Consider the following 57,671-nt stretch of genomic DNA (forward strand, 5'->3'; position numbering starts at 1 on the left):
GGAACAGGCAGGTTCGACCGTAGGGGCAGGTTCCAAACCTGCCCGTTGTGACAATGATTATATCCTGTTGATATTGGGCGGGTTTGGAACCCGCCCCTACGAGGTCGGTTATTTGGGTTCAATATTTTCTAACCTCACGCCACCTCCCTCTGTACCCAATCATACATATCTCTTAAGGAGGCTACCTTTTGGGTAATAGCCACCAGGTTACGGCGATACTGTTCACGGTTATCACCGTTCTGTTCGGAAATATAAGGGCTGTAAGCGATCTCTTTGGCATAAGCTTCAGGGCGCTGGCTGAAACTCCAGGCACGCGGATAGCCGGTAAAGATCAAGCGGGCAAAATCGAGGAAGGAAAGCTCCGGAGAAGCATAATGCCGGAAACGGAGTGTTCCGTGCGGGCCTTTTACATCCGTCACGGCTCCATACCAATAGTCATTTGCAACGCCGTAGCCCATGATCCCGAAATAGTTATGATGTTCCGTTGCCAGGGAGGAAGTACCCCACCCGCTTTCGAGTGCGCCCTGCGCCAGAATGACCTGCGGGTTCATGTGAAACACTTGGCCAGCCTTTTCGGCAGCCGGCAGACAACTCTGTAAATAATGTATCTGCTTATCCATAATTGATCGCTTTTTAGTTGTATATCAATATAATAATTCGTATATTTATTCTGCTCAAACCTTCAAATACAAACCGTATGGAAAATTCATTCAATCAGAACAGAGTATGGGGCTGGGGCGAGCTTGCCCTCCAATATTTTCCCAACATATCACAGAAAAGTGCAACAATGCAACTACTGAAATGGGTACGCGTAAGCGACAAGCTCGTCAGCCAGTTAGAATCGTCAGGATGGCATCCCCGTAAGAAATACCTTACGCCCAGGCAAAAAGACTATATCGTAGAACACCTGGGCGAACCCTAAGACCAGGGAGGAAAAATAACTATTCGATTACCGGACGGTCGTCTTCACCATCGCCTCCTCCGTCCTCTTCCTTCTTCTCAGACGGGTCGGGGATACGTTCGAATGCATAGTTATTCATCGCCTCCCTCAGCACCTTGCCGGGACGAAACACGATCCGCTTACTTTTGATCAGCGCCTGGTTGAACTCCTTTTTCGTCTGCGTTCCTGTGCTACCGAACTGCAACTGGAAACTGCCCAGTTCGCCCACCTGTACGATCTCCCCTTTCCCCAGGCTACGCTTCATCACATTGACCAGTTCGTCCAGAATCAACTTCACATCCCCTGAAGAGGCCGTCGAAGTCATCGAAATCAGGTCACACAGTTCATACACGTCGCATACACCCGCCGCCTTCGCATTGGCATAATACAACTGACTTCCTTCCACAGCATCCTTGCGCAAATCTTTACGCAACACCAATTTGTACTTTGCTGGCATAATCATTCAAATTTAAAGTTAAACATCCTGTTTATTAATCACATAACAAAGATACGACCGCCCCTTCCCGCCCGGCGGAAAGGGGCGGAAAGACAGCGAAGAAGTGGAAAGACAAGGAGAGATAAGGAATAAACGTATATAGGAAAGTGATCGGGAAAACACTCCCGGAATATAAAAATACCCTATAGGGTAACCCAAGCTACCCTATAAGGTATCAGACTTTTCCCTATACCCTGTTGCAAGCCTCCCTATATGGTAAAATACTGGACATCAGGAGATATGAAAAGTTTAGGACAGAAAAGGACAAAAAGGACACCGGCACAGTTTTCAAACAGACACCCGTTTTCAGGTGGCTCCGCAGCCGCCGTTCAGGCAGCGGGCGGAGTGTTCTTTCGGTAAACGCCGGGAGAGAGACGGGTGATATACTGCGGTTCGAGGCGGGAAAGATGGCGACGTACGGTACGGTCGTTTATCCGGGCGGCCTGGCTCAGGGTATAAAGTTCCGAGAGGGTGAACCGCTCGGGCAATTGTTCGAATATCTGCCGGAAATAATCGGGACAGGTAAGTTCGGGGATCTGAGAGGCTTCTTCCAACTGTGTCATCAACAGGCGGCTGTGTTCGAGGCAGACATCCACGATCGACAGGGCGGCATGGAAATGGGCGGCACTGCAATACCGCTCGTCTACCCCATAATCGAGCGAAGCCGCCTCGAGCGCCGTAAAGAGCATGCAGAGACGGTAGGCTATCAGTCCGTGACGTTTCACCACACTCAGGAAATGGTCGCTACCGAAAAGATCGGTTTCACGCAACAGGCGACTGAAATGTATATTCAGTTCCTGCCATTGCTGCGGGGTGAGCCGCACCTGCAGACGGCGTTTGCGCAACAACAAGGCCACATCCAGTACCCGTTCGGAAAGCGTACCCAGATAGAGCTCGAACTCCCGCGCATCGCCGGCCGACGAAACATCCTGCCACACAGCCTCGCTGCGGCAGGTGTACAATAACAAACGGCTCACCAGGCCATTTTCGACATCCGGCACCAGGCGGGAGAATTGCCCCGGCGTACCGGCCAGCAAGATAGCCAGGCGCGGATGTTCGATACGGATCATTTCGTTGTCGGTCTTACGCGAAGAGGCCACAGGTTCGTGATGAAAGGCCTTCCGCAACAGATCGTCGAACAGGCCGTAATCCTGCTTACCGGCGCTTATCAGGGTGTCGATCTCGCTGTCGGCCATCAGTCCACCCAGGTCGCCGTTTTCGGCCAAGTGAACCAACAGCTTCGCCTTGGTGATCTGGGTAGGTATAAAGAAATAGCAGGTAGATGCTTTCTGCGGGGCATCGGCCACCCGGACCGCCTTTTTCGTGCGGCGCGATTCTGCTTTCTTCAACTCCCACTCTTCGAGGGCCTGCAGGTAGTCTTGCTCCTTGCGCCCGGTTTCCGTCTCGATCAGTGAAGCATAACGGTCGGCCAGGCGGCGCATGTCGTTGATACACCCTTTGCCGTTGGCAGCAGGGGCAATCTCGACGGTATAGAGATGGGGATAGACGCGCTTACGGTTGTATACGCCCCACACGCCGGGCAGGCAGGCACTGAGCACGGTGCAGGCCGCCAACAGGGCCATGTCGCGCTCGCGAGGATCGGTGTAGAAACGGAGGGCGTCGCCCAACAGCGGGGGAAGCTGCGAGGTGATATTTTCAGGGAGAAAAGGGGTACGGCAGCGAAGCTCCTCACCTGAAATTGTGCCGGTGTCCTTTTTGTCCTTTTCTGTCCTAAACCCGGCAGGAGCCGCCGAGTGTTCGGGTTTATTTCCCTCATACGCAGAGGATAACGCACTTTTTATTTCTTCCTCCGAAAAGTCGGAGGCTTGCAACAGGGGGATGCAAAAAGCAGCCGTTTCATCCAGCGGGAAGCCCTTCCGGTTGGCTTCGCAGCCGAGGCGGTAGACCGTCTGGTTGCGGTTGCCTTCCGCCACCGGATGACGGGCCAGCCATTCCTCTACAAAGAGTTGCACAGGGGAAAGGGAGGCGACAGTGAAGACCTCCGCCTCCGGATTATACCAGGCCTCCGGATCGTCGCTCACATAGCAGCAACGGCAGATGTCTTTGCAGACACGGTCGCACGCCAGCCCCGACAGCCGTTCGTAATAGGTGGCCACAGCGGTAAAGGCATTGATATGCATTTCGCGGTCGGTATCCACCCGCACGAACACTTTCAGTCCTTCGCCACCGGGGCTGACGAACAATCCAAGTGTGTACTTCTGCGCCCGAAAGAGGGCGGCCAACCCGGAAGGGTCGGCCACATGGTCGAAGTCGAGCCCGACAATATGGGTGTAAATCTCCAACTGGTCGGCCCGATGACCGCTACGAAACACTCCCGAAGGGGTGAAACCGGGCAGCTGTCCTTTCAGCTTACGGGCTTCTTCCTTACGTCCTTCAGCCAGGGCGACACGGTAGGCGGTTATCTCATGCATCCAACGGCGGGTGCGAATCAGGATAATGATCTCTTCCAATGAACGGGATTCTGATGCAGGTAAATACAATTTGTTGTAAAAGGAAACAGCGGGTGTTGTATTCATAATAATTTGTTTTATGGCAACTAGGCCGGTTTAGTTGTCTACAAGATACCCAATTCCATACTTACCGCAAAGCATACGAAAAGACCGCTTCCGGCACTCCCCAACGCAACGTAAAGGCTGTATAACAGGCCTTGCTGCAATGGCTGTCTGCCGAAAACGGTCGATCGGTATGCGGAAAGGGGAAAATTATTTCCCGAATCTTTCGGCATCTTCCGACATATAGTAATAACGCTACACGGTAGCGGCATCGACCTTAAAGTCGAAAATAGCATACATCAGGCGATAAAGGCGGCCATCAGGGTGTGTTCCGGCACTTTCCTTCAACATCCGGTCGATGTGTTTCATTCCGAAAGCAACCTGCCGATGTCGGCCGACGGGTACGGGCTGACGGTCTTCAGGATAAATCACTGCGGCCCCGAGGCGTTCGGCCAGGAGCTTCTTATAGCTTTTCAGCTTTCGTTCGTTACTACGCGACAGCTTGCCGCCATCTTCTTTCTCATGGCGCAACCGCTCGATCTCGCCATGCAGTGCATCCAGTGAAAGGGATGCAGGGGTTTGTTCTTTTTTTTCATTTGATGTTTATTAATAATAATGTACCAATACGGCAATAGGATAGTATACCCATGGAGATAGCAACAGGTTCAGTATTCGTCAGATATGAATGTAGCGTCGTTGGTAGGGGCGGTTCGCGAACCGCCCTTACAGGTGCCGTCATAATGGAACAGGCAAGTTCGACCGTAGGGGCAGGTTCCAAACCTGCCCGTTGTGACAATGATTACATCCTGTTGATATTGGGCGGGTTTGGAACCCACCCCTACGAGGTCGGTTATTTAGGTTCACCTTTTTCTAACAACGAAACCCCGGAAGACGAATCCTCCGGGGCTTGTTTTTGTCTGTTGTAGCTCTTCACAGAGATCGAACAGAAGAACTTTATTTCATTACTTTAGTATTAATACTGACCGCTTGTTCACCCATCGCGGGCTACTTAGTTCGATATCACCACGCAGTCAATTTAAATTTATTGATTATAAATAGTTTCTATTATTTTACGATTGCCTTTACAGCTGCTTCACCTTCTACGGCAACAACTACGATACCTGCAGGAGCAGAGATTGTTGCATTGTCGGAAGAAAGAACTGTGTTGGCAACTGTCTGGCCAAGAACGTTGCTGATAGTAACTTTCTTGCCTGCTGCACCGTTGATGATAACTTTGCCGGTAGTTGTTGTTACGCTGATAGAAGATGTTGTGATATCTTCGTTAGCAACAGGATTACCTTCGTAGTTTTCTTCGATACCGAATACGTCACCATTTTCGTAACCCTTTTCTACTACAACCGTACCGTTGATCCATTTCAGGTAACCTTCGTTAGAAACCAAGCTTGGAGTTTTATCATAAGCTGCTGCGAATTCTTCAGCTGTTTCATACTGATCTTCGTCACCCAAATATCCTTTAAACTGAGTCTGAATCTTGAACGTCTTAGCTGCGCTATCTACATAACGGAAAGCAAACTTAGCTACGTTGAATTCAGGATCAGCCATATCGATCTTAACGATTTCACCACCCTGACGAGTCAGATATAATGTATCGTTTGTATGGTAACCTTCTACGAATGACAGTTTAGCACGTTTTTCGCCGGCTTCATTGTCATTTGTATACCAGTTGTTATGGATATGGTTAACACCATAAACATTAGCTGTATCGATCAGGTTCACCAGGAAGCGACCATAAACTGTATCTACCTGATTAGAAACTTCAGGTTTGTGAGACGGATTGTTACATGAATTTACATGATAACCGAATGACGGATTAACAGCCAACAGATACTGGTAAGTTGTATTCAATACGCCATCAGCATCCCAACGGTTGATGTAAGCAGTATCAGCGAAGATAGCCGGATTTACATTAAACTGGTTCACATTATCAATGTTCAGGAAGCTCAATGTATCTTTAGCAACAATAGACTTAGCATCACGTTTTTCAAACATAACCTGTGAGTTGTTTTCGTCGCGGAACAATTTGATTGTATCGCCCCATGCCTGCGCAATCTTGTGATATTCTGATGCATCAGCAGCTTCTACAACCATTACAGAGTTGTTATCAGGAGCATAAGTCTGCATACGTTCCAAAGAACCGTTTTCAGCACTGTTTGCCAAGTACGCTTTGTTTGCAGTCAAAGCATCGTCTTCAATTTCAATAAAGTTATAACCGTTCGGTTTTACTTTCAGAGCGAAACGGGCTGCTTTAGTATAATTACCAACGCTGTTATCCTTGTTATCTCCATCGCAAGCATAGAAGTCGAGATTAGCCTTATCTTCCGGATTGAATGCTACGAATTCACGGTTAGCCACTTTCTGGAATGTATACGGAAGGATATACAAAGTATCTCTCTTAATCTTCTTAGCATCGCTTTCCCAACCATTCTTGTCGGCATTCAGAGTTGCATAAGCAGTGATGATCTTAACAGTATCCACTTCTGTATACTTATTGTCGTCGTCAGCTTTCAATGCAAAATGCAATTTCCATTTGTCGGCTTCTGCTTTATCAGCTACGGCACCGATCTGGTGGCTATTAGCATGATTTTCTACAAAGTAAGCATTGTGGTTACCACCGATTGCATGATACTGGCCTAAGTGGTAGTTGTTGCTTCTCAGTGTATTTTCAGTAGACTGCATATAGCCTTGGAAGTTATCTTTCTTAGCTGACTCTGTCAGATAGATAATATCGTTAGTGCTATTGCGTTCGCTACCTTTCAGGTTTGTTTCTGATGTAGAATATAACGATCCGTTATTATCATATGCATCCGGAGTGATATATACTTCAAACTTATCGTTATCACGTACACGCAACTGAACACCTGTAATCTTAACAGAAGGATTTTCACGGTTTGTCAATGTGAATGTATTTGTATTCAGATTAGCAGCTGTTACCATCCATTGTGCTTCAGGAGCAGATTCGGCTACTGTGCTAGATGCTACGTAGTCGGCTACGGAAGTAGGATCTGTCGTATCTTCTACCCAAGCGCCATTTCCACTATTTGCGTCTTTATCCCATGCATAAGCCTTACCGTCTTTGTCGTAAGTAACAGCCAGAATACCGTTCAACTTATATGCTTCGTTCTCAGCATTTGCATTCGCTTTAGAATCTGCATAAGTGATGTTCCACAATTTACCCAGCAAATCCTTAACCGGATAGATGTTGTTTGCACCCAGTTTGATATACGGCAATTTAGATGTGTCAGTTACCGGATTAACAGAAGTCAGATAGAATTTCTTGTTTACTTCCAGAACAGAAACTGTATAGTTACCTACCATCATCTTAGTAACAATGTCAGTAGAAGGAGTGCTCAGATCATAGAAGAAACGGAAATCATTCACATAATTCCGATCTGCTGCCAGATCTTTGTTGTATTCTTTCTCTGTTACCCATTCAAATACGCCCTTAGCATTATCACCATCGATAGCAGCTTTGTTCAATACTAACATCTTAGCATCTTTACCATCTTTGAAATCTTTGTTATTCCAAAGAACATAAGTATTGCTTCCGGCAGTTGTTTCTTTCTGATACATCTTGCCGCTGAAGATATCGATATTTTCCAGCTTGTCTTTGCTGTCTTTTTCGATTTCAACAGTCATTTCGAATCCCGGGTTCAGGATAGCATTCAGAGCTGAATTAGTGAAGTAGCCTAGAGGAGCTTCATAGAAACCGATAACGGCTTTCTGAGCATCCGCTTCAGCTGTACCATCTTCTTTAATGTTTCCTGAAGGATGAGACAACGTGAAACCGTTACCTTCATACTTCACAGCAGCAGTAAACTGTGCTCTGTTGTCGATGATCCATTGAATAGCCTTACCGCCTTTCTGACGCAAACTTGTGAACTGATAATAATAAACTGCTTTATTATCATTGGTTTCACTAACTTTCCACAAATAACCTTTGTAGTCATTATTAACGGCATCGAAAGTTTCAGTTGAAACATTTCCTTCAGCATCTGTATACAGATACTCCATATCTCCGCTAGCTTGTTTTACTCCAACAATAGCATAACCGGACGGAACACTTGTCAACAATTTCTGAGAAGAAGATTTCTGAGTTCCACCATAAACAACACCTCCTGAAGTACTTATTGTACCATCAATGTCAATAGATGTTTCAGAAACATACAGATTAGCAGTTGTTGTTACAGCACCGATAGTTACAGAACCATCACTTCCAAGTGTAACAGTCGGAGCATCGTTTACAGGGGCAGTCGTATAATCAACGCCATTTACTATAGCTTTTGAAAGAGAAGCAGGAGCAGGCGTAACCTTTGCAGCGCTTAAAGCAACCGTCTTTTTAGCACGTTCTGAAGCTACAGAAATCAATTTACCATTTTCTAATTTCCAGGAAGCAGCAGCAGACTGAGCAGCATTAGGTTCACCTTCAATAGCATCTTTACCTTCTGCAATTACATAGTTACCATTCTTATCCGTTACAACAGATAGATAAGTATCACCTACTTTAAAATAGAAAGGTGCAGGAATAGTCGTTTTGCCTTCTTCGATTGCCGTTACCTTACCATCATCTTCTGTAGTTACATCTGATAAACCAGGAAGTTCTGCAGGAGCTTCAGGTTCAACAACATCGTCTTTTTCCCACTGACCGAACTGGATAGCGTTAGTTAAATCTTCAGTAGTAGCTTCAATCAATGACAGGTCTTCCCATTTAAGTTCTTTACCACCATCTTCAGCAACAACCAACTCACCACTTACCAGTTTAAAAGCAGTTGCTGTTACGCCATCACCAGACTGATCAACAGCTGTAAGAGCACTCTCACCGGCTACAACGACATAAGTTACACCGTCAACGACTGTGCTCAATGTAAACTGACCTTCTTGAGCTTCAACTGCTGTTACAGTCCAGATACTCTTAGTTGCATCTTCGATAGCAGCAGCTTCAGACTTTTCCAAAGAATAGAAAGCAGGAGCATCTTCCGTAGCATTTGTCAATTCGCCAAGCACCAACGCAACAGCAGCTTCATTTAAAGCTGTACCAATAACATAAGACTGGCCTGCCGTAGGAGTCGATCCTGCAATCACCACCTTAGCATCCAGCGTCGTCCAAGCACCGGCTGCCAAGAGGACAGCCACTAACGTAGAAAACTTTTTGTTCATAAATCTTTAATTTAATATTAATAATAGTGTTTCTAAAAAGCCTTTTAACCTTAGATCGGAAATGTCTGTTTTAGCAAATGACTAGCTAAAACGTTCCTTTTTTCTAGTCATTTTTTAGGAGACCTTTTGCTTTCGTGTGGAAAAGAGGTAATTTCATACATATTTTGCTATCCAATTGATAAGAAAGCACATATATCAGATAAAATAATTTGGAAAAGAATTGCAGATTAAAAATTATGCTATACCTTTGTTGACTAGAAAAAAGGAACGTTTTCTCTAGTCATTCCGAATAATTCGTATTTCACTCTATTACTATATATTAGATACCATTTTATCACTTTTATTCCTATATAATAATGTACGAGCGTACATCTATAACTATCTCATTATCAATAGTCGCTTTTCCGGATTTTCAAAAGTAAATGTTAAAAGAGCTAATTTAGGCTGTTTTAGGGAAGGCAAACAGGGTATTTCCACCCACAAAAAAGGGCCATCGTTTGAAACGATAGCCCTAATACATTATTAATATAGATAACGATCTTACAGATTATTGATTTCTTCTTCGGAAAGCCTGGTAGTTTCTTGTGCCTTGAAAGGCATACGCTCCAGTTTGTCCATATTCATTAAGGTTACTTCCAGTTGATCAATCAATAAGTACGCATATGTTCATGCTTCCAGCCTTCTACGACCGTATTGTCGATCTGCCCACTATCCCATAACTTATCAATCTCTTTTTCTGCTTTTTGGGTAAAATAACTCGACAACATATCTTTTATTTCATTAAGTGTATCTTCACTCTCAACATATGCCATCAAATCCAATATTTGTAGCTGTGCAGCATTAAAAACAGTTCTTTCCATAATGCCTCCTTTTATTACTTATTACAAATATAACTATTTTTCCTATGAAAATGATGCAAGAAAGGAAAATAATGGTTAGCAGGTGGAAAGCTTCGAATAACTTATTATATTTGTAGCAAAGAAAGCTTTATGTAAGATGTCAGTTGATGCAATCAAACAAGAATTATTAGCGAAGTTAAAAGAGGAACACTGTTTCTGGTCGTTCAATGATAGTTCAATCAAAGAAATCCCTGATGATATTTTGATTGAAAAAGCATTGCTACATCTTGATCTGGCAGAAATCAATATGCTATTCCAAATATTCCCATTCAAAAAAATAAAACAAGTCTGGCTTGACTTCCTTGTACCTCAAGGAAAATATCTTTATACATTAAATCGTTTTTTAGCCTGGTATTATTTCAAAAGTAAACGCCCGGATGCCTATATTAAATCTATGGCTACTCGTCATCTTAACAAAATACTACAATGAAAGGGCTAGCATTACATACAGATAAGATATTCGAATCGGTTTCCAGGCTCGAATGTATAAAAGATTATATCCTTGTTGGAGGGACAGCACTTTCTTTACAAATAGGAACCCGACTGAGTGAAGATTTAGATTTTATGAGATGGAGAACTCATAAAGCAGAAAAGATGGAAGTCGAGTGGTTTAAAATAGAAAAAGAATTAAGCAGTTTAGGCAAAATAGAAAGCAGAAATATTCTGGATATAGACCACGTAGAATTCTTAGTTTCCGGAGTCAAATTCTCTTTTTATGCTTGTGACAAACATTCACCTGTTATTAAGCCGGTTAATTACCTTAACAACCTGAAATTAGCTGATGTAAAGTCGATTGGAGCAATGAAAATGGAGGTAATGTTAAGAAGAAGTAATTTCCGCGACTATTATGATATATATTCCATTCTAAAAAGTGGAACATCTATCGATGAGCTGGTCTCATCAGCACTAAGCTATTCCGGACACAAACTAAAATCGAAAAATCTACTGGCTATGCTTACTAATGGTAGTCGTTTTACAAGAGATATCCATTTTGAACAAATGCAACCTAAATATATTATTACTCCACAAGAAATAGAAGATTACATCAAAGCGTGTCTTTTAAAAAGCTAAAATACAAGAGTAAACGACAATGATTGAAGAGCGTACCCGGGAAACAATAGATACTTATAACAAAGCGGCAGAGAAGTATCAGGACAAATTTATGGAAATGGATTTGTATGACGATACTTTTAATCGTTTTTGTAGTCTGATAGAGAAACCGGAGGCCGATATTCTGGATATTGCGACAGGCCCCGGGAATGTGGCGAAATATCTTTGTTCCAAACACCCGGATTTTAAGGTGTTGGGAATAGATCTGTCTTCCAATATGATAGAGTTGGCCCGAAAGAATGTCCCGCAGGCTGAATTTGCAGTGATGGATTGCCGGAATATCAGTACGATCGGTCAGAAGTTTGACGCTGTGATATGTGCTTTCGGCCTACCTTATTTATCAAAGGAGGAAAGCAGGAAGCTGATATCGGATGCACACCTGCTTTTGAATCCCGGAGGTGTCTTGTACATAAGTACGATGGAAGGCGATTATACCAGGTCCGGTTTTGAAACAACCAGCTTTAGCGGACAAAACAGAGTCTTTATCTATTACCATCAGGAGAAATTCCTTACCGACTGTTTACGGAATGCCGGATTTGAAATCGCAGAATTACAACGTAAGGACTATCCCGAACCGGATGGAACATTCCTTACTGACATGATCTTTATTGCAAAACTTCCGGCTACCTGTCCATCCATTCCTTAAATTCTGCGACACGCTCACGGCTGACGAGTATCTCCTCCTTTTCTATCCGGTTGCTAAGTACGACCTTTAATCGGTTAGACGAATAAGCTACAATGTCCTGGATTGCATTGAAGTTTATGATGAAATTCCGGTTAACCCGGAAAAAGAGCACAGGATCTACCAGTTGTTCGATCTTATCGAGCGAATGGTCGATAGCATACTCTTTTCCGGTATCGGTCCGGATAAAGGTGTTCCTTTCCATAATAAAAAAGCAACTGACGGATGACGTTTGTACCGACCTGTAATGCTCGCCGACTTTGATCAGAAACCGTTCCTTTCTTTGGGGTTGCAGCTGGTTTATTATAGACTCGATCCTGGAATAATTTGCCTGCAACCGGTGAAAGGTGTTGAACTTCTCCAAGGCTGCTTTCAAAGCGTCCGGGGCTATCGGTTTCAGAAGATAATCGACACTGTTTACTTTAAACGCTTTCAAAGCATATTCATCGTAAGCCGTTGTAAAGATAACCGGAATTTGTATTTTACAGGTCTCGAAGATTTCGAAACTGATACCATCCTCCAACTGTATATCCATAAAAATAAGTTCGGGTGCCGGATTATCTGCCAACCAGTTGATGGCCTGCTCGATCGACCCGAGTAGGCCGATAACCTCTATTTGCCTATCCGCTTCTTCCAGTAAACGGATCAGTTTATGGGCCGCCGGACGTTCATCTTCTATGATCAGTACTTTCATTTTATATGCCTTTGATTGGTAGTTTTACTGTAAACCGATTGTTATCAGTTTCCACTGTCATTTCTTTTCCCATGATCAACTTTACCCTTTCCTTCAGATTGGCCAATCCAGTTCCGGGAGAGCCCTTCAACGTATTCCTTTTTTGTATGTTATTGGTAATGACGATAAACGGCTCTTCTTCATTATGGATAACAATCCTTAGGGGATTCTCTTCAGAAACCGAATTATGCTTGAGGGCATTCTCGACCAATATCTGCAAAGAGATAGGGACTATACTGTACTTTTCAGTATCCCGGACATTCATTTCCAATTGAATCTTGTCCCCGTCGCGTTCCTTTTGGAGATCGAAATACCGACTGACAAATCTTATTTCGTCTTCCAGCGGAACCAGATCGGTTTCCTCATGATCCAGGATATACCTGTAGATACCGGCTAACTGCTGAATATAGCAATCCGCCTTCTTAGTATCCACATAGATAATTTCAGAGAGTGTATTCAAGCTGTTGAACAGGAAATGAGGGTTGACCTGTGTCTTAAGTGTCCGATATTTATATTTCAGGTTTTCTTCCCTCAGTTGCTGTTCACGGTCCACCGCTTGCCGCCAGATACTGTAAAAGAAGAAAGCGGAAGCCATCAAAGCGCAGACTGAGTAGTATTTGATGGTCTGTGGAAACTCCACCTCAAACAAGTTACTCATAAAGTGAGTGGTATCCAATCCCGTAATCAGATAAAACACATAGATCTGTAAACTGATAACAATAAGAGAGATCAGCAAGATGATAAGCATGAAAACAAGGAACACCGGTACAATGATCTTCTTCACTTTCCTGATGGGCATAGACAAGTAGTAACCGAAAAACCAGTTGCTGATACCCAACGAGACCCAAACCAGAATAGACATAGTAGCACAGAGGAGCACTGTCGACAGTTGGAATGGATTTCCGGCTGTCCACCATTTAAAAATCAGGGCAAACAAGACGTTAAATACCAATACCCCGATAAGTACTTTCAGTTTTTTGTTCTTTTTCATGTTCTTACAAATTTAATCCTTTTTATTCACTTTTCAACGAGTGTAAAGTAAAGGGGAAGAAGTCAGTTTATATAATTATAGTTGCAGAGTTGTAGTTTCGTGTTGCCGAACCGTTTTACCCGGTGTTTGAACCGGAAAAAGACATACCCGGTTTCGATTAAATCATTTCTTATATTCCAAAATAAATAAACGATATTCCAAATTTCATTTATGAGGGTAAAAGCCACCTTGGCTTTGTGTAATTAGTTTTAAATCTTTAACTTGCGCACACTAACAAGATTTATTAATGAGTAAAAAACGTTATGAAAAAGAATTTATCTTACTATTTACTGTTACTTTTTTGTGTCTCCGGACTGTTTGTTTCTTGTGGAGACGATGATGATGAAAAACCCACTATCGGCTATTCCGGAAAAGACATAAGCGGAGATGCCGGGATTGCCCGCGATAAAGAAACGAAGAAAGCCGTTTTGAGCGTGACTTCCGATAAGGCATGGGAATTATATGCCGGTTCTACCGCTGAAGATATCGATATGAATACTCCTTGCCTGACCGGCGATGGAAAAGGTTCGTTCGATTTGAGCGTCGATGCTGCGAAACGACAGCTTTTCTTATTCAAGAACTCGGAAGGCCAGGCTTTGTTGGCTGAAACTCTTTTGCCTGTTCATGGATATAACTTCAGAGATCTGGGTGGTATAAAAACCAGTGAAGGCAAATTTGTACGCTGGGGAAGATTGTTCCGTACCGACGAAATGAACAAACTGGATGATGCTGATCTTGCTTATCTAGGAAGTACAGGATTGAAGACCGTTGTCGACTTCCGTACTTCAACGGAAAAAGAAGGCGGACTGGGTGGTATGTTACCGGCAGCTCCTGACAAATTGCCATCTACGGTAAAAAACCCTTATAATCTAGAAATCAATGCCGGTAATATATTTTCTGATGAGATTATCGGAAGCATATCGAAAGGCCTTAGTGAGGAGGAAACTGCTCAGATCATGATAGATGGTTATATTGAAATGGTAAGTTATGATGATTATGTGGCCAAGTACAAAGAATTTTTTAAATATCTCCAGGATGCTAATTCACTACCGTTAAGTTACCATTGTTCGGCAGGTAAAGACCGTACGGGAGTGGCAACCATGCTTATTCTATCAGCTCTCGGTGTAGATAAAGAAACGATAATGAAAGATTATATGCTAAGCAAGGAATATATTAAAGGTAAGTATGATTCATATTTGAAATACTATCCTCAAATTGCCCCGTTAGTCACCGTTGACGAAAAATATCTGAATGCCGCCTACAATAAAATAGATGAAAAGTACGGTTCCATGACTAAGTTCCTTACTGAAACATTAGGTGTGGATCTCGATAAAATGAAACAGCTATACTTATATTGATCATTTATAAATACCGATTATTCCATCTGAGGTGATCGTCTCGGCACTAATACTGAACTTTCTGCAACTACCGTTATTGTAGAACCTGATACTGGCTTTACCTTCTTTATCGGGGATAACCGAAGGATTCCAGTAGAGTGTACGACGGTAATCCGGTTCCGGTGGGAGGATGGAATAATCCGGACTATAAAATTCTTTAACCTGGCTGTAACCTTCCAGCCAGGTTTTTCGTACCCCTTTACCAGCATCCGTCGGGATCTTATCTTCCGGAAATGTCTCAATGAAAACAACGCAACTGTAAAACTTGTCTACTTCCAACGGTGACATACTTGGGTCTGCATACCGGCACATAATAGAAAGATCTTCATTGATGTAAATGGATTTGATGGCTTCGAGCCGTATCAGTTTATATTTGTTGTAATCCATTTCAGTAGCCATGGTCGGTTCGTAGTTCACAACAAAAAGGGGCATTCTTCCTTTATATTGCAGGTATTCATCCTGTCGGGAGAAGGTTTTCCTGAAATTGTTATTCATGTTTATCATCAACTCATGTATATCTTTTCCGATATACTTTCCCTGATCTGTAATATCGTCCCATTCCGACTGTACATCATAATAGGCGATTGATTTGGAACGGTTGTTGAATATATCCTTTTCCCGTGATCTCTTTTTGGCGGTTACGGTCACTTCATCCAAGCGGAGGACTCTCTCTTTATTACCAGCTTTACTCAAGGAATCCTCGTAAGCTGTCAGGAAAGCATCGATATCTTCTTCCGGCTCCTGAGTGTCAGGGATTTCTTCCGAACCGGATTCTGCCGTTTGTTCTTCTTTTTTATCAGCGAGAGTTACCTGCATATCTGCATAGCGGTATCTTTTAGGTTCAGGTGTAAAAAGCCGATCCAATATGATCCGGTAGTCTTTTTTCTTTCCTTTCTCGCTTACAGACAAGATCATATTCCATTTACCGGTTATATCGGCCCGAAAAGCGAAATGTCCCAGGCTGTCCGTTACAAATACATCGAATGCACTGGTTGCTTTTTCTTCTTCTCCTCTTTTAAGCAGGAAAGAAGAAACAGTTACGTCGCGTTTAGGTATTTTCCGGACAAAGGAAACCACCTGGCCGTGCATCTCGATACCTTGCTCCGGCCTGTATTTCAAATCCAACGGTTCTACTCCGGCCATCTGTTTCCAGGAATAACGTCGCCAACCTTGCACCATCATAAGCAGGTCGAGGGATGAACGATGGATGGAATCATCCGCTTCAAAATAATAAGACGGATTGTGAACGTATCCTTTTATGTCAGACATAAGCAATAGGTCTGTCAGGATATTGCAGTCCGACTTAATTTCATTCATACCATCCCTCACCGATAAAGAAAAGGGAGATTGTACCGGGTTCTCTTCCTGATCGGTCACTGTAAACTCCATGTCGACCGGTTCATACGGATCGTATATTTCTTTTACAGTTTTTGCTTTAATTGCCAGCGGCTTTTCCTTATTATTGAATATCAGCCGGTCACAAAGTATTTCTCCATTACTGTTAAAAACTACTATTTGTGATACACCGGAAGGTAATATCGTTTTATCTACCTTGAAACGGAGCTGTTCGCTGTGAAGTACATTGGCAAGGCAATAGTTATACAGCTTGCCTCTGCAGATGATGACCATTCCTAACATATCGGCGGGTGTCTGTTCATTCTTCTGTAAAGAGATTTCGAGACTATCTGGGGAAGAAAGGTTGTCTACCTGTAAGCAAAATCCTTGAGGTAGAGATTGAGGCATATCGAATTGGTACTTTTTACCGTTGTAGTCAACTATGGCTTTTTGTTTACCCCCATGTGGAGTGTAATTAAAGAAACCTTTCCCCTCGTGTGTTACGCTAAAGCCGACGATTTCTTCTTTGTCTTCATTTATAATCTTTCCGGTTGCATCCAGTGGATTACCGAAAGCATCTGTTATTTCAAATGCGATACGGGAAGGGATGTCCTGAATCAGGTTGCCTCCCTCCGGATAGAATTTCAGGTTTACCTTTTTCCCTTTTTGGGGCTTTTCCCGCTTCTTCGGATATTTACCGTAGCCGTATTTCAGCATATCCTTTTCCTCGTAATTCCCCTCTGTTTTCGGTTTGTTAAATACCGGTAACAGCCGGGAGAAGAGAGCGTCTTCTCCGAAGTTCAACATATATTTCGTATAGGCACGGACCTCATAGAAACCGGAATAAAAAGGCAGCTGTCCCAATGTGAAGTCGCCATGACATTGTCCGTTCTCTATTTTCAGAACCCGTTTATCTATGATTTCACCACCGGGGTTTAACAACTCGACATATAAGGTCTTACTTAACTGGGTTGCCTCATGCAACTCAGAAGTAACCACATAGCATTTAAACCAAATGTTATCGCCCTGATAATAACTGGTATTATCAAAATGCAAGTAGACTTTCTCACGGGGTATATATTGCGAAAACTGATCCGTGGCACGGATATAACGGGTGAGCCTATTGATCACACTGTCTGTTTCCTGCCCTGAAACCTGAAGGCTAAACAGCAAAAGAAAAATATAACCGATAACTCTCCGGAGTGTTTTCATGCGAACTTCATATCTTTCAGACTTGTTATCACTTCAGCCTCGCTTTTTAAAAGATCGTAGTTGTTATGCCCTCCTGCATAAAGAATGCAGTTTACACCTAAAGCTTTGGCTACTTCCGCATCGTGTAATGTATCTCCGATAATCAGAGTTTTATCCGGATTCAATGCATTGTCCTCTATCAACTTCCGTCCGATCCCCACTTTCCCGGTTGCGCAGATATCACCGGAACCATATATTCCTTTGAACTTTGCAGTCAATTGAAAATGACCGAGCATTCGTAGCAAATCATCTTTCCCGGCTGCTGACAATATATATTGATTGATACTTTTAGTATTGATCGTATCCAGAATGAAGGGGACATCAGCGTGTAGCGCAATCTCTTTCTCATAGCTTTTATAGCGTTCCATATATTCAGCAGAAACATCTTCGATCAATTCTTTTTCAAAATCAATACCGATTTGAATATGAAACTGTTTGATAGGAAAGCAGAATATATCCCGATAGGTATTTAAATCCAGTCGAGGCAAATTTCTATTTAAAAGCATTTCATTGATAACCCTAAGGTTTACATCCACATCATCCAAAAGTGTCCCGTTCCAATCCCAGATCAAAGTGTCTATTCCGGATAAGTTCATCTTATAAAGTTTAAATAGTTAAATGAGTATTATACTGAACAAAAAATGGAATACACAAAAATACGAAAATTCTTAGTATAAATACGATAGAGGGCGCCCCTCTGATTGATAACTTGTCCAATATTACATGTTAAGGGAAGCGCCGTTTGACAGAATACGAATCCCGATTTGTCGACACATCCCTTCTTTTAAACTAGCTTTCATAATCTTATTACAATAAACGCCGGCCTAATTTAGAAATAATATCATTATAACCCGAACGAAGTATTCCTATATCGGAACCAATAGCTAAACAAGAATAGCCCAGTTGACGTAAATGCGGTATGTCATCTATGTTTCGAACCAGTATACCACATTGCTTATTGTATTTATGGGCCGCTTTTGCTACAATGTTTAATGCCTCCTGAAATTCATAAGTTATTCCGACAGGGCGAGAGCTTAGATCCATTTTCAGATCGGAGGGACCGACAAAGAGAACATCTACTCCATCAACAGCGGCTATTTCTTCTGCATTTTTAACACCTTCCTCATTCTCTATTTGCGCAAGAAAATAGGGAGCAGGTATTTTATGTATGTCTTCCGGAGGTTGTAAACCATAACCATATACTCTGGCAGAGCTACTATATCCACGATTCCCCAATGGAGGGTAAAGCATATCCAAAAGACATTCACGTGCTTGCTGAGCATTATTCACATGAGGAACCATAATACCTGCGGCCCCCCAGTCCAGAACACGCGCAACCAATGCACTCTTAAAGTCTCCCAGTCGTACTATACATTCTGTACTTTTATTTCCAATAACCTGCATGTTTGCCAATAAATTTGCTTCAGTCATGCAGCCATGCTCCAGATCAAATAATAACCATTGAAAAGAAAAACCCGCTATCTGCTCCGTTACAATAGGGGAACCGATGGACAACCAGGTTCCTATACTTAATTTTTGTGAGTGTCTCATTATTACAAATCGTTGATATTAATATGTCCGCTTATTCCATCACAAGCCCTTCGTATTCTATCCCTGGTGAATTCTTCCAGTGACTTGCCATCAGACTGGGAACCGATCAAGAAAAAGTTATCCTGCTTATCAAAATATCCGGCGCCTACACGAATCACTGTTTTAAAAATCATATTCCGGAGCAAATGAAGCCAGAAACGTTTCTGGTAATTTTCCGGTAACGCCTTTTGGGATTCATATCCCCGAATAGCAATTTCAATCATTTCACCAGAAAAGAAACATCCCAATAAAGATAAATCATCCATTGGATCCCCTGAAATGCAATCGTCCCAGTCTATAAATGCTCGAATCTGATTAGTTGCCCCCAGTATATTCCACAAAGCTAGATCTTTATGAACCAGACACCCCTGTTTGATGGGAATATACTCTGCACTATCTTTTACCAACTGGCCAATCCGGTCTCCTTCTTCTTTGGACAAGAATGTACTCTCTTCCAAAAACGAAAGATGTTTTTCCCAATTAAGAAAGTAGTAATTTTCATATTTTTCATGTAATCCCTCTAACTGCCCCTTTCGTCTTAATAGATCGGCATCAAAAGGCCCGAAGCCAGGAGGAATGATTTGTTGCCAACAGGCAACAGCCTGTCCAATTTTATACATAATGGAATTCACATTCAATAGCCCTTTTTTATAAAGCTCATTCAAATCAAGAGAATCCACATATTCAGTTATCTGATAAGCAAAAGGCACTTTCTCCCGGGAAGAGTCTGCCTGATATATTTTCACAGTCGGAACCCCCAAATGACTTACTCTTCTGATAATTTCAGTTTCAACCTCCATATAGTCATCTTTTTCAGGTCCGTCTTCTATACGTATAAAATATTTCACACCATTGCATATAGCAAGAAAAGTAAGATGATTACCTTGTCCTTTACCTGATATCAGTTCAAAAGATTTTCCTTTGAAGAATTGATCTAACATTATCTTCAAGTTGTCTTCGATGAGTTTTTTAGGACTTTTATTTTCAGACAGTGCATAAAAAGTATTTTCCCTGTCACATTTCCAATAATATATATTTTTACGAGTTGTCATTTTATGTAGTCTTTGTTTGCTCTTTTTTATCCTCTTTTTGTAATCTCCAATAACCGGCAATAAAACCTCCTAATAATGTTTGAACTACACTGCTAAAAACAGATGGAATAGCAACAAGTGGCTGGGCTGTAAAATTTTGCTTTGCCAAAACTGCGGCAAGACCTCCATTTTGCATACCAGTTTCAATTGACGTCGTTTTTGCTATTATTTTATCAAATCGACAAAGCCTAGTAAGTATATAGCCGGATATGAAACCGATGGCATGCAACATGGTCGTCGCCAGAAAAAGAACTCCAACATTTTTAGCTACCACATCAGCACTTTGCGCAACAATACTTCCTGCAATAAAGATGATGGCAAAAACAGAAAGGATCGGTCCTGCTGAAGATATCTTTTGTACTTTCTCTGGAAATTTATAATTGATATATACGCCCAAGACAACAGGTATTAAAACAACCTGTACTGTTGTCATAAACATTCCCCACGAATCAACAGGAATATATTTCCCAGCTAAAAGCTCGCACAATAAAGGAGTTACAACAATAGCCAATAAAGTCGAGACACTTGTCATGATAATCGATAAGGCTAGATTGGCCCTTGCCAGAAAGGCAAGCACATTGGATGCAGTACCTCCAGGACAACAACTAACCAAGATTAATCCAACAGCTAATGATGGATCCAAATGTAATAATTTAGCGATCCCCCAACCTCCCAGAGGCATGATAGTATATTGTATTATTGCTGCAAAGAGAACGATCACCGGCATTTTCAACAATTCTTTGAAATCTTTAATTTGTAATGTTATTCCCATACCCAGCATGACTGTGATCATAGCTATCACCATCCAGTTACCGGTAAACCAACTAAATAAAGGAGGATAAAGGAAGCCCGCAATGGAGCTTCCTATAATCCAGAGAGGATAGAGATTTAGAAATATATTGACACTTGTTTTCCAGCTCATAATTTCGGAATATTATTAGATCTGATATATTCTATAGTCCCCGGTCTGCTGATCAACATACGCATCCGACTTCTGGGACTTATAAATTGTCCGCTTAAAATATCCTCCTCGGTAAAACGAGTCATCAGGACTTCTCCATCCATCTCCCGATTCCTATCATAAGAGATATAAATATATCCGTCCGGAGCTTGAAATCCATCCGGGTATGATACACCGCGACGTTCATCCAGCATAAGCCCTCCAATCCATGTTTTTCCATCATCCTCTGACAAAAAGGCTTTAAGTTGAGAACGTATTTTTGTCCTCTGATTGATATCACCATGTTTGACAAGCAATAACCGACCTGATTTTAACCGGCGAATGAAATGACGTGAACTGGGATTGGGTAAATACTTTTCAGGAAATGACCAAGTATACCCTTTGTCAGTAGATACACTCTCATGGATTCCGTTTGTTGTCCGTGCCGTCATCCACCAGGAACTATCCTTCCGCTCCACAATCTGATGCTCATCAAACGTTCTAAACGGGAATTCTACTCCTCCCCGCCTTTTCCAGTTCTTTCCCTGATCTGTAGAAACAAATGCATATGCAAGACGTAGCGAATCCAGTTCATGACATGCTTCTTTGTATTTAGGATAGATCATACGGCGACTCCATAAATTAAGAGGCAGAACCCAGCTACCATCGGACATTACTGTCGGTTTATTCAATGCACACCCATGCCAGATTCGTATAGGTGTTGACCAAACAGGATCTTCACTATCCGGATTTTCACAAATTGTATACCAACAACCCGCCTTTCCATCAAAATATTCCATAGACTGATCAAAGAACAACCACAAACGTCCCAAAGGATCTGTCCACAAATTACCCACAATGGTACTTCGTCTTTCTCCTAGACTCATGTCATGCGGATCTATGACCAAGCGTGGTTTTGACCAACTTTCTCCTTCATCATCGCTTGTCGCCAGGACAAAGAATGCATCAGCATTATCACCGCCGCCCACCCAACAAGCCCATATACGCCCTTTGACTGTGCGTTCAATACCAATTGTCATTCCGTAGTCCAATTTATCATTATCGTAGTCAGGCAACGGATTTGTATTAAGCATAGGAGTATCCATACCATGGTCTATTTCATTTTTGTCTTTCTGAGCAGAAAGAACACCATGTAATAAAAACAGGCCACATACAATGAAAACTATTCTGGACATAATTCGTATCATAATAGATGTTTTTCTTTTTTATTAATAACCGGGATTTTGCTTCAACTGAGGATTCGCATCCATTTCTCTCTGCGGTATCGGGAACAATAAATGATGTTCGTCTATCGATGGGATCGTTTTTTTCATTGTTTCAATAAATTTACCTGTGCGAACCAAATCAAACCATCGATGTCCTTCAAAACATAATTCTTTATTTCTTTCTTCTTGTACAACTGTGCGGAAGCTAGCCTGATTGAAATCAGATATTTTAAGATCCTCCAGTCCAGCTCTATGTCTGACTGCATTTATTGCATCAAAGGCCTTTTGATTTCCATATGATACTTCATTCAATGATTCAGCTAATAAGAGTAATGCATCTGCATATCGAAGAATCGGGAAGTTACGTCCGCATTTATTACCAACGCAAGGATCATAATACTTAAAACAAAACGGTTTATCAAATTTAACAATCTCACCTGATGTGTAGTGAGGGTATTCTGTTTTAAGTAGCTCTAACCGTTTATCCTGTTTGTCGAAAGAATCATAGAAAGTCTGTTCCGGGGCTATTTCACCAGTACTTTGAATTGCCTGTATACCACTTGAACGTGGGGCAAAGGAGGCAGGAAGTATAGTATTATTTATCACTCCACTCAAAAACTGAGAAGAAAGAATATGTTCTTTGGAATTTTCATTTTCTTCTTTCCAAAGATCTTCAATATTCTCGAATAAATAGCCGGAATAAGGAACAGATAATGTCTCATCCAGTATATCAGCTGCCAGTTTCCATTTATCAGTTTGCTGACAGGGATATCCGGCCATTGTCACATACACTTTGGCCAACATAATTTTACCGGCAGCTCTGACTGCTCTCCCCTCCTCTTTGCTAGAATATTCTACCGGCAAATATTCTGATGCAAATTTAAGGTCTTCTACAATCGACTCATATACCTTTTCTTTGGAAGTTCGTGGAACTTGCAGATTATCTATACTCTGTGTATACCCTTCAATGAGAGGAACATCTCCAAACCATCTAACCAGATTGAAATAAAAGACTGCACGTAGAAAACGGGCTTCTGCCATTAAAGAATTTCTTTTATCTTCTGTCAAATCGGGTACATCAGGAAGTTTGGTTATTGCCATATTTGCACGGTTTATTACACGGTAACAATGCTGCCAGAAACCTTTGAAATTAGTATTGTTAGCATCATAAGTGAAGTCATCCAATGAGGTCAGAACGATATCACCCGCATATCCAACCATTCCCTGATCTGTTGGTAATTCCGTCATAGGGAATAATTTATAGAAACCATACTGGCCGGTAAATCCGCAATAAATTGCTATCACACCTGATTCCGCTTGTTTGGCATTTTGGTAAAATGCATCTGGATCAATCGTACTTCTCGGTTCTTCTTTTAAAAAGTCATTACATGAAGTGAATTGTAATATGCTGATTGCTGAACAAAGCAATATTGAAACTATTTTTTTCATAAGAATGTAGTATTAAATAATTAAAATGCTAAACTTACTCCTCCTGTCACCGTTCTTGCCTGAGGATACCAGTTTCTGTCGTATCCCAGGAATTGATTGCTGTTACCATAGCGATTAGCCTGTGGATCATATCCCGAATATTTAGTGAAGACATGTAGATTCTCAACATTCAAGTATATACGAAGTTTATCCATATGCATTTTCTTTAATAACTTAGGATTGAAAGTGTAACCAACCGTTATATTTTTCAAACGAAGGAAGGAACCGCTTTCTATTCGTAAAGAAGAAGAGCGAGGGTCTAGGCTAGCTCCTAACCGCTGATGTGTCGTTGATGGATTCTCAGGGGTCCAGGCATTATAATACATATCACGCAAACAGTTTGTAGTCCCGTTAGGCAACTGAGTATCAATATAGCTTTCGTTCATAATATCATTTCCATAACTGCCATCAATAAATATGCTCAGATCAAAATCTTTCCACTGGAAGTTATTTGTGAATCCGTAAATGAATTTAGGATGTGGGTTACCAACTATCACACGATCATCCTGATTGATAACATTATCACTTTCCGGGTTTAGATTCAAATATTTAACATCACCCGGAACAGCATTAGGCTGAGCTGAATTTTTGATCTCTTCCGCATTTTGGAAAATACCGATAGCCTTATAATCATAGAATAATCCCATTGGCTCACCTACACGGAGTAAGTTACCGCCACGAGTTACCGTCGTAATGATCTCGTTTGCCCCTCCCAAATCAAGAACTTTATTACGGTTCATAGAAATATTAAAAGAAGTCGTCCAGTTGAAGTCCTTCGATTTGATATTATGAGTATTTAGAGTAAATTCAACTCCCTTATTGGAAACGGCACCTATATTCTCATAACAGGTCTCAAATCCTGAAGTATAAGGTATTTCCCGCTTTAGCAACAAATCGGTCGTCTTTTTATAATAATAATCGAATATTATCGATACCCTTTCATCGAACAGTCCAAAATCAAGTCCGAAGTCAAATTGAGTTGTTTTTTCCCAACGCAAATCCGGATTAGCCACAGAGGTCGGACTGATACCTACAACTCTATCGCCTCCCAGTACATAGTTATTTCCACTCATTTGCGCTAGAGAACTGTAAGAATCGATTTCTTGGTTACCAGTTGCACCGATAGAAGCTCTTAGCTTTAAATTGCTTATTTGTTTTATTTCTTGCATAAAAGGTTCTTGCGATAAACGATAGGCAATAGCTCCCGAAGGGAAAAATCCATATTTATTGCCAGCTCCAAACTTGGATGATCCGTCTATACGTGAGGTGAATGTAAATAGATATTTGTCATTATAGACATAATTCAATCGTAAGAAATATGAATTCAATGCATTGTCTTCATATGATGAAGCCGAAGGTTTTTGTATTTGTCCTAATCCCAAATTATTGAATTTAAAATAATCGTCAACGAAATTAGAAGCAGCGGCAGTCATACTTTCTGAGGTTACTTTACGGAAAGATATACCAGCCATGAGATCTAACATATGTAGATTATTGATGTTCTTTTTATAAGTCAGTGTATTTTCATTTTGCCAGGCGACGAATCTATTCGAACTCAGTGAGGCATCCCCCCCAACAGAAAAGGCTGTGTTACTGGTCGGATATCCGTCTGCAACATAATAATAGTTTTTACCATGTGCTACATCTGCTCCAAGACTCACTTTCAATTTTAGGTCTTTAATGATTTCTCCTTCCAGATAAACATTACTGATCAGATGGGTTTTACGTCTGTATTCATCAAATTGAGTAAGTGCATACGGATTTCCACTACCATAGAAAGGACCACCATATTCTTTTGCTACTGTAGCATTGGATCCCCAGGTTCCATCTTCATATTTCACCGGAGCAATAGGGGTTGTCATGTTAGCTATAACAACAGCATTAGAGTTGTCACTATCCAGATAATATTCCGAGACGGATGCATTCAAACCGACTTTTAACCATTTTTTCACCTGACTGTCCATATTTAATCGTACACTAAGTCGATTTTGACCGGAACCTTCTACAACCCCATCCTGTGAGAAATAACTACCTGAAAGATAATAACGGGTATTGTTTCCTCCTCCGGATATTGATAATTGATAATTCTGTACAGCCGCAGTACGGAATATTTCATCTTGCCAGTCTGTACCCTTACCGAATGATTCAGGATTACTGAAAAGAGGAGCCAAACCATCAGCTTTACGAACGTCATTAGAATAATGAGCGAATTCGGTAGCATCCAAAAGATCCATTCTTTTTAATACAGACTGTGCACCAGCATATGCATCAAAGGCTATTTGAAATTTATTCTCAGTCCCTTGTTTGGTTGTGATCAAAATAACGCCATTCGCACCACGCGCACCATAAATAGCTGTAGCAGAAGCATCCTTTAAAACCTCTATAGACTCAATATCATAGGGATTCACTGTTGACAAATCACCTACACCTGCTATTCCATCTATTACATAAAGAGGGGTTGCACCCGTATTGATAGAGTTTGTTCCTCTAACTCTTACATTCATATCAGCACCAGGTTTCGCACCAAATCCACTTGATATCTGCACACCAGCAACTTTACCCTGTAACATTTGTTCCACCGATGCATTCGGCCTTTCCGCCACATCTTTTACCTGAAAGCTAACAATAGAACCTGTAATGTCACTTTTTCTCATGGACCCATAGCCTACAGCTATAACTTCATCCATAAGAATACCGTCTTCTTCCAACGTTATTTGTATGGGTTGTGCATTTTTCACCTTGTATTCTTTTGTTTTCATACCAATAAAAGAAAATACAAGAACTGAATTTTGAGAAGCTTGTATATGGAACTCTCCGTTTGTATCGGTAGAGGTTCCATTTGTACTGTTTTTTATGACAACATTCACTCCGGGAAGACCATTTCCGGCCATATCTGCCACTTTTCCCTGTAATGAAAGAATTGCATTTTGAGCAGAAAGACTCATACAACTGATTAGCATTGCCGTGATCAGAGTTAATAAGAAAAGACTGCTTTTCTTTTGTTTGTTACACGCGTTTTCCATTTTAACAAATACGATTTAAAATAGTTAGAACTAATTTTTCCCTTTATATATCATTATTAGATGGGAAATGGACTCTCAAATAGAGATAAGAAGATTCTTTTGGGATATATAATATCCCAAAGTTGGAACTAATAGCTTCTGTTGTCTATATGAATACTGAATTTATGTTTTTGAAAAGCTATTCTCTCAATAAATGCTTGTATAATAAGCCTGATAATATATTTAAAAGTTTATATCTGTAATAATTTTTACCGTTTTGAAACAGGTAGATGCATCATATAGTTATTAATCAGTTTCGTTATTTCAGTAACCGGCATTTTTTCAATAAGTCGCAAGTGACGTCCCTTGTCATCCGGAACCCAGTCGTTTGTTCCCTTGTCATCAACGATTTTTATAGTACCTCGCTCCACATGATAATATGGTTCATATCCTTTAACTGCAACTAAAACAGCCGTTTGATCCCAACTTTTCCGACCGTTAAAATCTCCTTCTGCTAAACAAAGACGATAAGTGTCTTTAACCGGATTATTATCTATAACCATTTGAGCTACAAGCTTACCTGTCAAAACTTTCTCTCCAATCTCAAATCCACTGAAAATTATTTCTGTAGGCCATTCCTCAAAGGTCGTTATTGATGCCGGAGTATCAATATATACATTGTACTCCCTACCTTTAGGAAATCTACCTGCCATAGCTACCAATCGTTTTACTTTTTGGCTTATCAGCTCTTTTCCGGTTAACGGACTATAGGTGTCTCCGGACGATAAAAGCAAATTTTTCAGATTTGTAAAAAAGCCGATCGTACAAATTGTTATACTGTTATCAGCAGCTTCACTTAATATCTTACGGTAGATTTGCACTGCGTCTGGAGCATCCGACGACCTTTTCATCTGATGTGGATAATGAGCCGGGAGATATTCCGTCCATTTCACTTTATGATTGGAGGTAAGACAGGGAGCATTTTCTTCTTTAGGAACCCCTAATGGAATATCCGGCCGGCCGAAGTAAGTATTCAGAACTTCTATGCACGGAACAACCTTATCATGACGGTTAGATGCAACTGTAGCCAAAATAGATACTTGTGAACTATCTGCCAAGGCGTGCAATAGAGCCATCGCTCCAACATCGTCATAGTCAGGCCCTAGGTCTGTATCCAATATGAGTTTTACAGGAGCATTTTGTGTCTGTTTCACTGTTTTTCCATAAATTGTACCGGAGAAACATAAACAGCCAATGAGTAAATAAATCCATGACTTTTTCATAATAATGTATTATTTGAATGTGATTGATCCAATTTCATTTCTGTATGGAGCTGAGTCTTGTGCTCCACATCGAGTAACAGATACGGAAGCAGCTTTACACGCAAATTGAACAGCTTCTTCGAGCGTTTGTCCTTCCAACAATGCAGCACATAATGTACCATTGAATACATCGCCTGCAGCAGTTGTATCCACAGCTTTTACTTTAGGAGCCTCTATCTCTGTAAATTCATGATTATTATAAACCAAGGCACCTTCCCTCCCAAGAGTGATAACTACATTTTTAACCCCTAAACGGCATATTTCTATTGCCGCTGTTCGGGCTGAGATTGTATCTGTTATTTTTACACCTGAAAGTATTTCCGCTTCTGTCTTATTAGGGGTAATTAAATAAAGGTTAGTCAATAGCTCTTTCGACAAAGGGCAAGCAGGAGCTGGATTCAGGATTACTTTCCTTGCTTGTGCCGAAGCTATTCGGGTAACATATTCGACTGTTTCAATCGGTATTTCTAACTGCATCAATATCATATCAGCGTCAGTAATAACTTTTTCTATTTTTTCTAGGTCTTTTGGAAATAAGTTTGCATTTGCACCAGATGCTACAGCAATTGAATTTTCAGCATGTGAATCAACAATGATCAATGCAACTCCAGATGGATGCTGAGCATCAAAAAAAATGTATGAGGTATCTATTCCTTCCTCTTTCAATAATTGATGCGATTGCTGACCGAAAATATCGTCTCCTATTTTACAGATAAAAGTAACAGAGACTCCGATACGGGCAGCAGCAACAGCCTGATTTGCTCCTTTTCCTCCCGGGTTCATTAAGAAAGTATCCCCCAGAACTGTTTCACCGGGCTGAGGCAGGTGATCAGCCTTAACAACCATGTCTGTATTACTGCTCCCTACTATGAGTAGCTTTTTAGGATAAATATTTGCTTTCTCGTTTTTCATGATACTAAATGTTTTTGATGAAGCAAATATATTACCCTTTTATTGCAAGAGCAATCTCTTATTTTTCGCGTTTCGATAAACTCAAAACGATATTATTTAGAAATCCACAACATATCACAATTGATTTTCAGCACCTTCATTATAAGAGCTAATACAAGTATTTCGTATTGGAATTATATAATAAAATAAAACGGCTCACATCTCTTTCTACAGAAAGACCATGTGAACCGTTTTTTATATCTAATGTCGGACTCTTACCTTCCCAACTCCTTATTATAAACCGCCTCATCATTAATGATGCGGAGAGCTTCTTTAAAGCTTTCGTTATCGTCGTTTATAACCTGGAAATACTCAGCCATATCATACAGGTCGCGAGCAATCAAGGCTTTTACCTGAAGGGTGATAAGAGGTTTGGAACGATTATATTGTTCTTCGTTAAACTCGATCTTTTCTTCCTTACCCAGGTTGATCAATTCCTGTAAAGTTTCTTCAGGAACGACAAAATCCTTCTTATACTGATTGAACTTAGGATATTTCTTGTTCATCTCGCTACGGTTGCGATCCAGATAATTCATCGCTACGCGGTTTACCAGTCCGGTTGCAACCAGGCTACGATGATAATCCGTATAACGGGTCGTGTCAACCGGGATAAATACGTCCGGCATGATACCACCTCCACCATAAACGATACGTTTCGTTTCCAGTGTATTATATTTCATTGAATCCGGGAAATGGATACTGTCGGCACTCATCAGCTCACCACGGTTGTAACGATCGATCAGGTCGTGCTGATAGTCTTCCAATTTACCGTTTTCATAATGTTTCTGGATGCTTCGTCCGGTAGGAGTGTAATAGCGGGCTACCGTCAGACGAATCATAGAACCGTCAGGCATCGGGATCGGCTTTTGCACCAGCCCTTTACCGAATGTACGACGACCTACCACTACGCCGCGGTCCCAATCTTGCACGGCACCAGCCAGGATCTCGCTTGCGGAAGCAGAAGATTCGTCAACCAATACGACCAGACGTCCATCTTCAAATCCGCCACGTACAGTCGACTTGGCCTCGTCACGTGGCTGCTTGTTACCTTCAGTATAGACAATCAGTTTGTCTTTATCGAGGAATTCATCCGCCAGTTCGATAGCGATATTGAGATAACCTCCCCCATTCCCTTGCAGGTCGAGAATCAGGTTCTTCATTCCTTGTTTCTTTAGTTTGGCAAGCGCCTCACGGAACTCGTCGGCCGAAGAGGCAGCAAAACGGTTCAGCTTGATATACCCGGTCTGTTTGTCTGCCATATAAGCGGCATCCATACTGGTTACAGGTATCTTACCACGGATAATCTTAAACTCGATCAGCTCCGGATTCTTATTACGCAATACTTTTATGCTGACTTCGGTTCCTTTCGGACCACGCAGGCGTTTCATAATGTCGGTAGTCTTCATTTTAACACCGGCTATCAGGGTATCGTCGACCATGATGATACGGTCGCCGGCCACTAGCCCAACCTTTTCGGACGGTCCGCCGGGGATTACCTGGATAACATATAATGTATCGGTCAACATGTTGAACTGGATGCCGATACCGTCGAAGTTACCTTGCAAAGGCTCAGTCATCTCTTTTGTTTCTTCCGGATCCATATAATTAGAATGTGGGTCCAGTTTTTCCAGCATACCGATGATTGCATCTTCCACCAGCTTGGAATCATCCACCGGATCTACATACAGATTCGAAATGGCATACAATGCCATGGATAATTTGCGGGCATCCTGATTCGGTTTCTGGGCCACTGCCGATGTGATGGCAACCATCGCAACAAGCAGGGAGACTAGGATTCGTTTCATTTTTGATCTTTATTTCGTAAGTTGTCAATATAAGTTCGTCCCCTTTGGAACGAACTGGGAAATATCTTTTCCATAATGCAACAGTTCGCGCACAATGCTGGAACTGATATGCGTATGTTCGGGCTCAGTAAACAAGATAAATGTTTCGATACCACTCAGTTTACGGTTCACATCGGCAATACTTTTCTCATATTCGAAATCGTTAACCGTGCGGATACCGCGCAGAATGAACTCTGCTCCCACTTCATCAGCAAAATCTACCGTAAGCGAGTTGTACGACATCACCTTTACCCTGGGCTCGTCTTTATACAGGTTATCGATTGCTTCCAATCGTTTCTCGATCGAGAAATAAGTTTGTTTCTTCTCGTTGATACCTATGGAAATAATGATCTCATCCACCAGAGCCAGCCCACGAGTTACCAGTGATTGATGTCCGATAGTGAACGGATCGAAAGTTCCGGGGAAAAGGGCGATACGCTTTTTCATTTTCAGTGTTTAATTAATCACATCTTCTTCTACAACCAGGTTATCAATGATAAAGTTCTGTCTTTCCATGGTGTTCTTACCCATATAGAATTCAAGCATATCTTTTACCAGGTCTTCTTTTTTCATTGTAACTGGGTCCAGGCGTATATCTTTACCGATAAAATGCTTGAACTCATCAGGCGAGATCTCTCCCAGCCCTTTAAAGCGAGTGATCTCCGGGTTCTTGCCTACGGCCTCTATGGCAGCCAGACGCTCTTCCTCGCTATAACAGTAATAGGTTTTCTGTTTATTGCGGACACGGAAAAGCGGAGTTTGCAGGATATAGACATGATTCCGTTTGATCAGGTCGGGGAAGAACTGCAGGAAGAAGGTGATCAATAACAAACGAATATGCATACCGTCGACATCTGCATCGGTCGCAATAATTACTTTGTTGTATCTCAGTCCATCCAGTCCGTCTTCAATATTGAGGGCCGCCTGCAGGAGATTGAACTCTTCATTTTCATAAACGATCTTCTTCGTCAGGCCATAGCTGTTAAGCGGCTTACCACGTAAACTGAAAACAGCCTGGTAGTTCGGATCACGGCTCTTGGTGATAGATCCGCTGGCCGAGTCACCCTCGGTAATGAAGATGCAACTTTCTTCCGTACGGTCACCTTTCGTATCGTTCAGGTGGATACGGCAATCACGTAATTTTTTATTATGCAGGTTAGCCTTCTTAGCTCGTTCGCGAGCCAGTTTGGTAACACCAGCAATGGCTTTACGTTCTTTTTCCGACTCCAGTATTTTGCGGAGCAGAGCCTCCGAAGTATCTACATTTTTATGCAGATAATTATCCAGTTCTTTCTTGATGAAGTCACCCACGAATTTGGCGACAGTCGGCCCGTCAGGACCTATATCTTTCGACCCTAGCTTTGTCTTTGTCTGGCTCTCGAACACTGGCTCTTCAACCTTGATACTGATAGCGGCAACAATACCGGCACGAATGTCGGAGTATTCGAAATTCTTGTTATAATATTCTTTGATAACACGGCCCAGTGTCTCACGGAAAGCAGAAAGATGTGTTCCTCCCTGCGTCGTATACTGCCCGTTTACAAAGGAATAATATTCTTCACCATACTGGTTACTATGGGTAATAACCACTTCTATATCTTCACCGTTCAGATGGATGATCGGATATAACGGCTCGGTAGTCATATTCTCGTTCAGCAGGTCTACCAGGCCATTGCGGGAATGGAATTTCTTACCGTTAAAAAGGATAGTCAGCCCGGAGTTCAAAAAGACATAATTCTTCAACAGACTTTCTATGAACTCGTCTTTATACTGATATTCCTTGAATATTTCACGGTCGGGAATAAAATAGATCGATGTCCCGTTCGCTTCCGTCGTTGGCTGAATAGCCGACTCCTCGGTAATGATTGCCTTGCTGTATTCTACCCGTTTACATTCTCCGTCACGAAAACTGGTGATAAGGAAATAGCTACTCAAAGCATTTACCGCTTTGATACCGACACCGTTCAGTCCGACAGACTTTTTAAAAGCCTTACTGTCGTACTTGGCACCCGTATTCATCTTACTGGAAACGTCGACCACCTTTCCCAGAGGAACACCGCGGCCATAATCCCTGACAGAGACGGTTCCTTCTTCCACGGTCACTTCTATGGTTTTGCCATACCCCATCATGTATTCGTCGATAGAGTTGTCGAGTACCTCTTTCAGCAATACATAGATACCATCATCCGCATAGCTGCCATCTCCCAATTTACCAATATACATACCTGGGCGCCGGCGGATATGTTCCATCCAATCCAGCGTCTTGATATCGTCGTCATTATACGCTGTCGGTTGTTGCATTGTTGAATTCAGTTCTTCCATAGAAAATCCTTATTTTAATTTTTTGATAAAAGCTCTTCTTGTCTTATGGTGTTCACGTTTGAAATAATCCCATTGAGCCTGTACGGCATTGTTGCTTGCCAACTCCGGGTTACTTTCGGCATATTCGACTCCCAGATTGATATATACGGGAATAAGATCGTTGAATAGCAACGCATTTACCCCCTTATTCTGATATTCCGGCAGTACGCCTGTCAGATACAGGTCGATCACTTTCGGTTTTGTTTTCAATGCTTTCAGCAGATGTATCCATCCGAAAGGAAACAAATGTCCTTTTGCCTTCTGCATAGCATGCGAGAGACTGGGCAGTGAAATTCCGAAGCCTACTACCGTATCGTCTTCTTCCCGGATAATAAGAGTCACCAGATCCAGGCGGATCATCGGGATATATTGTTTCACATAATAATCGATCTGCTTCTGTGTCAGCGGAGCAAAACCGTACAATGGAGCGTAAGCAGCATTCAAAGTTTCGAATATCTTCTGTGCATACGGCCATATCTCCTTTGTGTTTTTGAACTTCATGGTTTTCAAGCCGTATTTCTTTTTCACGATCTCTCCGATACGTTGATGTTTTTCGGGAATACCTTCCGGTATATATATCTTAAACTCGTGCCAGTCCTGATCTTTCTCATATCCGATACGTTCCATATGTTTCGGGTAATAAGGATAATTGTAGATCGCCGCCATCGTCCCGAGTTGGTCGAATCCTTCGATCAGCATCCCTTCATGATCCATATCGGTAAATCCCATCGGTCCGTGTATCTCCTTCATCCCTTGTTCTTTCGCCCATTTTTCAACGGCACTGAACAGGGCATCGACTACCTCGGCATCATCGATGAAATCAAGGAAACCGAAGCGGGCACGTTCCTGGTTCCACACTTCGTTACTGCGACGATTGATCATTCCGGCAATACGGCCGACAATCTTATCATCCTCATAGGCAAGAAAATAGATGGCATCGCAAACTTCGAATGCCGGATTCTTTTTCTTATCCAGTGTAACCATCTCCTCTTCGATCAATCCCGGTATATGATAGGGGTTACCTTTGTATAAATCAATATTGAACTTAACGAATTTCTTCAGTTCCTTTTTGCTGGTAACTTCTTTAATTACTACGCTCATTGGTTCATTTAATTAGAACGGCAAATTTACATAATTAATTCGTTAGATCGACCGTTTACAGTTAAGATTAGGACTTTTAACACCTACGTTTTTCGTTTTTGACATCTTCGAAAACAGAACGGCTCCTGTACTAAAGTTGTTTTATTACGGCAATTTAATCCGTTTTCTACCAATATTAATGGGCTTTGATCATTCAGGAATTCATAAAATACGTTATATTTGCATTCAATAACAGGCAGTGAAATAGATTATTTACCATGAAAAACTTAATAGGATTACTTATGTTGACAATACCTTTTATTACAGGCGGATGTTCATCCGAACCGAAAACTATCGAAGCAAACCTGGCATTTAAAGCCGAAGCAACGACCGGCGAAGGCTCTATCTGGCACCCGGATAGAAATACATTGTTTTGGGTGGACATCGAAGGAAAAACATTATATGAGTATTATCCTGATAAGCAAGACTGTAAAACATGGGAGTTCGACCGTATGGTGTCTACGGTTGTACCTGAAACAGATAGTACAGTGATCGTATCCCTCCAGGACGAGATCGTAAGAGTGAACCTGAATGACAGCAGCCTGACGTCGGTCGCTCCGATACCGGATTATGAAGGAAAGGTTCGTTGCAACGATGGGAAATGCGATCCGGCCGGACGCCTGTGGATAGGAACGATGGGATTCGGTGCACCCGAAGGTGCCGGAACACTGTACACCGTTGTTCCCGATGGAACTGTAACGACCAAATTGAACAAGGTAACGATCTCGAACGGTATCGTGTGGTCTGCCAACAAAAAGTATATGTATTACAACGATACGACAACTGGGAGGATAGCCCGTTACCGGTACGACGAAAAGACCGCCGACATCCTCTTCGACGGAGTTGCCGTTATCATGCGGCCGGGCACAGGTTCTCCCGATGGCATGACGATCGATAGCAACGATAATCTTTGGGTTGCCCAATGGGGCGGTTACGGTGTCTATTGTTACAATCCCTATACGGGAGAACTGCTGGCAAAAGTAGAGGTGCCGGCTCCTAATGTCGCCTCCTGTGCATTCGGCGGCAAAGATATGAATACACTCTACATTACAACGGCACGCGCCGGACTTTCGGACAAACAACTGGAAGAATACCCCCTTAGCGGTAGTCTTTTTGTTTGTAATCCGGGGGCAAATGGTCCGGAGCCATACCGGTTCAAATAATAACAGAACAGACAATATAATTTAGCCTGTTTGTAAACAGTATCTCGATTATAATTGTTTATTTTGTAGGGAGATGTTATATCTCTTATTTAATCACGAAAGAAATATATGACGAAAAACAAATCCGGGAAAAAGGACAACAAAGAAAACAAACCGAGAAAGAACAAGGCTAAGCGCATGAAGAAAGAAGCCATGCTGCATTCTGTCATGTCTGTTTTCCAGTCCTCTCCCAAGGAACCATTTAATTATAAACAGATAAGCAAGCTGATCGGTGTGGAAAGCCAGGTCCAGAAGCTCCAGGTGGTGGACCTTCTGTATGATCTTTCAGCCGAGAACTTTATTACAGAAATAGACCGTGGCCGTTATCGGTATAACGATCTGGGAACAACGGCCATCGGCACATTCGGACGCCGGAGTAACGGAAAAAATTCGTTTATTCCGGAAGATGGCGGAGCACCTGTTTTTGTGGCCGAGCGAAACTCGGGACATGCCATGGACGGCGACAAGGTGAAGGTACAGCTATTTGCTAAACGTAAAGGGGCTGAACCGGAAGCCGAAGTTATCGAGGTGCTGGAAAGCCAGAAAAAGACATTTGTCGGCAAGTTGCAGGTGACGAAAGGCTTTGCCTTCCTGATCACCGAGAATAAGACTTTGGCCAACGATATATTCATTCCGAAAGAGAAACTGAAAGGTGGAAAGAACGGCGACAAAGCGATTGTACGTATCGTGGAATGGCCGGAAGATGCCAAGAACCCGCTCGGAGAAGTAGTCGATATATTAGGCGTAGCCGGTCAGAACACAGCAGAGATGCATGCGATCCTGGCCGAGTTTGGTCTGCCGTATGTATATCCCGAAAATGTAGAAAAAGCAGCCAATAAGATACCGGATACTATCCCGGAAGAAGAGATTGCCAAACGCGAGGACTTCCGCGATGTCCTGACTTTCACCATCGACCCGAAAGATGCTAAAGACTTCGACGATGCTCTTTCTATTCGCAGGCTGGATAATGAAAATTGGGAAGTAGGCGTACATATCGCCGACGTAACCCATTATGTAAAACCGGAAAGCCTGATCGACCGCGAAGCAGAAAGTCGTGCGACATCTGTCTATCTGGTAGACCGTACGATCCCGATGCTACCGGAACGACTGTGTAACCAAATTTGCTCATTACGACCGGACGAAGAAAAGTTAAGCTTCTCCGCTATCTTCGAACTGGATGAAGATGCCAACGTGAAAAAGTCGCGTATCGGGCGTACAGTGATCAAGAGTAACCGCCGCTTTACCTACGAAGATGCACAGCAGGTGATCGAAACAGGTGAAGGCGACTATAAAGACGAGATCCTGAAACTGGATGCGCTGGCTAAAAAGCTGCGTGAGAAACGTTTCAAGAACGGAGCCGTCAACTTCGACCGCTTTGAAGTAAGATTTGAGATAGACGAGACAGGAAAGCCGATCAGCACCTATATCAAGGAGTCGAAAGATGCCAATAAACTGATCGAAGAGTTCATGTTGCTGGCAAACCGCACTGTTGCAGAATTCGTAGGTAAAGTGCCAAAAGGGAAAACAAAAAAGACGTTCGTTTATCGTATCCACGACCTGCCGGACCCGGACAAGCTGGAGAACTTTGCCGCCTTTATCCGCCGCTTCGGCTATAAAATGAAAACGGAAGGTAGCAGCAAACTGGATATTTCCCGCAACCTGAACCGTTTGCTCGACGAAGTGCACGATAAACCGGAAGAAAACCTGATCGAGACACTGGCTATCCGCTCGATGCAAAAAGCCCGTTATACGACAGAGAATATCGGTCATTACGGTCTGGCTTTTGAATATTATACACACTTCACCTCGCCTATCCGCCGTTATCCGGATATGATGGTACACCGTCTGCTGGAACGTTATCTGGCAGGAGGACGCAGTGTGGTGAAAGACAAATATGAAGAGAAATGCGATCATTGTTCTACGATGGAACAGGTGGCAGCAAATGCCGAACGTGCCTCTATCAAATACAAGCAGGTCGAATTTATGCAGGATAAGTTGGGTATGGTATTCGACGGTGTGATCTCCGGCGTAACCGAATGGGGATTATATGTCGAACTGAACGAGAATAAGTGCGAAGGCCTTGTTCCCATCCGTGACCTCGGTGATGATTTCTACGACATGGATGAAGAAACATACAGCCTGATCGGCCGTCGCAAGAAACGTCGTTTCCGCCTGGGCGACCCGGTGACAGTGAAGATCGCAAATGCAAATCTGGAACGTAAGCAGTTGGACTTTATGTTGATGGAGTAAGGTTCTGAAATAATAAATCAGGTATATATGAAAATATTCTAAGAGCCTGTTTAAATTTAATGATTTGAAATAAAGAGAGTATTCCCTATTTCATTGAAAGTGATATTAGAAATTTAAACAGGCTCTTAGTCCTTATATATAATAGGTATAAAACTAACGTTATATTTTTCGCAATATGTTATAATCAAATGACAATGTGTATTGGATATCAAGTGATATCTGATTGTCAACAAATTGTCAACAGGAAAATTTGGACTGTTATGGAATAATCTAATATTTTTGTATAAAATTACTATTATAAATATTGAGTTATGAAACCATTATAGAAGACTTTTCCAAAACTATGAATTGACCTTTGATTTGGCAGAAGCAATAGCCATTAGGAAACTTTAGAATGGAACTTAAACAGACTCTTATATTTAATAATATTAATCATTAATACTCTGAATTATGAAAACTAAAAAATTGAGAACTTTATTTTTGTGTTTAACTTGCTGTTTATTAGGAGTAATAACAAAGGCTCAATCCGTATCTTCTGAAGAAACAATAGAGACAAAAAGCTCGATACCGGGGTCTGGATATGATTGTTTGGGGGTTTGGAGAATGATATCACCTTCCCCACATGAGGTTATAAATGGAGTGTTTAAGTGTAGGATAGACCTTCCTCCTGAATCAAAAGGAACCCCTCAATATTCTTATCTTTATGGACCATCAATTGTTTATCGTAATTTTAGTTCAAATTATATTGATTTACATTTAGATATAAATGAACTAATTCCAGAATCTAAAGTTACAGGCGGTTTGGTCACTTATGAGTTGGTAGTTCCAAAATGGGGTGATATTTGGGGAAGACCCGCGAGCTCTGGTAGCGGAATAATCTGTCATTACCATATAGAGGTTCGCCTGAATGGTTTGTACTGAATATGAGGCTACTAATTTATACCATGCTGTTATTATCTTTGTATCATTTAAATGCACAAATGATCGAACTCCCGGCAGAACGCATTTACCTATCGCTTGACCGTTCGTTTTACAATATAGGTGATACAATGTCTGTTTCTGTCCAATTATTTGGTACAAGTAAAAAACAGCAGGCATTAAGTGAATATATATATGTAGAATTATTTAATAATCACGATTCAGTACTGCTGAGAAAGAAAGTAAGATGTATGCCGGGAGCGGCAGTCTCGTTTCAGATCCAGCTAGATCATTTTTGGTTGGAACCAGTCTTTTATCTGAGAGCCTATACTCGTTTAATACAGAATTTTAGGCCGGAAACTTATCCGGTTGTAGAAATTCCGATAAAACACCCGCAGTTTGCTGCTTCAGAGCAACTGCCGGGAGTCAGATGTTCCTTTTTCCCTGAAGGGGGACAATGGGTGAATGGAGAAGTTCAGAATATGACGATTTATCTCACTGACGATCATGGTAGTCCATTGACTGCTTCTTTTTGTATACTGAATCATACAGATACAGTTATTAATGGAGTTTCCTTTTCCTCCGGATTGCAGACCATTTGTCTGCATCCTAAAGAAGAGGATGTGTTGAATCTGTCCGTATATAGTCAGGGTAAGCACTTCCTATTCCCTTTGCCGGCTCGGGCAGAAGAGGGACATACACTACAGGCGGTAATAAATCGAAATAAGATTTATTATAAAGTACTTTCCGGAAAAGAAAAGATCAGAAAGGAACGTCTTTTTGTTTATAATGCCGGGATGGGACTGGAAGAGATTAGCATAAATGAAAAACGATGTACCGGACTAATATCTGTGGCTGAAGAGGAAGACGGATTGTTTGTTCTTGTCCTGACAAATCAAAAAGGTGATATAATCTCACAAACAACTCTTTGGAAAAAGGAAATGCAACCTGTGCTTTCTCTGGAGAAGAAAGAATATACCTCTAATGAGCCACTTTGCTTGCAGACAGACCTGCAAGATAATATTCATATATATTGCCGTATTGTAAAAAGAAATCAACTGGCTTCTTCGGCTATCACACAGTCAGAGTTGGGAAGCGAGCTTACCTCTCCCATTCCTTTTCCACCTTCCTATTTGACGACTTCTTCCAAAGAGACATTTAAAGAAGTCGAGGCCTGGATGCGAACCGCTCGTTTGGCCCGTTTTCATTTGGCGGATGTGATTCGGGAAGATTTCAGATATAAATACCAGCCAGAAAACATCCAGTTGTTTACCGGCAAAGTAACATACGAAAATGGTAAGCCTTTGAAAGGAGGAACGATTGTTGCTTATAATACGAAAACCGGCAAGGTGAATGAAGGAATGATTTCGGAGCAAGGGTATTATACAATTCCTATCTCTGATTTTTCAGACGACAGTCACTTCTTTTTGCAGGCGCATCCGCCAAAAGGTAATGCAGACTTTTATAAGTATATACCGGATGATGATGTATTTCCCTTGATCAGTAATCCTTATCGTCAGCATCGGAAATATGCAGAAACGACTATCGATTATCAGGATAGTACCAGTTTCTTTTATCAGGTAGACGAGACAGGAAATCGGGATTATATCATGCCCGAAATCACTGTAAAAGCCCGTAGTAAGCAAGAAAAGCATATTTCGACGGAAAAGTTCTATAAAATGAATCATATAGATGAAGAGACTATTGATGAACGAAACTATTCCCGACTCGAAGATTTAATAGAGGATATGCCAGGAATCAATATTGTCTATTCTTCGGATAATGGCAGTGGACAAAGATCTGTACCGATATTAAAGAGTTTAAGAGGAGTATCGACAACTCATAGCGGAGAAACACAAGGTATTCCGATTTTAGTAAACGGAATGAGAATGGAATTGCAGGAAGTTATCGATATGTTCTCTCCTCAGCAAATCAAGTCGGTAGAGTTTCTCAAGCCCTGGCAGACTAATGCGGTGACATTCGGTGCTATTGATGGAGCTTTATACATTACAACCAGAGGGGTGAAAAAAGAAAATGTAGTTAGTAAAGGATTCTTTTATTATCCAATGGGGCTAACGATAGGTGAAGAGTATTCAAGAAGTCAAATTCATGCTCCTTCATATCCGGGTAAATACGAATTGTTGGTTGATGTAATCACAAAAGAAAATGCAATCTATTCCTATCGGCTACCGTTTACAGTGAAGAGGCAGATCATAAAAGGCAACTGATCCAACGCGGAATAGTTGCCTTTCTTTTACCAATAGATCAATCCCAGTACCCCGCACCCGATCAGTGCCAACCCCAGCAAAGCATAAAAGATGCGTGCACCTTTTCTTCCGAATTTGTTTACAAAAGTAGCAGCTCCACTGGTTTCGAAATACCAGTCGAAATTGAAGATGGCGGCAATCAGAGAAAAGGCTCCAAGAGCAATGAAAATAGCCAATAGGAAGTAATCGGTCGGTTCCATCTCTATTTACTTTATTTCTACGGTTCGCGATCCGTCCGGATTTTCACTGATCGTTACATTCACCACATCGCCGGGAAGTAAATCTTCGATCTTTTCCGGCCATTCGATAAAGCAAAGAGCCCCGCTGTAGAAATAATCTTCTGTACCTATGTCTTCAGCTTCGCTCAGTTTGTTGATACGATAGAAATCGAAATGATAAATCAGTTCACCAGTCGTGTCGCTACGGTATTCGTTGATAATAGCGAATGTCGGGCTATTAATAACGTCTTCCACACCTAATTCTTCGCAAATCGCTTTGATAAAAGTCGTTTTTCCTGCTCCCATACTGCCATAAAAAGCAAAAACGGTACGGTCGTCCATTCCGGCAATGAACTCTTTGGCTGCCTGGCAAATGGTATCTAAATTCTCAATCTTGATAATACTCATGATGTCTGTTGATTATTGATCATTTGTAATCTGCCTGCAAAGATAAATCAAATTGTCAACTGTCAACTGTCAACTGTCAACTATTTTGGTATCATGGTAATGAACGGTACCATCATTTCCTCCATGGAGATTCCCCCGTGCTGGAATGTATTCTTATAATAAGATACATAATAATTATAATTGTTCGGGTAAGCGAAGAAATCGTCGTTCATAGCGAAGATATACTTACTGCTCAGATTAGGAGAAGGAAGCCCCACCTTTTCCGGATCGCGCACCTCGAATACTTCTTTCGGGTTGTAATTGAGGTTTTTACCGACTTTATAGCGGAGATTGGTGTTTGTATTCCTGTCGCCCACCACCTTTATCGGATTATCTACGCGGATCGTCCCGTGGTCGGTAGTAACGATCACTTTATATCCTTTATCGGATATGCGCCTGAACAACTCCAGGGTTGTAGAATGCTGGAACCACGAACGGGTCAGGCTACGGTAAGCCGCCTCGCTTTGTGCCAGTTCGCGGATCATCTTCATTTCCGTACGGGCATGCGACAACATATCCACAAAGTTCAGTACTACGACATTCAGCTGGTTATGAGTCAATGACGAGATCATATTCAATAGCTTTTCGCCATACTGCGAATCGTGCACTTTATTATAAGAGAATGTATATTTCTTACGGAAGCGATCTATCTGTGTCTGGATCAACGGAGCTTCATTGAGATTTTTCCCTTCCTCGCTCTCCTCGTCAACCCACAAATCCGGGAACATCTTTTCTATCTGCGAAGGCATCAGGCCGGAGAAGATGGAGTTACGGGCATATTGCGTGGCAGTCGGAAGGATACTATAATACAGCCCTTCATCGAAGGTGAAATATTCAGCAAGCAAATCCTTTACTACACGCCACTGATCCAACCGGAAGTTATCGATCAGGATAAAGAAAACCTTCTCGTCGTTATCCAATAACGGGAATACTTTCTTCTTAAAAAGATCCGGACTCATCAAAGGGCGTTCCGCCGGGTTCTGTATCCAGTTCACATAATTCTTCTTTACAAACTTACCGAAAGCATTGTTGGCCTCTTCCTTTTGCATGCGGAGCATATCAGACATCTGGACTTGGCTACTTTCGAGCTCCAACTCCCAGTATACCAACTTCTTGTAGAGTTCCATCCAGTCGTCGGTAGTCAACGAGTCGTTGATCTGCATACCGATACGTCCGAACTCCTGCTGATAGCCGACAGTGGTCGTTTCCGATATGATTACATTCTTATGTACATTCTTCTTAATGGAAAGGAGAAGTTGGTTGGGATTGACCGGCTTGATCAGGTAATCGGCAATCTTGTTTCCGATCGCCTGGTTCATAATGCTTTCCTCTTCGCTTTTGGTAACCATCACGACCGGGACATTCGGGTTGATCTCCTTAATGTGGGCAAGTGTTTCCAGACCAGTCAGACCGGGCATGTTCTCATCGAGGAAAATAATATCGAACGATTGTTCCTTGCAACAGTCGATAGCATCCTGCCCGCTGATTACCGGAACCACTTCATATCCTTTATCCTGTAAAAACAAAATGTGAGGTTTCAACAAATCGATCTCATCATCTGCCCAAAGTACTCTGTCTTTCTTTACTGCCATATCTCTTGCCTTATTAATTCTTACAAATTTAACTGGAATAGTTTACATAATAACGATCTGTTTGGCAGTTTTGTATATTATTCGATGTTTTTTTACGGTCTTTTATACCCTGTGTATTAAAATTGTGAACAGTACTTTGGTTATGTAAATACAAATAAAAAAGGGCCCCGCCAAGGCCCTCTTTGCATTACCAATTCTTTTTCATCGTATAGTCTGTAATCCCTAAAGCCTCGTAGGCCTGAAGCAATGCCTCGTCGTTGTCGGAAATCATCAGCAATTTATCGCCCTCCATCAGAACCGTATTTCCTTTGGGGATAAAATAACGCCCGTCGCGCATCACCATTACTGCCAGCGTATGGTCGGGCAGGGTAAGCTCCATCAGCTTGTTGCCATGCGTCAACACTTCCGGTGTTATATCGATCTCGCTCATGGCACTCTTTATACCTTCCGGCAGTTCAATGCCGAACACATCCTTGCGCTCCGGTTCATCGATCAATCCCAGCCACTTGGCGGCCTGTGTTACAGTCGTTCCCTGGATAAGGAGAGAAAGAATGGTGATGAAGAAGACAACATTAAAGATCAGTCCGGCATGTTCTATTCCGGCAATCATCGGATAAGTGGCGAAGATGATCGGCACGGCTCCGCGAAGCCCTACCCACGAAATATACAGTTTCCCTTTTGTCGTAAAGTTTTTATAAGGGATCAGGCAAAGGAATACGCTGATCGGACGAGCGAAAAGGATCATAAAGATACCGACTGTCAACCCGATCGGGGCAACCGGCAACAATTCGTGAGGGTTAACGAGCAATCCCAACGTAAGGAACATCACGATCTGCCATAACCAGGCAAAACCGTCAAAGAACGTACCGATACTCTTTTTATGAACGATCTTGGCATTCCCAACCACCAGACCGGCAATATAAACAGCCAGGTAACCATTACCCTTGCACAGCGTAGTCGCTGCGAAGGTAAAAAATGCAGTGGCCAGCAATAAGATCGGATACAACGATTCGTTGTCGATATCGATCTTGTTGATGATAAGTACGGCTAATTTCCCCAACAGGAAACCGGCTATTGCACCAACCGACAACTGGATAACCAGCGACAGGATCGCATCGCCCAGGTTCATCCCAGCCGTCTGTATATAGGCGATCAACAGCAAAGTAAGCATATATGCCATCGGGTCGTTACTACCACTTTCCAACTCCAGCGTGGGACGCAAGCGTTGTTTCAGATAAACTCCTTTACTCCGGAGAATGGAGAATACGGATGCCGAGTCGGTAGACGACATAACAGCCGCCATCAATAACGATTCGGGAAAGGTGAGCGTTTCATAACCCACAACAAGCTTCGATATATAATAAATGAAACCTCCTGTGATAAACGTGGTAGCTAGCACCCCGACCGTGGCCAGGATGACCCCTTGCGACGCAATCGGTTTTACTTCGGATATCTTCGTATCCATACCACCCGAAAACAGGATGATACTCAACGCCAGCATACCGATAAACTGTGCTATGTTGGGGTTACTGAACTGTATCCCCAGTCCATCACTACCGAATAACATACCGACTCCCAGAAAGAGCAACAAAGCGGGGAGTCCGAAACGATAACCTGCCTTACCGGCAAAAATACTAAAAAACAGAATGACGGAAGCAATCAACAAGATTCCCTCCGCATTATGCAGAATCTCTAAATCATGGAACATAAGCGGAAACGGTTTACTCAATTATCCTTCAAAATAACAAAAAAAATCTGAAACTACAATGGAATGAATGCCGAAATATCTGGCTCATATACTGACTAATGAATATATTACGTATATTTGTCGGGATAAAATTAACACTATGCATAAAACACAATTATTCGCACTATTGTTCATGCTCCTGATAGGGACAGCATGCAACAAGCAACAGCACTTCATCTCTGACAATGCATTCAGGGCGGAAGTAGAAAAAGATTTCCAAGCCAAACAGGCAGCTTTGCCTGACGGAGATCTGTTCGCAGTTTTCAATCAGGAAATGACACCGCAGGAGAGAGAAGCACTTACCTTCCTGTATGCCTACATGCCGATCGGCGACATCACCGACTATGACGGAAAACTCTATCTGGATAACATCCGCAGCTCTTTCCAGGCCAAACAGGAAATGCCCTGGGGCGACAGCATCCCGGAAGACATCTTCCGCCATTTTGTGCTGCCGATCCGCGTTAACAACGAGAACCTGGACGAAAGCCGCATGGTCTTTTTCGACGAACTGAAAGACCGTGTAAAAGGAATGTCGCTGTACGACGCCGTGTTGGAAGTAAACCACTGGTGCCACGAAAAAGTAATTTATACCCCTTCCGACGCCCGTACCAGCTCGCCGCTGGCTTCTGTAAAGACAGCTTACGGACGTTGTGGTGAAGAGTCGACCTTTACGGTTGCCGCACTTCGCTCGGTCGGTATCCCTGCCCGCCAGGTATACACTCCGCGCTGGGCGCACACCGACGATAACCATGCCTGGGTAGAAGCCTGGGTGAACGGCAAATGGTATTTCCTGGGTGCCTGCGAACCGGAACCGATCCTGAACCTGGGATGGTTTAACGGCCCGGCATACCGCGGTATGCTGATGCACACCAAAGTATTTGGAAAATACAACGGCCCAGAAGAAGTAATGCTGGAAACAGACGGTTACACGGAAATCAACGTGATCGATAACTATGCCCCGACAGGCAAAGCCATCGTAACGATTGTGGATGCGGACGACAAACCCGTTCCCGGCGCCGATGTAGAATTCAAAATCTATAACTATGCCGAGTTCTACACCGTTGCCAACAAGAAAACCGACGCCGAAGGAAAGACCTTCCTGACTGCCGGTAAAGGCGATATGTTCGTATGGGCCACCAAAGACGGTAAGTTCGGTTTCGATAAAGTATCGTTCGGTAAAGGTGACGTGACTATTAAACTCGATAAGAAACCGGGTGATGCTGTTGAAGCAGTCGCTTTGGATGTTATTCCTCCGGTAGAAGGTTCTATCCCTGCCGAAGTAACTCCCGAACAGAAAGAAGCCAACGCCGCACGTCTGTTGGAAGAAGACGCTATCCGTAATAAATATGTTGCTACCTTCTATACCGAAGAGAAAGCGGAAGCACTGGCAAAAGAACTGGGTATCGATCCGCTGAAGACTTCCGACTTTATGATCGGTAGCCGTGGCAACTGGATGGAGATCGAAAAGTTCCTGCGCGAAACTCCGGCCGACAAACGTCCGGTAGCGATGGCACTCCTGGATGTAATTTCTGCCAAAGACCTTCGCGACACGCCCGCTTCCGTCCTGGCAGATCATCTGAACAACACAGAAGTGGTCAGTTCCGAGCAATTCAACCGATATGTACTTAATCCGCGTGTTGCCAACGAATTCCTTTCACCTTACCGTAGCTTCTTCATTGCCAACGTAGACGCAGAACTGGCTAAACAGGCCAAAGAAGATCCGATGGCTTTGGTCGATTGGGTGAAGAAAAACATCACGATCAAGAACGAACTCAACTCGCAACGTATCCCAGTCATGCCGATGGGTGTGTTCAAATCACGTGTTGCCGATACCGGATCACGCGACATCTTCTTTATCGCAGTAGCTCGCAGCCTGGGTATCCCGGCCCGTATCGAACCGGTAGCCCGCAAGGTGCAGTTTATGAAAGACGGCAACTGGATGGACGTAGATTTCGAAGCAGCTGTTCAGACCACTGCCAAGCAAGGAAAGGTAATGGCAACTTATGCCCCGATCAAAGCATTGCAGGACCCGAAGTATTACAGCCATTTCACTATTGCCAAGATACTTCCGGATGCTAAATTGCAGACATTGAACTTCCGCAGTGCAAGTACCGATATGGGTGTAGGCACCACCTGGAGCACCCTGTTGAAGAAACCGCAGCCTATCGACGAAGGTAACTATATGATGGTGACCGGAACCCGTATGGCTAACGGCAGCGTACTGGCCGAAGTATCTTTCTTCAACGTAGAGCCGGATAAGACAACGGATATCAAACTTGAAATGCGTGAGAACCTGGAAGAAGTACAGGTGATCGGTAATTTCAACTCTGAAAATAAATTCAAACGTGCTGACAACGGTGAAGAAACCAGCGTACTGGCTACAACCGGACGTGGCTACTTCGTTGTAGCTATCCTCGGAGCCCGCCAGGAACCGACCAACCACGCTATGCGCGACATCGCCGCCGTTAAGAAAGACCTTGAAGAATGGGGACGCAGCATGGTTCTCCTTTTCCCGGATGAAAAAGGTTACAACAGCTTCGATCCGAAAGAGTTCGGCGACCTGCCTAACACAATTACATACGGTATCGACGCAGACAACCATATCCAGAAAGAGATCGCATCAGCCATGAAGCTACAGAATGCCAGCCAGCTGCCGATCTTCATCATCGCCGACACCTTCAACCGTGTGGTATTCGTATCCCAAGGATACACCATCGGCTTGGGTGAACAGTTGATGAAAGTGATACACAAACTGTAAGAGACTTATAGTAAAATAATCAACCCCGACTACCGGTATGTTTCAAGCTACCGGTAGTCGGGGTTTTTATTTGGCATATCGTTCCGGCTCCATGCCGACAATTCGATATCGCTACTCCTATAAAAAGGTTTTGCCATAGTAGTGGCAGAAGATTGCTATTACAAATGAAAAAGAGTTTTATTTAAATAGCGGTTTCGAAGAATAACCGAACAATACAACGAACATATCATACAAAAGTCAAAAAGACCATATTCTTTAGAAGGGAGAAGTATTATAAATTCTTTATCACACATAAATTCCCTCCTTCTCTATTCTACTTTTCAGTAAGGTATCCATACGTTCACGTAAACGTACTATATCGACATTACAACCAAATAGAGCCTGCAAATCCTCTTTTATATGGACTAATGCAAACATACTCGGTTTTGAAGTTTCCAAATAAACATCAACATCACTCCCCTCTGTTTGCTCTCCTCTGGCAACAGAACCAAATATCCCCATACGAGTAATACCATACTTAGAAGCATTTTTAGCCATATAGTCACGTAAGAGGTTTATATATTCAGATGTAGATTTCATATCATTTCAATCTTATTTGTGTGTCAATGAAATATAGTTTATCATCAATACCATAAAGTACATTATTAGGAACCGCATCAAAAATCTCATATTTCTCATTATGATATTCATCTGAATAATCCATTATAAATCCCAAAGATTCCATATAATGCTGTATTTCGGTTTCAGTTGCTTCCCTATCGGCTCTTACATACGGTTGAACAAGTACCGCGCAAAATTTATTTTGGCTGTTATAAGCAAATCCGATCATTTCATAAGGGACATTGCTAAAAAAGAGGTTATGAGCCTCAATTCTTACAAAAAAGTTAGTAAGATCATCACCTGCATACTCAAAATTGTTCAGCTTGACGACAAAATCTTCATTTCCTGTAAAGACTTCATTTTCTCCACCTTTATTAAGATACACTAATGATAGAGCATTGAAGTCAATCCACAAATTATGAATAGTGGCAAATTCTTTTAACCTTTCAATTTGCTTTCCCTTATAGCCCTCTGATGGTTCAACTTCTCCTGCTGTTTCTTTTTCTCTTCTAATGAGATTGGCTGTTTCTTCCAGGATTCGATTGATTGGAGAGTACTTTCTATCCATTGCTTATGAAATTCATTAATATAAGTCCGTTCCATTTTTTAGTTACTTAAAGTGACTTCTGCAAATATAAAGAATTATTCGCAAATTATCCATAACCTAAAGAATTAGGAATACTATAAACACCAACCAAATGTATATAACAAAAAAATCCTCCCGAACTAATTCGGAAGGATTTTGCATTTTGTGCGGCTGAAGGGACTCGAACCCCCACGCCGTGAAGCACCAGATCCTAAGTCTGGCGTGGCTACCAATTACACCACAGCCGCATTTGGATTGCGGTGCAAAGGTAATTCTTTTTTATTAATTTGCAAGTTTTTCAGGGGAGATTTTATTTTTATCGGCTCCCAACGGTTCAGGATCGGACAAAAGGCGTGCTATTGCAGCCTCGAGAATCGTATCTTTTCCTTTTTTCATAGGCTATTCGTCAAAAAGCTTCATCTGTCCCGTTATCTCATCGATAATATCCGAGTTACTCTGATCCGTATCTGCATCATCCTCTTCCGGGCCGATATCGATACCTTCCCCGACCGGTTGTTCCGATGAAGCGAACCGGGTCGGCTCCAACTCATTGACAGTTTCAACCTCAAAAGTCGAGATTCGTTTTCCCTTGGCCTTGAAACCTTTTACGCCGATAAACTCTTCCGCATCGAGCACCATCGCTTCACGGAAACTGTCGTGCCCACCGAATATGACTTCAATACGAGGATACATTTCGTCGGTAAGCAACAACAGACGGCTCTTGGGGTTTTCTCCCAGGAAATTCTGCTTACGGCTGCCAGCTTCAAGCTGGAAGCGTTTGAGGTAAGGATATTTCTGGTCAGCATCATACAAAGCAGCCGTCCAGACCTTATTGGAGTCGAATTTCTCAATGATCTGTATATTATCTTCATAGTGATTGCTAAGGTCGAAGTTCGTCGTATAGAAATCGCCGTTACGCAAAACCACCAGGATCACATCGTCGCTCTGGAATTCGCCCAGCTCATCACCGCGTCCGTCATAATTCAGGCGCAATACATCCCAGTCGAACCAAACCTGACGCCCTCCGAGGGTCGAACTACCCTTCTGTTTCAGGCTGATCTTATGCACATCGGCTTTCGTCAGGATATTTCCTATCGAACCACGTCCCTTGATGGCGATCTCGCTGAAATCTTTTTCAAAGACGAGCAACTTCTGACGGGGTTTCGGTTTCAGTATTACTTTAACCGTTTCTGCTTCACCATTCGGATTGGCACTGAAATAGAGCACGCGCGATCCTTCTGTTCCCTTTGTTACATCGTATTCCTTATCGCGCGTCACTCCGGTTACGGCAAAACGTTTGATATAGTTATAACCGACTTTGCCATCGCGGTAAACAACATTATAGATTGTACGGCTATCGTTACGTTTAAAGACATTCAGATACAGAACGTCTTTGCCGACAAACATCTTATCACAGACTTTCACGATCTTATACGTTCCGTTACGGTAAAACAAGATAATATCGTCGATATCCGAACAGTTACAAACATATTCGTCCTTTTTCAAGCTCATGCCGATAAAGCCTTCGGCACGGTTGATATATAGTTTTTCGTTTGCTTCCACCACCTTGGTAGCTTCAATCGTGTCGAAGTTGCGCACCTCAGTCATACGCGGATGATCTTTGCCGTATTTTTCCTTCAACATAATAAACCAGTTGATGGTGTATTCTACGATATTGTCCAGATGATGATTGATCCGTTCAATCTCTTCCCGTATCTGAGCGATCAGGGCGTTACTTTTTTCCGAGTTGAATTTAAGGATACGTCCCATCTTGATCTCCATCAGTTTCAGGATATCGTCGCGGGTTACTTCACGGATAAAGTCAGGCTTAAATGGAGTCAGGCGCAGGTCGATATGAGCGATCGCTTCGTCCATATCCTTCGCATTTTCAAATTCCTTATCTTTATAGATACGTTCTTCGATGAATATCTTCTCGAGAGAGGCAAAAAACAGTGTTTCTTCCTGTTCCGATTTATGAATCTCCAACTCGGTACGCAGCAGATGCAACGTATCATCCGTTGAATGGCGCAACACATCACTGACCGTGAGGAAGTGAGGCTTGTTATCCATAATCACACAACAGTTCGGCGAAATACTGATCTCACAATCCGTGAAGGCATACAAGGCATCGATCGTCTTATCCGACGAAACGCCCGGAGCGAGGTGTACCAGGATCTCTACGCCTCTGGCTGTATTATCGTCTACTTTTTTAATCTTGATCTTCCCTTTGTCATTCGCTTTCAGGATCGACTCGATCAGGGAAGAGGTCGTTCTTCCATAAGGAATTTCACTGATAACTAATGTTTTGTTATCCAGCTTTGTTATCTTAGCACGAACTTTTACGGAACCACCGCGTTCGCCGTCGTTGTATTTCGTTACATCGATGAAACCGCCTGTCTGGAAATCAGGATACAAAGTAAAATCTTCTCCCTTCAGATAGGAAACAGATGCATCGATCAATTCATTGAAATTATGTGGCAGTATCTTGGATGAAAGACCGACAGCGATACCCTCCACGCCTTGTGCCAACAGCAAAGGGAATTTTACAGGGAGAGTGACCGGTTCTTTGTTACGCCCGTCGTAAGAAAGCTGCCAGGTAGTCGTCTTGGGGTTGAATACGGTTTCAAGAGCAAACTTAGAAAGACGCGCTTCGATATAACGGGGAGCAGCCGCACCGTCGCCGGTCAGGATGTTACCCCAGTTTCCCTGACAGTCGACCAACAAGTCTTTCTGTCCTAACTGTACCAAGGCGTCGCCTATAGAGGCATCGCCATGAGGGTGAAACTGCATGGTATGACCGACAATGTTGGCCACCTTATTATACCGGCCGTCGTCCAGACGCTTCATAGAGTGAAGGATACGACGCTGCACCGGCTTCAATCCGTCGTTGATATGCGGCACGGCACGTTCCAGGATTACATACGATGCATAATCCAAAAACCAATCCTGATACATCCCTGAGAGATGATAGGATACGCGACCTTCCCCTTTTCCGGGTATTTTATATTCCGAATGTGTAGTAGCATCAGACTGCTCATTGGGTTGAGAATCTGTATTTGTTTGCTCTATTTCCTCGTTTTCGTTTTCCTCTGTGAAATCTTCAATATCCTCTGGTTTCATAAACTTATATGGTGCTCTTTCTTCTTTTTCAGCCTCTGACCGGAAAACTATTTCCAGCGTGTAAATATACGAAATATTAGCGAGATAATAAAAAACCACAATTGTTTCAGCGAGATATCTGATTTCTCCCTATATTTGCCCCTTCAAAAATAGAGTAAGAACGGTTTTGCCCAATGTAAATGCCGAAGGTTTAACAAATAAAAAAATGCTCACACTCGATAAGATTTATCAGGCATCTTTTGCCCTGAAAACGGTTATCCGTCGCACGGACTTGATCAGTGCGCCCAATATCAATCCGGAGTCACATATCTATCTGAAACCGGAGAACTTACAGATCACAGGATCATTTAAAGTCCGTGGTGCCTGCTTCAAAATCTCACAACTTACGGAAGAAGAGAAAGCAAAAGGTGTTGTTGCCTGTTCTGCCGGCAACCATGCTCAGGGAGTTGCACTGGCAGCAACCACTCATGGCATCAAATCTCTTATCTGTTTGCCGGATAATGCTCCGATCTCTAAAATAGAAGCCACCAAATGGTATGGAGCAGATGTCTGCCTGGTAGAAGGCGTGTACGACGACGCTTACCAAAAAGCCCTAAAATTACGAGATGAAAAGGGATATACCTTTGTTCATCCTTTCGACGATGAAGATGTCATTGCCGGACAAGGTACAATAGGACTGGAACTATTGGAACAATTACCTGACCTGGACGCCGTAATCGTTCCGATTGGCGGCGGCGGACTGATTTCCGGGGTTGCTTTTGCGATCAAGCATTTGAATCCGAATGTAAAAATATATGGCGTACAGGCCAGTGGCGCACCGAGCATGCTCAACTCCATCGAGCACGACAAGATTGAGCGCATGGGCTTCGTCCGCACCATTGCCGACGGTATCGCCGTGAAGGAGCCGGGCGAACATACATTTGAGTATTGCCGTCAGTATGTGGATGAAATCGTTACGGTCAATGATGACGAGATATCGACAGCTATCCTGGCATTGATCGAACAGCACAAACTCATTGCCGAAGGTGCCGGCGCCGTAGCCGTTGCAGCTGCCATGTTCAACAAAGTACCTATCAAAGGGAAAAAGGCGATCTGCCTGGTATCGGGCGGTAACATCGACGTAACGATTCTGTCACGTGTGATCGGACGAGGCTTGCAGAAATCCGGCCGCTCTTACACCATGACAATTGAATTGGTAGACAAGCCCGGACAATTACAACACGTTTCTGAAATCATAGCCTCCACAGGGGCAAATGTAGTATCTGTCCACCATGAACGGGTAAGCCACACCGCAGATATTAACGGCTGTTACCTCCGCCTGGAAATGGAAACCCGCAACCAGGATCATATCGACCAGATACAATATACGCTAACAGCAGCAGGATATAAGATCATTCCAGGATAAGTAACACTATGAAAATATTAATTCTTTGCACCGGCAATAGTTGCCGAAGCCAGATGGCACAGGGTTGGCTACAATCTTTTGACAAGAACTTGATTGTTTGTTCAGCAGGAACAAATCCTGCCGATGAAGTAAATCCTCTTGCCATTAAAATGATGAAAAATTCTGGAATAGATATCAGCAGTCATACTCCCAAACCGGTCGATCAATATCTGGACGAACCCTGGGATTATGTGATTACGGTTTGTGGAAATGCAAACGAAAACTGCCCGGTATTCAGGGGAAAGGTTCGCCACAAATTACACATCGGCTTCTATGATCCTTCACGTGCCACAGGCACACCCGAATTTATAGAAAGCGAGTTCCGCCGAGTATGCATACAGATTAAAACAAAGATGTACGACTTTTACAATGACGAAATACTTAACGGCGATGGAGGACCGACATGTACCTGCGGGGCAAATCGTTTCTGCAGGTGTAATTAGTTAGCCAATAAGCCGGCATAAATATAGTTTCTCCCGGAGGAAACTAAAGTTTCTTCAGCACGAAACAAAAGTTTCCCCCGAGAGAAACAAAAGTTTCACCGGGAAGAAACAGGTGAAACTACGGCTTCTTTCCCCATTTCGATCACAATCTTCCCTCCTTTCAATACCTCTTCCTGCGGAATCCGGAAACCATTTACCGGTTTACCGTTCAAGGTAACCGATTGAATATATTTATTCTCTTTGGATGCGCCGGGAGCTTCTATCACGAAAGTCTCGCCGCGATTATATTTTCCATCCAGCCGGATCGTGATTTTGGGATAACGCGGAGAAGCCAATTCATAATACGGTTTTTCAGAACATCCGCCATCCATCTGGAACAAACCGAGAGCACTCATGACAAACCAGCTACTCATCTGCCCCAGATCCTCATCCCCCGGATAAGCGTCATAAGGAGTGGTTCCGTAATACTGCTCCTGTATCGCCCGTACCCATTTTTGCGTCAGCCAGGGAGCACCTGCCCAGTTAAAGAGATAGGCAACTTCCATAGAAGTTTCATTTCCGTGGTTGATCGGGAAAGCGGAAAAGTTATCGCCTGCCGCATTAAAATTGGCATGGGCTGACTGCTCCATCGCTTTATCCAAACGGCTTATAAAACGGTCTTTACCGACCATACCGATCAATTTATTCGGATTATGGGGTACGAACCAGGAATAATTGAAGGCATTTCCTTCGGTAAACCCGGGTGTATGGTACGGATCGAAAGGCTCTACCCAATTGCCGTGTTCGTCTTTAGGACGTATAAAGCCAGATTTCGGATCAAACAAATTAGACCAATTGTTCGAACGTTCATCAAACAGTTTAAAGTCATCGGTCTTTCCCAATACTTTGGCCATCTGCCCCAGACACCAGTCGTCGTAAGCATACTCCATTGTATTGGAGACAGTTCCTTTCCCTGCGGGAATATATCCATACTTCATATAAGGGACCAGGTTCTCAACTCCGACAGTTCCACCACCTTCATACTTCTGAGGAGGTGTTGTCATCATCTTTTTCAAACCGTCATACGCTATATTCAAGTCAAAGTCACGTATACCGCTTTGCCAGGCTCCCAGTATCTGAGAGATCGGATGCATGGCAACCATCACACCGGTATGTTCTATCCCGGCAGGGTCCGTATTGAACCAACCGCTATTCTGATAAAGCTGAATAGCCGAACATGCCCACTTGCTGGATATTTCCGGAGCCATCAGATTGAATAACTGCTGATTATTCCAGAATGTATTCCAATATTCACCGCTTACGATACAATCGTCCGGTTTCTCCAGCCGTCTGATCCTTTCATCTTCATCCACAAAACGACCGTCGACATCGCTCCAGGTTGCTTTGGCTGCTAACGCACGGTAGAGGTTGGTATAGAACTTCTTCTTTTGCAGATAATCATCCGTTTCAATCGCTATTCTTCCCAGGTATTCATCCCAAATGGAACGAGCATTGTCCACTACTTTCTCAAAATCCCATCCAAAAGGATCAGCCAGTTCCTGTTTCAGGTTATTCCGTGCCCCTACCATATCTACCAGAGATACACCGGAACGGACTAAGATTTCTTCGTTCTCTTTCGTCTTATAATTCAGGAATATACCGACATCGCCTTTGCCCTCTATCAGGGTTATATTTTGCTTTATTTCAGCAGGGGTTTCAAACTCGTGATTCCTGTTCCATCCGGGGATATAACCGGTTACCGGCTGAACACCTTCGTTCACCCATCCGCCCATCGAATCGAAAGGTTTGCTGAACTGGAGAACGAAGTACAATGTATAACTCTGCTCCAATGTATATCCGGTAAATGCATTATAATAAGTGGCATAACCTTCTATTTCCGTATCGCTGACTTTCGTTACACGGGCATTGACCAGATTATGCGGGTACTCGTTAGGTGTGAACATATCGATCAGGATACGAGCGTCTTCCCTGGCAGGGAAAATATATCGTTGTAAAGCTGCACGGCGGGTTGCCGTTATGTCCGCTTGTATCTTCGTATCCGTCATATAAACGGAATATTTACCTATTTCTGCCTTTTCCGATGATTTGTCAATCCGGGAACGATAGCCCTCATCCGGAAAATCTTCCCTGCCGGGATTGACTTTCAGTTCACCGCAGGTCGGTTGCATCAGGAAACCGGTCATCGTCCAGTCGCTGAAATGGTTGAAACCCATAATATTCTCTATGGCATATTCGTATCCGGCCTTCCATATCTCATCCTGATTGTCGGGAGCGATCTGCACCATACTCAAAGGGAGGCTTGGTCCGGGTTTGAACATCCAACGGGAATTGCCCGTCCCCATCAGCAAGTCTACATCGTCTGAATAGGAATGCAGCGGTTGCGGGCTACGGATCACTTCACCTTTATAAATAACATCTTTGCCATCCCGGATTGTAAATAGCAACTTTTCCTGTTTGCCTTTAGCCTGTGCAGCCGGCATCAATATTTCCTGGATACTCTCCCCTACTTCGATCGTACGTGAAACAGGAGCACATCCCTCTACTGCAAAAGTCAACTCCCGGGGTGCATCAAACTGGTTCATATCCACCAAAACCGGCAATATACGTTCTCCATTCTCTTTTTGATATTCAAAAGGTGCAGCTTTTACAGAACGTATCAATGAAGAAGACGCTTTTCCAAGTTGTACGGATGCCGGTGTTTCCAACCGGATACAATCGAAAATAGCCCATGTACCTTTAATAGTTCCCAACTGAATCTTATTCATACCGGGAGTAAGCCATGAAGAGGGGAATTGTATATGTATCTCTTTCGCTTTTCCTGTTCCCTTATTTTCCAGAAACTCCGAAGCATTCTCCCCGTTCAGTTCTTCTTCGAACCGATGACCGTTGATCTCGACCCGTATTTTGATCGGCTTACTATTATGTGCCCCAGTGAAAAAGAAAGTAAGAGAACATTCCCCTTTTCCGGAAACTTTATCCAAATTAAAATAGATAGAAGGGAAATGTCTCGGATGAAATCCGGCCCAGTACCCACCGCCAGCCCAACCATCCAACGGTCCCGGCAAAACATACGACCAATGTTTTTCAGGAGTAGAGTATCCTACATAAAAAGATTTCTCTCCCCCGAAGTTCGCCAGAAAACTTTTATAATTACCCGGATAGAGGGCAAACTCCGCAGCGGAATTGTCCTGCCGCCCTATTTCGAACAACACTTTATCGGTTGCAAAGAGTTTCAAGGAACAAAAGATGAGAATAAAAATCAGATATATACTTTTCATGGTCTTCTTAATTAATGAGTTATTTTTCAGAAAGTACAAATATATAGCTCCTTATCCAGCCGATCATTATACTATTCACTGATTTTATTGGATAGAATTATTCTGTCATCTACAGATTATAAGGCACAAAAAAAGCACTACTTATGTAGTGCTTTTTTCTATTCTATCAATTTTCTGTTATACATTATAATACTCTTCCCAACCTTTACGCGGCGGTTGTCCCACCAGCATTTGATTAGCGAAAGAGTCGTTTACAATTTCTTTCGTATCACGATCGAAAACCAG

44 protein-coding genes and 1 tRNA gene (1 of these 45 running past the window's edge) are annotated in these 57,671 nt (G+C 42.7%); 13 read left to right on the forward strand and 32 right to left on the reverse strand.

Going from position 1 to position 57,671, the window contains the following annotated elements:
• Positions 1 to 134: 134 nt before the first annotated feature.
• Positions 135 to 620, reverse strand: a complete 486-nt coding sequence (locus BQ7394_RS22590) for a glucosaminidase domain-containing protein (RefSeq protein ID WP_075559454.1) — start codon at positions 618 to 620, stop codon at positions 135 to 137.
• Between the two features lie 77 nt (positions 621 to 697).
• Between BQ7394_RS22590 and BQ7394_RS22595 the strand changes: the two genes are divergently transcribed.
• Positions 698 to 922: a DUF4248 domain-containing protein gene (locus BQ7394_RS22595; RefSeq protein ID WP_075560192.1), complete on the forward strand. Its 225-nt coding sequence runs from the start codon at positions 698 to 700 to the stop codon at positions 920 to 922.
• A 19-nt stretch (positions 923 to 941) separates the two neighbouring features.
• On the opposite strand, the gene BQ7394_RS22600 is transcribed toward BQ7394_RS22595, so the two are convergent.
• From BQ7394_RS22600 to BQ7394_RS25850, 3 genes are all read right to left on the reverse strand, one after another.
• Positions 942 to 1,397: an HU family DNA-binding protein gene (locus tag BQ7394_RS22600; protein ID WP_075560193.1), complete on the reverse strand. Its 456-nt coding sequence runs from the start codon at positions 1,395 to 1,397 to the stop codon at positions 942 to 944.
• 368 nt (positions 1,398 to 1,765) lie between these two features.
• Positions 1,766 to 3,973, reverse strand: coding sequence for a DUF3987 domain-containing protein (locus tag BQ7394_RS26510; protein WP_075559455.1), 2,208 nt, complete (start codon positions 3,971 to 3,973; stop codon positions 1,766 to 1,768).
• A gap of 231 nt (positions 3,974 to 4,204) precedes the next feature.
• Entirely contained in the window at positions 4,205 to 4,381 is a 177-nt protein-coding gene (locus tag BQ7394_RS25850; protein ID WP_154674750.1) for a hypothetical protein, read from the reverse strand.
• Positions 4,382 to 4,596: 215 nt separating this feature from the next.
• Here BQ7394_RS25850 and BQ7394_RS22615 point away from each other — a divergent pair, with 215 nt between their 5' ends.
• Positions 4,597 to 4,875: a hypothetical protein gene (locus BQ7394_RS22615; RefSeq protein WP_075559457.1), complete on the forward strand. Its 279-nt coding sequence runs from the start codon at positions 4,597 to 4,599 to the stop codon at positions 4,873 to 4,875.
• 139 nt (positions 4,876 to 5,014) lie between these two features.
• Here the strand turns inward: BQ7394_RS22615 and BQ7394_RS22620 are convergent, their stop codons facing one another.
• Together BQ7394_RS22620 and BQ7394_RS22625 are read right to left on the reverse strand one after the other, a co-directional pair.
• Positions 5,015 to 9,124 carry a DUF6383 domain-containing protein gene (locus BQ7394_RS22620; protein ID WP_075559458.1) on the reverse strand — a complete coding sequence of 1,370 codons (4,110 nt, stop codon included), beginning with the start codon at positions 9,122 to 9,124 and terminating at the stop codon, positions 5,015 to 5,017.
• 647 nt (positions 9,125 to 9,771) lie between these two features.
• Entirely contained in the window at positions 9,772 to 9,984 is a 213-nt protein-coding gene (locus tag BQ7394_RS22625; RefSeq protein WP_075559459.1) for a hypothetical protein, read from the reverse strand.
• Between the two features lie 136 nt (positions 9,985 to 10,120).
• Here BQ7394_RS22625 and BQ7394_RS22630 point away from each other — a divergent pair, with 136 nt between their 5' ends.
• Genes BQ7394_RS22630 through BQ7394_RS22640 form a run of 3 tightly spaced genes read left to right on the forward strand, consistent with a single transcriptional unit; the run spans position 10,121 to position 11,779 of the window.
• Positions 10,121 to 10,453: a hypothetical protein gene (locus tag BQ7394_RS22630; protein ID WP_075559460.1), complete on the forward strand. Its 333-nt coding sequence runs from the start codon at positions 10,121 to 10,123 to the stop codon at positions 10,451 to 10,453.
• Entirely contained in the window at positions 10,450 to 11,094 is a 645-nt protein-coding gene (locus BQ7394_RS22635) for a nucleotidyl transferase AbiEii/AbiGii toxin family protein (RefSeq protein WP_075559461.1), read from the forward strand. The genes BQ7394_RS22630 and BQ7394_RS22635 overlap by 4 nt, the downstream gene beginning before the upstream one ends.
• Positions 11,095 to 11,113: 19 nt before the next feature.
• Positions 11,114 to 11,779 carry a class I SAM-dependent DNA methyltransferase gene (locus BQ7394_RS22640; protein WP_075559462.1) on the forward strand — a complete coding sequence of 222 codons (666 nt, stop codon included), beginning with the start codon at positions 11,114 to 11,116 and terminating at the stop codon, positions 11,777 to 11,779.
• Here BQ7394_RS22640 and BQ7394_RS22645 read toward each other — a convergent pair.
• Positions 11,757 to 12,509 (reverse strand): LytR/AlgR family response regulator transcription factor, encoded by a 753-nt coding sequence (locus BQ7394_RS22645; protein ID WP_075559463.1) that lies wholly within the window; start codon positions 12,507 to 12,509, stop codon positions 11,757 to 11,759. The two genes, BQ7394_RS22640 and BQ7394_RS22645, sit on opposite strands and share 23 nt — an antisense overlap.
• A gap of 1 nt (position 12,510) precedes the next feature.
• A complete protein-coding gene (locus BQ7394_RS22650; protein WP_075559464.1) occupies positions 12,511 to 13,539 on the reverse strand; it encodes a sensor histidine kinase in 1,029 nt (342 codons plus the stop codon).
• 302 nt (positions 13,540 to 13,841) lie between these two features.
• Here BQ7394_RS22650 and BQ7394_RS22655 point away from each other — a divergent pair, with 302 nt between their 5' ends.
• Complete coding sequence (locus BQ7394_RS22655; protein ID WP_075559465.1) at positions 13,842 to 14,936, forward strand: tyrosine-protein phosphatase; 1,095 nt, start codon at positions 13,842 to 13,844, stop codon at positions 14,934 to 14,936.
• Here the strand turns inward: BQ7394_RS22655 and BQ7394_RS22660 are convergent, their stop codons facing one another.
• The 14 genes from BQ7394_RS22660 to BQ7394_RS22725 form a co-directional block, all read right to left on the reverse strand.
• Positions 14,937 to 17,522: a hypothetical protein gene (locus BQ7394_RS22660; RefSeq protein WP_075559466.1), complete on the reverse strand. Its 2,586-nt coding sequence runs from the start codon at positions 17,520 to 17,522 to the stop codon at positions 14,937 to 14,939.
• Positions 17,519 to 18,157, reverse strand: a complete 639-nt coding sequence (locus BQ7394_RS22665) for an HAD family hydrolase (RefSeq protein ID WP_075559467.1) — start codon at positions 18,155 to 18,157, stop codon at positions 17,519 to 17,521. Before BQ7394_RS22665 ends, BQ7394_RS22660 begins: the two co-directional genes overlap by 4 nt.
• Positions 18,158 to 18,368: 211 nt before the next feature.
• Complete coding sequence (locus BQ7394_RS22670; protein WP_075559468.1) at positions 18,369 to 19,112, reverse strand: HpcH/HpaI aldolase family protein; 744 nt, start codon at positions 19,110 to 19,112, stop codon at positions 18,369 to 18,371.
• Between the two features lie 2 nt (positions 19,113 to 19,114).
• A complete protein-coding gene (locus BQ7394_RS22675; RefSeq protein WP_075559469.1) occupies positions 19,115 to 20,203 on the reverse strand; it encodes a phosphotransferase family protein in 1,089 nt (362 codons plus the stop codon).
• Between the two features lies 1 nt (position 20,204).
• Positions 20,205 to 21,164 (reverse strand): bile acid:sodium symporter family protein, encoded by a 960-nt coding sequence (locus tag BQ7394_RS22680; RefSeq protein WP_075559470.1) that lies wholly within the window; start codon positions 21,162 to 21,164, stop codon positions 20,205 to 20,207.
• Positions 21,161 to 22,390 carry a sialidase family protein gene (locus BQ7394_RS22685; protein WP_210436540.1) on the reverse strand — a complete coding sequence of 410 codons (1,230 nt, stop codon included), beginning with the start codon at positions 22,388 to 22,390 and terminating at the stop codon, positions 21,161 to 21,163. Before BQ7394_RS22685 ends, BQ7394_RS22680 begins: the two co-directional genes overlap by 4 nt.
• Positions 22,391 to 22,411: 21 nt before the next feature.
• Entirely contained in the window at positions 22,412 to 23,857 is a 1,446-nt protein-coding gene (locus tag BQ7394_RS22690) for a RagB/SusD family nutrient uptake outer membrane protein (protein WP_082212112.1), read from the reverse strand.
• 20 nt (positions 23,858 to 23,877) lie between these two features.
• A complete protein-coding gene (locus tag BQ7394_RS22695; protein WP_082212115.1) occupies positions 23,878 to 26,919 on the reverse strand; it encodes a SusC/RagA family TonB-linked outer membrane protein in 3,042 nt (1,013 codons plus the stop codon).
• A 248-nt stretch (positions 26,920 to 27,167) separates the two neighbouring features.
• On the reverse strand, positions 27,168 to 28,181 hold the full coding sequence (locus BQ7394_RS22700; RefSeq protein WP_075559474.1) for a nucleoside hydrolase: 1,014 nt from the start codon (positions 28,179 to 28,181) through the stop codon (positions 27,168 to 27,170).
• Between the two features lie 9 nt (positions 28,182 to 28,190).
• A complete protein-coding gene (gene rbsK, locus BQ7394_RS22705) occupies positions 28,191 to 29,132 on the reverse strand; it encodes a ribokinase (protein ID WP_075559475.1) in 942 nt (313 codons plus the stop codon).
• A gap of 254 nt (positions 29,133 to 29,386) precedes the next feature.
• Complete coding sequence (locus tag BQ7394_RS22710) at positions 29,387 to 30,976, reverse strand: S41 family peptidase (protein ID WP_075559476.1); 1,590 nt, start codon at positions 30,974 to 30,976, stop codon at positions 29,387 to 29,389.
• Between the two features lie 24 nt (positions 30,977 to 31,000).
• On the reverse strand, positions 31,001 to 31,462 hold the full coding sequence (coaD, locus tag BQ7394_RS22715; protein WP_075559477.1) for a pantetheine-phosphate adenylyltransferase: 462 nt from the start codon (positions 31,460 to 31,462) through the stop codon (positions 31,001 to 31,003).
• 9 nt (positions 31,463 to 31,471) lie between these two features.
• On the reverse strand, positions 31,472 to 33,337 hold the full coding sequence (locus BQ7394_RS22720; RefSeq protein WP_075559478.1) for a DNA topoisomerase IV subunit B: 1,866 nt from the start codon (positions 33,335 to 33,337) through the stop codon (positions 31,472 to 31,474).
• 9 nt (positions 33,338 to 33,346) lie between these two features.
• Positions 33,347 to 34,477 (reverse strand): hypothetical protein, encoded by a 1,131-nt coding sequence (locus tag BQ7394_RS22725; RefSeq protein WP_075559479.1) that lies wholly within the window; start codon positions 34,475 to 34,477, stop codon positions 33,347 to 33,349.
• Positions 34,478 to 34,758: 281 nt separating this feature from the next.
• On the opposite strand from BQ7394_RS22725, the gene BQ7394_RS22730 reads away from it, so the two are divergent.
• The 4 genes from BQ7394_RS22730 (at position 34,759) to BQ7394_RS22740 (ending at position 41,114) form a co-directional block, all read left to right on the forward strand.
• A complete protein-coding gene (locus tag BQ7394_RS22730) occupies positions 34,759 to 35,679 on the forward strand; it encodes an SMP-30/gluconolactonase/LRE family protein (RefSeq protein ID WP_075559480.1) in 921 nt (306 codons plus the stop codon).
• A 108-nt stretch (positions 35,680 to 35,787) separates the two neighbouring features.
• A complete protein-coding gene (rnr, locus tag BQ7394_RS22735) occupies positions 35,788 to 37,968 on the forward strand; it encodes a ribonuclease R (protein WP_075559481.1) in 2,181 nt (726 codons plus the stop codon).
• Positions 37,969 to 38,418: 450 nt separating this feature from the next.
• Complete coding sequence (locus BQ7394_RS25755) at positions 38,419 to 38,889, forward strand: hypothetical protein (protein ID WP_139317745.1); 471 nt, start codon at positions 38,419 to 38,421, stop codon at positions 38,887 to 38,889.
• A 2-nt stretch (positions 38,890 to 38,891) separates the two neighbouring features.
• A complete protein-coding gene (locus tag BQ7394_RS22740; RefSeq protein ID WP_082212118.1) occupies positions 38,892 to 41,114 on the forward strand; it encodes a carboxypeptidase-like regulatory domain-containing protein in 2,223 nt (740 codons plus the stop codon).
• Positions 41,115 to 41,140: 26 nt separating this feature from the next.
• On the opposite strand, the gene BQ7394_RS22745 is transcribed toward BQ7394_RS22740, so the two are convergent.
• From BQ7394_RS22745 to BQ7394_RS22760, 4 genes are all read right to left on the reverse strand, one after another.
• Positions 41,141 to 41,353 (reverse strand): immunity 17 family protein, encoded by a 213-nt coding sequence (locus BQ7394_RS22745; protein ID WP_075559483.1) that lies wholly within the window; start codon positions 41,351 to 41,353, stop codon positions 41,141 to 41,143.
• Between the two features lie 6 nt (positions 41,354 to 41,359).
• Complete coding sequence (gene tsaE / locus BQ7394_RS22750) at positions 41,360 to 41,779, reverse strand: tRNA (adenosine(37)-N6)-threonylcarbamoyltransferase complex ATPase subunit type 1 TsaE (RefSeq protein WP_075559484.1); 420 nt, start codon at positions 41,777 to 41,779, stop codon at positions 41,360 to 41,362.
• A gap of 80 nt (positions 41,780 to 41,859) precedes the next feature.
• Complete coding sequence (gene porX, locus BQ7394_RS22755) at positions 41,860 to 43,410, reverse strand: T9SS response regulator signal transducer PorX (protein ID WP_075559485.1); 1,551 nt, start codon at positions 43,408 to 43,410, stop codon at positions 41,860 to 41,862.
• A gap of 187 nt (positions 43,411 to 43,597) precedes the next feature.
• On the reverse strand, positions 43,598 to 45,118 hold the full coding sequence (locus BQ7394_RS22760) for a potassium/proton antiporter (RefSeq protein ID WP_075559486.1): 1,521 nt from the start codon (positions 45,116 to 45,118) through the stop codon (positions 43,598 to 43,600).
• A gap of 139 nt (positions 45,119 to 45,257) precedes the next feature.
• Between BQ7394_RS22760 and BQ7394_RS22765 the strand changes: the two genes are divergently transcribed.
• Positions 45,258 to 47,915, forward strand: a complete 2,658-nt coding sequence (locus BQ7394_RS22765) for a transglutaminase-like domain-containing protein (RefSeq protein ID WP_210436541.1) — start codon at positions 45,258 to 45,260, stop codon at positions 47,913 to 47,915.
• 285 nt (positions 47,916 to 48,200) lie between these two features.
• Here the strand turns inward: BQ7394_RS22765 and BQ7394_RS22770 are convergent, their stop codons facing one another.
• The 4 genes from BQ7394_RS22770 to BQ7394_RS22785 all read right to left on the reverse strand — a co-directional run bounded on the left by BQ7394_RS22770 (position 48,201) and on the right by BQ7394_RS22785 (position 52,221).
• Positions 48,201 to 48,494 carry a nucleotidyltransferase family protein gene (locus BQ7394_RS22770; RefSeq protein WP_075559488.1) on the reverse strand — a complete coding sequence of 98 codons (294 nt, stop codon included), beginning with the start codon at positions 48,492 to 48,494 and terminating at the stop codon, positions 48,201 to 48,203.
• Between the two features lies 1 nt (position 48,495).
• The gene (locus BQ7394_RS22775; protein WP_075559489.1) at positions 48,496 to 49,083 is read right to left on the reverse strand and encodes a putative polyvalent protein kinase domain-containing protein; all 588 of its coding nucleotides are present in this window, start codon (positions 49,081 to 49,083) and stop codon (positions 48,496 to 48,498) included.
• Between the two features lie 184 nt (positions 49,084 to 49,267).
• Positions 49,268 to 49,349 (reverse strand) — tRNA-Leu (locus BQ7394_RS22780).
• Positions 49,350 to 49,500: 151 nt separating this feature from the next.
• A complete protein-coding gene (locus BQ7394_RS22785) occupies positions 49,501 to 52,221 on the reverse strand; it encodes a DNA gyrase/topoisomerase IV subunit A (RefSeq protein WP_075560194.1) in 2,721 nt (906 codons plus the stop codon).
• Positions 52,222 to 52,426: 205 nt separating this feature from the next.
• Here BQ7394_RS22785 and ilvA point away from each other — a divergent pair, with 205 nt between their 5' ends.
• Complete coding sequence (gene ilvA / locus BQ7394_RS22790; RefSeq protein WP_075560195.1) at positions 52,427 to 53,626, forward strand: threonine ammonia-lyase; 1,200 nt, start codon at positions 52,427 to 52,429, stop codon at positions 53,624 to 53,626.
• Positions 53,627 to 53,634: 8 nt separating this feature from the next.
• Positions 53,635 to 54,108 (forward strand): arsenate reductase ArsC, encoded by a 474-nt coding sequence (locus BQ7394_RS22795; protein ID WP_075559490.1) that lies wholly within the window; start codon positions 53,635 to 53,637, stop codon positions 54,106 to 54,108.
• A gap of 95 nt (positions 54,109 to 54,203) precedes the next feature.
• On the opposite strand, the gene BQ7394_RS22800 is transcribed toward BQ7394_RS22795, so the two are convergent.
• Together BQ7394_RS22800 and BQ7394_RS22805 are read right to left on the reverse strand one after the other, a co-directional pair.
• Positions 54,204 to 57,386 (reverse strand): GH92 family glycosyl hydrolase, encoded by a 3,183-nt coding sequence (locus tag BQ7394_RS22800; protein WP_075559491.1) that lies wholly within the window; start codon positions 57,384 to 57,386, stop codon positions 54,204 to 54,206.
• 177 nt (positions 57,387 to 57,563) lie between these two features.
• On the reverse strand, positions 57,564 to 57,671 hold the final stretch of the coding sequence (locus tag BQ7394_RS22805) for a Gfo/Idh/MocA family oxidoreductase (protein WP_075559492.1). Its footprint extends 1,329 nt past the window's final position; only the last 108 of its 1,437 coding nucleotides appear in the window; the start codon falls outside the window, past its right edge; the stop codon is at positions 57,564 to 57,566.

The organism is Parabacteroides timonensis (assembly GCF_900128505.1).
Classification (GTDB): domain Bacteria; phylum Bacteroidota; class Bacteroidia; order Bacteroidales; family Tannerellaceae; genus Parabacteroides; species Parabacteroides timonensis.

What these genes read in the sequence shown, in the direction of transcription:
- BQ7394_RS22590 (WP_075559454.1), bottom strand. Translation starts at nt 620, where the DNA reads ATGGATAAGCAGATACATTATTTACAGAGTTGTCTGCCGGCTGCCGAA.
- BQ7394_RS22595 (WP_075560192.1), top strand. Translation starts at nt 698, where the DNA reads ATGGAAAATTCATTCAATCAGAACAGAGTATGGGGCTGGGGCGAGCTT.
- BQ7394_RS22600 (WP_075560193.1), bottom strand. Translation starts at nt 1,397, where the DNA reads ATGCCAGCAAAGTACAAATTGGTGTTGCGTAAAGATTTGCGCAAGGAT.
- BQ7394_RS26510 (WP_075559455.1), bottom strand. Translation starts at nt 3,973, where the DNA reads ATGAATACAACACCCGCTGTTTCCTTTTACAACAAATTGTATTTACCT.
- BQ7394_RS22615 (WP_075559457.1), top strand. Translation starts at nt 4,597, where the DNA reads ATGGAGATAGCAACAGGTTCAGTATTCGTCAGATATGAATGTAGCGTC.
- BQ7394_RS22620 (WP_075559458.1), bottom strand. Translation starts at nt 9,124, where the DNA reads ATGAACAAAAAGTTTTCTACGTTAGTGGCTGTCCTCTTGGCAGCCGGT.
- BQ7394_RS22625 (WP_075559459.1), bottom strand. Translation starts at nt 9,984, where the DNA reads ATGGAAAGAACTGTTTTTAATGCTGCACAGCTACAAATATTGGATTTG.
- BQ7394_RS22630 (WP_075559460.1), top strand. Translation starts at nt 10,121, where the DNA reads ATGTCAGTTGATGCAATCAAACAAGAATTATTAGCGAAGTTAAAAGAG.
- BQ7394_RS22635 (WP_075559461.1), top strand. Translation starts at nt 10,450, where the DNA reads ATGAAAGGGCTAGCATTACATACAGATAAGATATTCGAATCGGTTTCC.
- BQ7394_RS22640 (WP_075559462.1), top strand. Translation starts at nt 11,114, where the DNA reads ATGATTGAAGAGCGTACCCGGGAAACAATAGATACTTATAACAAAGCG.
- BQ7394_RS22645 (WP_075559463.1), bottom strand. Translation starts at nt 12,509, where the DNA reads ATGAAAGTACTGATCATAGAAGATGAACGTCCGGCGGCCCATAAACTG.
- BQ7394_RS22650 (WP_075559464.1), bottom strand. Translation starts at nt 13,539, where the DNA reads ATGAAAAAGAACAAAAAACTGAAAGTACTTATCGGGGTATTGGTATTT.
- BQ7394_RS22655 (WP_075559465.1), top strand. Translation starts at nt 13,842, where the DNA reads ATGAAAAAGAATTTATCTTACTATTTACTGTTACTTTTTTGTGTCTCC.
- BQ7394_RS22660 (WP_075559466.1), bottom strand. Translation starts at nt 17,522, where the DNA reads ATGAAAACACTCCGGAGAGTTATCGGTTATATTTTTCTTTTGCTGTTT.
- BQ7394_RS22665 (WP_075559467.1), bottom strand. Translation starts at nt 18,157, where the DNA reads ATGAACTTATCCGGAATAGACACTTTGATCTGGGATTGGAACGGGACA.
- BQ7394_RS22670 (WP_075559468.1), bottom strand. Translation starts at nt 19,112, where the DNA reads ATGAGACACTCACAAAAATTAAGTATAGGAACCTGGTTGTCCATCGGT.
- BQ7394_RS22675 (WP_075559469.1), bottom strand. Translation starts at nt 20,203, where the DNA reads ATGACAACTCGTAAAAATATATATTATTGGAAATGTGACAGGGAAAAT.
- BQ7394_RS22680 (WP_075559470.1), bottom strand. Translation starts at nt 21,164, where the DNA reads ATGAGCTGGAAAACAAGTGTCAATATATTTCTAAATCTCTATCCTCTC.
- BQ7394_RS22685 (WP_210436540.1), bottom strand. Translation starts at nt 22,390, where the DNA reads ATGATACGAATTATGTCCAGAATAGTTTTCATTGTATGTGGCCTGTTT.
- BQ7394_RS22690 (WP_082212112.1), bottom strand. Translation starts at nt 23,857, where the DNA reads ATGAAAAAAATAGTTTCAATATTGCTTTGTTCAGCAATCAGCATATTA.
- BQ7394_RS22695 (WP_082212115.1), bottom strand. Translation starts at nt 26,919, where the DNA reads ATGGAAAACGCGTGTAACAAACAAAAGAAAAGCAGTCTTTTCTTATTA.
- BQ7394_RS22700 (WP_075559474.1), bottom strand. Translation starts at nt 28,181, where the DNA reads ATGAAAAAGTCATGGATTTATTTACTCATTGGCTGTTTATGTTTCTCC.
- rbsK (WP_075559475.1), bottom strand. Translation starts at nt 29,132, where the DNA reads ATGAAAAACGAGAAAGCAAATATTTATCCTAAAAAGCTACTCATAGTA.
- BQ7394_RS22710 (WP_075559476.1), bottom strand. Translation starts at nt 30,976, where the DNA reads ATGAAACGAATCCTAGTCTCCCTGCTTGTTGCGATGGTTGCCATCACA.
- coaD (WP_075559477.1), bottom strand. Translation starts at nt 31,462, where the DNA reads ATGAAAAAGCGTATCGCCCTTTTCCCCGGAACTTTCGATCCGTTCACT.
- BQ7394_RS22720 (WP_075559478.1), bottom strand. Translation starts at nt 33,337, where the DNA reads ATGGAAGAACTGAATTCAACAATGCAACAACCGACAGCGTATAATGAC.
- BQ7394_RS22725 (WP_075559479.1), bottom strand. Translation starts at nt 34,477, where the DNA reads ATGAGCGTAGTAATTAAAGAAGTTACCAGCAAAAAGGAACTGAAGAAA.
- BQ7394_RS22730 (WP_075559480.1), top strand. Translation starts at nt 34,759, where the DNA reads ATGTTGACAATACCTTTTATTACAGGCGGATGTTCATCCGAACCGAAA.
- rnr (WP_075559481.1), top strand. Translation starts at nt 35,788, where the DNA reads ATGACGAAAAACAAATCCGGGAAAAAGGACAACAAAGAAAACAAACCG.
- BQ7394_RS25755 (WP_139317745.1), top strand. Translation starts at nt 38,419, where the DNA reads ATGAAAACTAAAAAATTGAGAACTTTATTTTTGTGTTTAACTTGCTGT.
- BQ7394_RS22740 (WP_082212118.1), top strand. Translation starts at nt 38,892, where the DNA reads ATGAGGCTACTAATTTATACCATGCTGTTATTATCTTTGTATCATTTA.
- BQ7394_RS22745 (WP_075559483.1), bottom strand. Translation starts at nt 41,353, where the DNA reads ATGGAACCGACCGATTACTTCCTATTGGCTATTTTCATTGCTCTTGGA.
- tsaE (WP_075559484.1), bottom strand. Translation starts at nt 41,779, where the DNA reads ATGAGTATTATCAAGATTGAGAATTTAGATACCATTTGCCAGGCAGCC.
- porX (WP_075559485.1), bottom strand. Translation starts at nt 43,410, where the DNA reads ATGGCAGTAAAGAAAGACAGAGTACTTTGGGCAGATGATGAGATCGAT.
- BQ7394_RS22760 (WP_075559486.1), bottom strand. Translation starts at nt 45,118, where the DNA reads ATGTTCCATGATTTAGAGATTCTGCATAATGCGGAGGGAATCTTGTTG.
- BQ7394_RS22765 (WP_210436541.1), top strand. Translation starts at nt 45,258, where the DNA reads ATGCATAAAACACAATTATTCGCACTATTGTTCATGCTCCTGATAGGG.
- BQ7394_RS22770 (WP_075559488.1), bottom strand. Translation starts at nt 48,494, where the DNA reads ATGAAATCTACATCTGAATATATAAACCTCTTACGTGACTATATGGCT.
- BQ7394_RS22775 (WP_075559489.1), bottom strand. Translation starts at nt 49,083, where the DNA reads ATGGATAGAAAGTACTCTCCAATCAATCGAATCCTGGAAGAAACAGCC.
- BQ7394_RS22785 (WP_075560194.1), bottom strand. Translation starts at nt 52,221, where the DNA reads ATGAAACCAGAGGATATTGAAGATTTCACAGAGGAAAACGAAAACGAG.
- ilvA (WP_075560195.1), top strand. Translation starts at nt 52,427, where the DNA reads ATGCTCACACTCGATAAGATTTATCAGGCATCTTTTGCCCTGAAAACG.
- BQ7394_RS22795 (WP_075559490.1), top strand. Translation starts at nt 53,635, where the DNA reads ATGAAAATATTAATTCTTTGCACCGGCAATAGTTGCCGAAGCCAGATG.
- BQ7394_RS22800 (WP_075559491.1), bottom strand. Translation starts at nt 57,386, where the DNA reads ATGAAAAGTATATATCTGATTTTTATTCTCATCTTTTGTTCCTTGAAA.